This window comes from Bradyrhizobium sp. RP6 (assembly GCF_003837805.1).
Taxonomy (GTDB): Bacteria; Pseudomonadota; Alphaproteobacteria; order Rhizobiales; family Xanthobacteraceae; genus Bradyrhizobium.
Genome location: NZ_RQIT01000036.1, coordinates 1 through 40,723, shown reverse-complemented (window position 1 = coordinate 40,723; position 40,723 = coordinate 1). Strand labels below are relative to the sequence as shown.

The window sequence follows — 40,723 nt, the reverse complement described above, 5'->3', positions numbered from 1 at the left end:
GGTGGGGCGGTGCTGCCGCGGGCGGCGGCGCCGCCGGACGCGCGGGTGCTGCAGGCGGAGCGGCCGCAGGCGGTCCCTTCGGCGGCTGCTTCGGTTTTCCGTCAGGACCCGTGTCTTGAGGCTGGGCCTGAGCGACCACGAGCGGCGAAGCGCCTTGCGCATGCGATGCGGTGTTTGCCAATTGCATCGCGGTCAGAGCCGTCGTCGCAAGCAGCACGAAACGAAGGTTGGTCATGGTGGTGAACTTCCCCGGAAGGTTCTTTGACGAAGTGTTGTGATCAACAGCTACGCGTTAGGCCGCATTGTGGCGGGATATGCGATCGCAGCTCGATTTATTTCTGTACGCAGATCATCTCACTATGGCGATGTTCATTGCGCATTCAGATGCTGGTTGCAATCGCCTTACATGTGATTGGAGAGATCATGCGTGATCCCGCGGCATTGCATCTGTCGCAGGATTCGGAGTGAGCGGCCCATTCGGTCCGCGCGATGGAATCTCTTCGGGCATGCGGCCCGGCAATTCGTCGGGGCGCGGTGATTCGCCTGGCTCACGAACCGGCGGTGTGATCTCAGGTTGCGGATTGCCAGGGGGAATTCCGGGCGGCGGCTCTGTTGGCGTCCCTGGTGTCGACGGCGGAATCTCGGGCGGTTCAATCGGCATCACATCGAGACCTTGCGGTTCTCACCGATATCGGGACGTGTGTTCGTGACGGCTGCGGCTGCCATCTTCACGTAGGAGATCACCGTCCCCGGCGAGTCCCAGAATTCGGCGTCGTCAGGCGTGACCTTGAGCACGCGGATGTTGGGATCTTCCGCAGAGTCCCACCACGCTTTGGCCGGCGTCGAGAACAGCTCCTTGATCTTGGCACGGTCGTTGGAGACGACGGCAGTGCCGGTCAGCGACACATATTTCTGGCTGCCGGCATCCGCGAACGACAGGTTGATGGACGGGTTGCGCGCGATTTCCTCATCCTTGTGACGCCGAGCATCGGTGAGGAAAAAAATCGTGTTCGCTTCGCGGTCGAGACAGGCGCTCATCGGCCTCGCGCGGAGCTTGTCACCGTCGCGCGTGACCAGCATCGCGAAGCCGATTTTCTGCATCAGACCCCAGACGCGATCGACGTCGCCGGCATTGTCGTTGGCCATGTCGTGCTCCTTTTCGCAAGGAACGATAACGGCCTGCCCGGAACGATGTTCCTGTCGAATCTTTCCTATTCCGGCTCGTGGCAAACGGCCTCGATATTGTGACCGTCAGGGTCGAGCACGAACGCGCCGTAGTAGTTCGGGTGGTAATGCGGGCGAATGCCGGGCGAACCGTTGTCGCAACCGCCGGCCGCGATTGCGGCCTTGTAGAAGGCGTCGACCGTGGCACGGTCCTTGGCGCGAATGGCGACATGCACCGGCTTGTTCATGGCGCCTTCGCCGCCGATCCAGAAATCGGGCTTGCCCTCGGCGCCGAAGCCTGCGGCGGAAGCGTGCCCGGTCTGCTCTGCCGTGACCTCCATGATCAGGCTGTAGCCGAGCGGCGCCAGCGCCGTCGTGTAGAAGGCTTTCGCGCGTTCATAGTCGGAGACCGAGATACCCAGATGGTCGATCATCGCAACCTCCCTTGTTCGTCCCTGTCAGCATGACAGCAGTGTATTGCTTCGGGTCATGCCAAGCCAAAGGCCCTCATTGCCAGCGGCGCATGCATAACCGGTTTTGAGGAGGGCTCCAACGCTCGATGCGGGCAACAGATCGCCCGGTCGCCCCGGATCGGTGCGCGCTTAGAGCGTGCCTGTCCGGGACGACGAAGAGAGAAAACTCACGCCGCCTTTTTCGGCGGCGCCTTGCGCTGGCGCAGGAAGCGGCCGAGCAGCTTGCGCTTGCCATTGCGCGGAATCAGATCGATGTCGCTGACGAGCTTGGCGCCGCCCTTGCGCCGCTCCAGCACGATCTTGCGGCTGTGGAAGGCCTCCAGCTCGGCGCGATGTGCGACGCTGACGATCGTCGCCTTCGGCAGCTCGTCGGTGATCATCTTCATCATCTTGTCCTGGCTCTTCTCGTCGAGCGCCGAGGTCGCCTCATCGAGCACGACGATGTCGGGATTGTGCAGCAGCAGCCGCGCGAAGGCGAGGCGCTGCTTCTCGCCGCCGGACAGCGTCTGGTCCCAAGGTCCTTCCTCCTCGATCTTCTCCTTGAGATGATCGAGGCCGACCTTGTGCAGGGCGTTGCCGATCTCATCCACCGTCCAGTGGTCGGCGGCGCCGGGATAGGCGACAGCGCGGCGCAGAGACCCCGAAGGCACGTAAGGCCGCTGCGGCAGCATGAACAGGCGGCGGTCGGCATGGAAGTTGACGCCGCCGCCGCCCCATGGCCACAGGCCTGCGATGGCGCGCACCAGCGTGCTCTTGCCGGTGCCGGATTCGCCGGCGACCAGCAGCCGCTCGCCGGGGTCGATCACGACCTCGGTCTCGCCGACCACGGCGGTGCCGTCGTCGAGCGTGACGGAGAGGTCCCTCAGCTCCAGCATGGCGTCATTGCGCGTCTCGCCGCGCTTGATGCGGCCAAGGCCATCGCCCTGCTCGGCGCGTTCGAGACCGTCGAGCGACATCATCAGCGAGGCGATGCGGCGCGCACAGGCGTTCCAGTCGGCCAGCCGCGGATAATTGTCGACCAGCCAGCCGAACGCGCTCTGCACGATGGTGAAGGCGGAGGCCGCCTGCATCACCTGTCCGAGCGTCATGCTGCCGTCGAGGAATTTTGGCGCGCACAGCAGCAGCGGCACCACCGGCGCGACCAGGCTCGATCCCTGCGACACCAGCGTGGTGCGCATGTGCTGGCCGGCGAGTCGCGCCCATTGCCGCAGCACGCGGGTCAAATTGCGGTCGATTCCGTCGCGCTCTTCCTGTTCCCCGCCGAGCAGCGCGATGCTCTCGCCGTTCTCACGCACGCGCGTCAGCGTGTGGCGGAAATCGGCTTCGGCCCGGTTCTTGTCCTCGGAGACCTGGACGAAGCGCCGACCGATCACCAGGATCGAGCTCGACGCAATCGCTGCGTACAGGATCGCGGCGATCACGAGGAAGCCGGGGATGGTGATGGCCGAGCCGCCAAGCGTGACGGTGAGCGCGCCGCCGATGGTCCAGAGCACGACGATGAAAGTTACGGCCGACAGCAGCGCGGACGTCACGCCGGCGAGGAAATCGACCGGAGAGTCGGTCGCAATCCGCAGATCCTCGGCGATCCGGTATTCGGGATTGTCGTGGTCTCCGCCGACGAGGTTGAGCTGGTAGTAACGGCCGTTCTTGAGCCAACGGGTCAGCACGCTCGCCGTGAGCCAGGCCCGCCAGCGCCGCTGGATGCCCATGCGCGCGAACACCTGCGCCACTGCGAGCACGATGCTGCCGATCGCGAGAGGGAAGAACACGACCGTGAGATGGAAGACACTCGCCGCATCGCGCTTCTCGATAGCGTCGAAGATCGCGCGATTCCAGACATTGATGCCGTATTGGAAGCCGACCGTCAGTACGATCAGCAGGCCGAGACCGATCGAAAGCGGCCAGGCGAGGCGGTCGCCCTTGCGGCCCCAAAAGCCGCGAGCGCTGATCCAGAACCGCGTCAGCAGATAATCCTTGCGGGCCTGCTCGGCTTCCTCGGGGGTGAGTTCGGGGTCGGGTTCGAGCAGTTCGGGCGGGGGCGGTGCCACGTCATCGCCGTTCTCGCCTTTGATCTCCACAATGGGCGGCTTCTTGCCTTGTTCGCGCGTTGTGGCCGGCTTGTGCATGAGCGGACAACGCACAAGGAAATCAGTCGGTTCCCTTGGGTTCCGGCCGCCGTTTCACTCCGCGGCGCCGTCGCGGACGTGCCGCAGCTGCGCGGCCCGGTGCAGAACGTGCGACAATTCCTCGATCGAATAGGGCTTTTGCACGAGATCGCAGCCGGCCGCGCCCTGTTGTGACAGGGCTTGGCTGTAGCCCGTGGTCAGCACGACCGGCACGGCGATGCCGCGCTCGCGGATCGCCTGTACCAGATCGAGCCCGGTCATCCCTGGCATCACCACGTCCGAGAACACGACGTCGAAGCGATCCGCGCCCACGACGAGCTCGGCAAGTGCATCGGCGGCGTTGTCGACCAGCGTGATGCCGTAGCCGAGCTCGGTGAGGCCGTCGGCGGCGAAATTGGCAAGCTCGATATTGTCCTCGACCACCAGCACCGAAATGCCGGTGCCTGCCGCCGCCGGCGCAGTGTTGGGCGCCTCGCGCTGCGGCAGCAGCTCCGGCGGCACCCGCGGCAGATAGAGCGAGAAGGTGCTGCCGTGCCCCACCTCGCTCGTAACGGTCACTTCGCCGCCGGACTGCCGGGCGAAGCCGAACACCTGGGACAGGCCGAGTCCGGTGCCATGGCCGATCTGCTTGGTGGTGAAGAACGGTTCGAAGATGCGCCCGAGCCGTGCGGCGGGAATGCCGACACCGGTGTCGCTGACGGTGATGCGGACGAAGCCATGGCTTGCCATGGTCTGGTTGGCGGAATGCTGCGCCGGCGCGTCCGGAGCGGTCGTTGCGGCCTCGACCTCGAAGACGATCCTTCCTTTGCCCTGCATGGCATCGCGCGCGTTGGTCGCCATGTTGATCAGCGCGGTCTCGAACTGGCCGGCATCGGCATTGACGAGACACGGCTCCGCCGGCAGCTGCATGACGATCTCGATCCCTGGGCCCAGCAGCGTGGCGAGCATATCGTGCAGCGACTGCACCCGCGCACCGACGTCGAACAATTCGGGCTTCAGGGTCTGGCGCCGCGCGAAGGCGAGCAGCTGCGAGGTCAGCTTGGCCGCGCGCGCCACCGAATCCGCAATGGCCGTGATGTAGCGCTGTCGCCGCTCCTCCGTCAGCTGCGGCCGGTTCAAGAGGTCGACCGAGGCGCGGATCACGGTCAGGAGGTTGTTGAAGTCGTGCGCGACGCCGCCGGTGAGCTGCCCGAGCGCCTCCAGGCGCTGGCTGTGCTTGAGCGCCTCCTCGGCCTCGCGCCGCTTCGCAGCTTCCGCCTGAAGGTGCCGGGTGCGCCGCAATGCGAGCGCCAGCAACAGAAACAGAAGCGCGGTGGCGGGAACGCCGAACACCAGATGCTGTCCCATGGTAGCGAACCAGCGCGCGCGGATCGCCGAGGTCTCGAGCCCAGCGCTGACATAGATCGGATACTCGGCGACACGTCGGTAGGCGATGCGCCGCTCGATGCCGTCCGAGGGCCAGGCGACGGTGATGAGGCCGTGCTCGGGTTGAGCCGAGATCTTCTGGCCCAGCGGTCCGGCCGGATCGAGCCGAAGCTCGCGGTCGAGCCGGGGAAAATGGGCGAGCATCGCACCGTCGGTTCGTCCCATCGCGAAGAAGCTGCCGGGCTCGGATCCGATCCTGGTGTAGAAACTCTCGAAATATTCCGGCAGCACGGAGGCCTGGATCACGCCGATGAAGCGGCCGTCGTCGGACTCGCGTCGGCGGCTGACGCCAAAGAAGCGGGCGCCCTGATAGGGCGGGCGCGGCGTCAGCGCCGCGCCGATGAAACGGCCGATGCTCTGGTCGATGTGGGCATAAAAATATTCGCGATCGGCAAAACCGAGGTCCGGCGGCGGCGACGCAAGGCTGTTGACCAGCGCTTTTCCGTCCGCGTCGAAGATCCAGGCCGATTTGAGCTGGGGCAGCGCATTGGTCAGCCGCTTGAGGCGGCGATGCAGCTCCGGCTCCCGCGCGCGGATGACGTCGTCGGAAAGCCCGCGCACGACCTCGTTGAGCTCGGCAAGGCTGCGGTCGATGGTCTCGAACACCTTGAGCGCCTGCTCATGCGCGATGGCGACCGTGCGCTCGATCTCGCGGTCGGCGATATCGTTGGTCGATCTGTAGGAGATCGCGGCGGCAACGACAAATAGCGCAATCGGCAGCGCCAGGGATGCCGCCATCATCCACTGCAACAACCTCAGCGAATTGCGTTGCGCCCTTTGCACGGCTCCTGTCCCTGATCGCCAGCTTAACTGAGTTTCGCGCAAGGAAGGAAGCCGATTATCGATATAATCTATGGTTGCAATTCAATGAATCACGCGGCGGGATAGTCCCGCCGGTCCGGCGCGATAGCCCCTCGCAGCTCTGTTCGAGAGGGGCACGTCAGGTGAGGCGGCTTACAAGCCGCCGTTCGGGGAGACTGGCGGTCAGATATCGTGCTCGTCGCGCAGCGCGCGTGCCGCCTTCTCTCCGATGATGACGCAGGGCGCCATCGTGTTCCCGGTGGTGATCCGCGGCATCACCGAACCGTCGGCGATGCGAAGCCGGTCGATGCCGTAGACCTTGAGCTTGCCATCGACCACGGACATTGCGTCACGCCCCATCTTCGCCGAGCATATCTGATGCCAGTAGGTCACCGCGGAGTCGCGCACGAAGCGTTCCATCTCAGCGCCACCGAGAGGGCCGGGCATCGACTCGCGCGCCACCAGCGGCTCGAAGGCGCGGGTATTGCCGAGCGCACGGCAGACATCGACGCAGGCGATCGCCGTCTTCACATCGTCAGGGTGCGACAGCATGTTGGCTTCGATCCGCGGCGTCGCAAGCGGCTCGGCGTTTCGGAGCCTGACCCTGCCTCGGCTCTTCGGCAAAGCGAGGCCGGCGAACATCATCCAGCCGTGGGCAGGCGCCCGGCTGGCCGTCTCGGGGCTCGGCACCGGAAACTCGACCTGGCAGAACAGCAGGTCGGGAGACTTGAGCGCGGAATCGGATTTCCAGTAGAGCGTCGCCCCATTGCCGGTGTTGCGCGGCGCGATCGGCTCGCGATATTCCCAGATGCATCCGAACGATACGTGATCCTGCAGGTTCTGCCCGACACCGGGCAGGTGCTGGACCACGGGTATACCAAACGTTCGAAGCTCGTTCTCGTCGCCGATGCCGGAGCGCATCAGCACGGACGGTGTCTGTATTGCACCGAGCGCGAGCACCACCTCCCTGGACGCGTTGATCCGCAATGTCCTGCCGTCACGCACCGCCTCGACGCCGACGGCCCTCCCGCGTTCGAGCAGGCCAGCGGCTTCTCGCACTCGAACGCTCTGGCCTCGTCGACACGCCGCCTGAAGATTCTTTCGATCGCCTGATCTGGCTGGCGGCACGCAGCCTTGATGCTCCCGTGGCACTGCTGACGATGCTGACTCCGACCCGACAATGGTTCAAGTCGCGCTATGGGCTCGACATGGTCGATACGCCGCGCGGCTGGGCGTTCTGCAACTACACCATTCTGCAGAAGGGTATCATGGTCGCCGAGAACCTCGCGACCGACTTGCGTTTTGCGGAGAATCCGGCGGTGAAGGGTGAGCTGGGGTTTCGGTTCTACGCTGGCAGCCCAGTGAGCGATCCCGACGGCTTTACCCTGGGGTCGCTCTGCGTGATCGACACTCGGCCACGCGTGCTGGACGAAACGCAGAAGCAGATCCTTGCCAATCTCGCCGCGCTCGCCTCGGACGAGATCAAGTTGCGCGCCACGGACCGCCAACTGCGCTGGGTAATCGAACGCGCGAATTCAAAACCTAGCGCGGCGGCAGCGTCACCCCCGCCTGGCACCAAGCATGTAGTGGAGCATCAATAAAGCGCGATGGGAATCGGGTGATCGACCTCGCGCTTGAATCATTGTTCGAGAACGAGCTTCGGTTCTGATTCGATCAGAACCGACAATGCTCCGGGCCGCAGACAGACGCGTCGTCGCTCACAGCGCCAATCAGATCTGGCGCTCGACCATCTTCAGCTTGAGCTCGGCGATGGCTTCCGCCGGGTTCAGTCCCTTCGGGCACGCCTTGGCGCAGTTCATGATGGTGTGGCAGCGGTAGAGGCGGAACGGGTCCTCGAGATTGTCGAGCCGCTCGCCGGTGGCCTCGTCGCGGGAATCGGAGACCCAGCGGTTGGCCTGGAGCAGCGCGGCGGGCCCGAGATAGCGCTCGCTGTTCCACCAATAGCTCGGGCATGAGGTCGAGCAGCAGGCGCAGAGGATGCACTCGTAGAGGCCATCGAGCTTCTCGCGGTCCTGGTGGCTCTGGCGCCATTCCTTCTGCGGCGTCGGCGAGGTCGTCTTCAGCCAGGGCTCGACCGAGGCGTACTGGGCGTAGAAATTGGTGAGATCCGGGACGAGGTCCTTCACCACCGGCTGGTGCGGCAGCGGATTGATCTTCACCGCGCCGTCCTTCACGTCGTGCATCGAGCGAGTGCAGGCCAGCGTGTTCTGGCCGTCGATGTTCATGGCGCAGGAGCCGCAGACGCCTTCACGGCAGGAGCGGCGGAAGGTCAGCGACGGGTCGATGTGGTTCTTGATCCAGATCAGGCCGTCCAGCACCATCGGACCGCAATCATTGGTGTCGACGTAGTAGGTGTCGACGCTCGGATTCTTGCCGTCATCCGGATTCCAGCGATAGACCTTGAACTCGCGGAGCTCGGTCGCCCCCGCGGGCTTCGGCCAGGTCTTGCCACCGGAAATCTTCGAGTTCTTCGGAAGTGCGAATTCAACCATAAGTCCTGCCTCTGGTTTTCCGCGTCATTGCCGGGCCTGACCCGGCGATCCATCCCTCTTTTCGAAAGATGGATGCGCGGGGCATCAGGTTTGAAGACGTCGCTTCGCGCCTTTTGCCCGCGCATGACGAGTCCTGATCAATACACGCGCGCCTTCGGCGGGATGTACTGCACGTCGTTGGTCATGGTGTAGTCGTGAACCGGGCGATACTCGATCCTGACCTTGCCGGCATCGTCCAGCCAGGCCAGCGTGTGCTTCATCCAGTTCTTGTCGTCGCGTTCGGAGAAGTCCTCGCGGGCATGGGCGCCGCGGCTCTCGGTGCGGTTGGCGGCCGAGTTCATCGTCACCACCGCCTGAGAGATCAGATTGTCGAATTCGAGCGTCTCGACGAGGTCCGAATTCCACACCAGCGAGCGGTCGGACACGGCGATGTCGGTAATGCCGCTGTGGACCTTCGCGATCAGGTTCTGGCCCTCGCTGAGGACTTCGCCGGTGCGGAACACCGCGCAATTGTTCTGCATCACATGCTGCATGCCTTCGCGCAGCTTCGCGGTCGGTGTGCCGCCGGAGGCGTAGCGGTAATGGTCGAGGCGGCCGAGCGCCATCTCGGCCGAGTTCGCCGGCAGCTCGGGCTGCTTGCCATTCGGCGTCAGCTTCTCGGCGAGGCGGAGCGCTGCGGCGCGGCCGAACACGACGAGGTCGATCAGCGAGTTGGACCCGAGGCGGTTGGCGCCGTGCACGGAGACGCAGGCCGCTTCGCCGATCGCCATCAGGCCGGGGATCACCGCGTTGTCGTCGCCGTCCTTCTTGGTCAGGACTTCGCCGTGATAGTTCGTGGGAATGCCGCCCATGTTGTAGTGCACCGTCGGCACGATCGGGATCGGCTCGCGCGTCACGTCGACATTGGCGAAGATCTTTGCGGATTCGGAGATGCCCGGCAGGCGCTCGGCCAGCACGGCGGGATCGAGATGGTCGAGATGTAGGAAGATGTGGTCCTTCTTCTTGCCGACGCCGCGTCCCTCGCGGATCTCGATCGTCATCGCGCGCGAGACCACGTCGCGCGAGGCGAGGTCCTTGGCCGACGGCGCATAGCGCTCCATAAAGCGCTCGCCCTCGGAGTTGACGAGATAGCCGCCCTCGCCGCGCGCGCCTTCGGTGACGAGGCAGCCCGAACCGTAGATGCCGGTCGGGTGGAACTGCACGAACTCCATGTCCTGCAGCGGCAGGCCGGCGCGCAGCACCATGCCGCCGCCGTCGCCGGTGCAGGTGTGCGCCGAGGTGCAGGAGGCGTAGGCGCGGCCGTAGCCGCCGGTCGCGAGGATCACGGTCTGGGCGCGGAAGCGGTGCAGCGTGCCGTCGTCGAGCTTGAGCGCGATGACGCCGCGACAGGTGCCCTGGTCGTCCATGATCAGGTCGATGGCGAAGAATTCGATGAAGAACTCGGCCGCGTGGCGCAGCGACTGGCCGTACATCGTGTGCAGCATCGCGTGGCCGGTGCGGTCGGCGGCGGCGCAGGTGCGCTGCGCCTGGCCCTTGCCGTAGTCCATGGTCATGCCGCCGAACGGGCGCTGGTAGATCTTGCCGTCCTCGGTGCGCGAGAACGGCACGCCCCAATGCTCGAGCTCGTAGACCGCCTCGGGCGCGTTGCGCACCATGTATTCGATCGCGTCCTGGTCGCCCAGCCAGTCCGACCCCTTCACGGTGTCGTACATGTGCCAGCGCCAGTCGTCCTTGTGCATGTTGCCGAGCGAGGCGGAGATGCCGCCCTGCGCCGCAACCGTGTGCGAGCGGGTCGGAAACACTTTTGTGATGCAGGCGGTGCGCAGTCCGGCCTCGCTGCAGCCGACCACCGCGCGCAGGCCGGCGCCGCCGGCACCGACCACGACGACGTCATAGGTGTGGTCTTCGATCGGATAGGCTTTGCCGTTGGTGGCGGGAGCGCCGTTGCCCGTGCCATTCGTTGTGGCGGCCGATGTTCCGGTAACCATGGGTTACACTCCGGAGGAAAGTTTCAGGATCGCGTAGGTCGAGGCGAGTGCCACGGCGATCGAGAAGAAGTTGTTGAGCATGATCGCGGTGAGCTTCAGCTTCTCGTTATGGACGTAGTCCTCGATCACCACCTGCATCCCGATCTTCATGTGCCAGGCGCTGGCGGCGATGAAGAGCAGGAGAATCACCGCGATGGGCAGCGAGCCGAGGATCTGCGCGGCGCCGGCCTGGTTGCGGCCGAGCAGCATCATCACGATGACCACGACCGGAATCATCAGCAGCGTCATGGCGACGCCGGTGATGCGCTGGCGCCAAAAATCGGAGGTGCCCGAATGCGCCGCACCGAGATTGCGGACGCGGCCGAGCGGGGTGCGCATGGATGGCGGCTTCGGAGAGCCGTGGGATTCGGTGTAGCTCATCGTCCGCCTCCGATTGCATAGGCGATGATCCAGATCAGCACCGTCAGCACGATGCCGCCGATCAGCGCGCCCCAGGTCAGGGCTTCGCGCTCGTTGGCCTTGAAGCCGTAGCCGAGGTCCCACACGAAATGCCGGATGCCGCTCAGCATATGGTGCATCAGCGCCCAGGTGTAGCCGAACACGATCAGGCGGCCGATGATGCTGCCGGTGAAGGCCTGGACATGGGCGTAGGCGGCTGGACCGGAGGCGGCTGCGATCAGCCACCAAGCCAGCAGCAGCGTTCCGGCGTAAAGTGCGATGCCGGTGGCACGGTGAACGATGGACAGCGCCATCGTCAGGGTCCAGCGATAGGTTTGGATGTGCGGCGAAAGCGGTCGTTCGATCCGTGCGGTCATGGGCGGCTTTTGATGTTTGTTGCGGCCCAGCATGGGGCGCGCGGGGATCGCGAAAGGTCGGCTCTATTTACGGAGTCGATTTGGCCTGCGCAATCACCAAATCGCCATAAATCGAACCTCGGTTCATCTCTACAGCCTTGATGAAACAAGTCCAATCAGCAGCTTGGTATACCAGGACCTCGGTCCGCCAACGAAGAAACGAATATTACTTCATAATATTGGCTGGAGCCGCGGCGCGTTGAAATTGCTATTGGAACACCTCTAAACGGACCCTGCCATCCAAACCGGGCAGAGATCGGCCAAAGACGTCGCCAGCCCTGTTCTCGCGACCGCCAACCGTCCTTCTCACCGTCCGATTTGATCCCGCGCGGATATGCGCCCCCTGCATTCCACCCGCCACAGAGATCACCGGCTGAGCGGATCGCTTCTGCGCCACCGCGCGACCAGGAAATCGATGAAGGCGCGAATCTTCGTCGAGCCTAGGCGCGACGGCTGATACAGCGCGTGCAGCGGCGCCGGCGCCGGCTCGTGCGCGCCCAACAGACGTCGCAGCCGTCCTTCCGCCAGCTGCCTCTCCACCTGCCATGACGGTACGCGGATGATTCCTGCGCCGTTCTCGGCGGCGGCGGCGAGCGCATCGAGACTGTTGATCCAGAGCCGTCCCGAGATGCGGACTCGCGTTCCGCCATTCGCCTCGCGGCCGAATCGCCAGGTTGCCGCACCCGGCGCGTCGGAAAACACCAGGCAATCATGTTGCGCCAGGTCCGCCGGCGTCTCCGGTTCGCCGCGGCGTGCGAGGTAATCTGGCGAGGCGCAGTGAATCATCTGCACCTCCGCGAGCTTTCGCATCACCAGTTGCGAATCCGGCATGCGCCCGACGCGAAGCGCCAGGTGGACGTCCTCCTCGATCAAATCGACGTTGCGATCGACCAACAGCAGGTCCACGGAGAGGGATGGATAGGCGCGCAGGAAGTCGCCGAGCAGCGGCGCGATCAGCAGACGTCCCATCAATGTCGGCGCGCTGACCCGAAGCCGTCCCGACGGCTCGCGGCGATTTCCGGCCAGCCCCTCCTCGATCTCCCTGAGCTCGCCCAGGATCGATTTGGCGCGCTCGTAGAGCATGCGCCCATCCTCCGTGAGCGCGAGCTGTCGCGTCGTCCGCATCAAGAGGCGCGTGCCGAAATGCCGCTCGAGCGCGGAAATCTGCCGGCTCACCGACGTCAGCGAGCTCGGCAATGATCGCGCCGCCGCCGACAGGCTGCCGGCGTCCACGGCCCGCACAAAGGTCGCCATCGCCGCAATCTGGTCCATCGCCATCCTTCCGCATTTCGCAAGGAAGTATCCCGGTTGCGAGAGATATCGCCGCAAAACGGGAGAGTCTAATTTTGCCAGATACCAAGCAGTTGGGGACCAACCATGCCCACCCATGTCAGTCTGACGTCCATCCCCCATCGGCGCACCGCGCGCGGCCTCCATACCGTCCTGCCTGGCGACCTGTTTCCGTTGCTGGTGTTCTCGCTGGTCGGCGTCGCCATCGACGGTCTCGCGGCGCTTGGTACTTATGATCCGCAAGGCCCAGGCTTCGCGGGCCTCCTTCTGGTCATCGCCGCGCCCGTCCTCGGCGCTGCCGCAGCCGTCTGTGCCACCCATCCGCGAGAACTGCCGACGGATCGCTGCCGATGAACGGCCTCGAGGTCTTCGACGTCGTCGAGCTCGTGCTGCTGCTGATCGCAACCGGCGCGCTCTCGGGATTTCTGGCCGGCGTGTTCGGCATCGGCGGCGGCGCGATTTTGGTGCCGGTGTTCTACGAGTGCTTCCGCATCGCCGGCGTGCCGCTCGAGGTGCGCATGCCGCTGTGCGTCGGCACCTCGCTGGCGGTGATCATCCCGACCTCGATCCGCTCGTTCCAGGCGCATTACAAGCGCGGCGCGGTCGACATGAGCATCCTGCGCGTCTGGTGGCTGCCGATCCTGATCGGCGTTATCGCCGGCAGCGTAATCGCGCGCTTCGCACCGGAGCGGCTGTTCAAGATCGTGTTCGTCGCGGTCGCCTGGTCAGCCGCGGTCCGGCTGATCTTCGCGCGTGAGACCTGGAAGCTCGGCGATGATCTGCCGAAGGGCCCGTTGATGCGCGTCTACGGCTTCTGCGTCGGCATTCTCTCGACCCTAATGGGCATCGGAGGCGGCCTGTTCTCGAACCTCTTGATGACCTTCTATAGCCGTCCGATCCATCAGGCCGTTGCGACCTCGTCCGCGCTCGCGGTGCTGATCTCGATCCCCGGCGCGCTCGGCTACATCTATGCCGGCTGGCCCGCCGCGGCGAACTATCCGGGCGTCGCAGCGCTGCAAGTGCCATTCGCGCTCGGCTACGTCTCGCTGATCGGCGCCGTGCTGGTGATGCCGATGAGTCTCGTCACCGCACCGCTCGGCGTGAAAGCCGCGCATGCGATGTCGAAGCGCACGCTGGAAGTGGCGTTCGGGTGTTATCTGTTGATCGTGGGCAGCCGGTTTGTGCTGAGCTTGGTAGGCGGGCTGTAGCCGTTGCACCCTCCGTCATTGCGAGCGCAGCGACTTGTCCGCCGAAGCCTTTCGGCGAAGGCGGAAGCAATCCAGAATCTTTCCGCGGAGGCAGTCTGGATTGTTTCGTCGCAAGGGCTCCTCGCAATGACGAAGGCGAGAGCGTGCGCGCCTCACTTCTTCGCGTAGATGTCCTTGTACGTCTCGCGCAAGATGTTCTTCTGCACCTTGCCCATGGTGTTGCGCGGCAGCTCGTCGACGACGAAGACGCGCTTCGGCATCTTGAATTTCGCAAGGCGTCCGTCCAGGCCCTTCAGCACGGTCGCTTCATCGATGCTCGCGCCGGGCTGGCGCACCAGCACCGCCGTCACACCCTCGCCGAAATCGGCATGCGGCACCCCGATCACGGCGGACTCCACCACGCCGGGCATGGCGTCGATCTCGCTTTCGATCTCCTTCGGGTACACGTTGAAGCCGCCGGAGATCACCAGATCCTTGCCGCGGCCGAGGATGTGCACGTAGCCCTTGGCGTCGATCTTGCCGAGGTCGCCGGTGATGAAGAAGCCGTCGGGCCGGAATTCGGACTTGGTCTTCTCCGGCATGCGCCAATAGCCCTTGAACACGTTCGGGCCTTTCACCTCGATCATGCCGATCTCCTCGCGCGGCAATTCCTTGCCGGTCTCGGGATCGGTCACGCGCACCGAAACGCCGGGGAGCGGAAAGCCGACTGCGCCGGGCACGCGCTCGCCGTCGTAGGGGTTGGACGTGTTCATGTTGGTTTCGGTCATGCCGTAGCGCTCGAGCACCGCATGGCCCGTGCGCGCCGACCATTCGCGATGGGTGTCGGCGAGCAGCGGCGCCGAGCCCGAGATGAACAGCCTCATGTGGCTGGTGGTCTCCTTCGACAGCGCGGGATTCTGCAGCAGGCGCGTGTAAAAGGTCGGCACGCCCATCAGCACCGTCGCGCGCGCCATCAGCTTGATGATCAGATCAGGATCGAGCTTCGGCAGGAAGACCATCGAGGCGCGGGCGAACAGCGTCACGTTCGTCGCCACGAACAGGCCATGGGTATGGTAGATCGGCAGCGCATGGATCAGCACGTCCTTGTCGGTGAAGCGCCAGTAGTCCACCAGGCTCAGCGAGTTCGACGCGAGATTGTCGTGCGTCAGCATCGCTCCCTTGGAGCGGCCGGTGGTGCCCGACGTGTAGAGGATCGCGGCGAGATCGTCGCTCGCACGCGGAACGGTCGTGAACTCGGGGCTCGCCTTGTCGGCGGCCTCCGTCAGCGAGCCCTTGCCGTCGGGCCCGAGCGTCTCGACCGTGGCCTTCACCTTCGCCGCAATGGGGGCGAGGCCTTCCGCCTTGGAGGGATCGCAGACCACGAGCGACGGCTCGGCATCGCTGATGAAGTAATCGAGCTCATTCAGCGTATAGGCCGTATTAAGCGGCAGATAGACCGCGCCGGCCCGCACCGTCCCGAGATAGAGCACGATATTGGCGACGGACTTTTCCACCTGCACCGCGACGCGGTCTCCGGGCTTCACGCCGCGGGCGACCAGCACGTTCGCCATCTGGCCCGCGCGTGCGATCAGATCGCCATAGCTGATATGGGCGCCGTCATGCGTCTCGATCGCGAGCCGTTTCGAATCGTCCAGGCCGTCGAACAGGCGGGAAAACAGGTTGGCGTTGGCAGCTTGGTTCATGCAACATTCCTCGCCGGCAGAGGCCGGTCAAAACCGAGGGCTGGATTAGCAAGAACCGCCCCGCAGAAGCAACGGAGACAGTTTGCATGTCAAAAAACGGGAAACGCGTGGCCTGGGTCACGGGCGGCGGCAGCGGGATCGGGGAAGCCGGCGCCGAGGCGTTGGCGGCCGAGGGCTGGACGGTGGTGGTCTCGGGCCGCCGCAAGGATGCCCTGGATACCGTGGTTGCCAGGATCACCGGGGCGGGCGGAGCGGCTGAGGCCATCGCGCTCGACGTCTCCAATGCGGCCGAGGCTCAGAAGGCGGCCGATCAGATCGTCGCCAGGCACGGCCGCATCGACCTCCTCGTCAACAATGCCGGCGTCAATGTCCCCAAGCGGAGCTGGAACGACATGGAACTGGAGGGCTGGGACAAGCTGGTCCAGATCAATCTCAATGGCGTGCTCTATTGCATGCGCGCCGTGCTGCCGACGATGCGCAAGCAGCAGGACGGCTCGATCATCAACGTCTCGTCCTGGGCCGGTCGCCATGTCTCGAAGATGCCGGGCCCGGCCTACACCACGACCAAGCACGCGGTGCTGGCGCTGACCCATTCCTTCAACATGGACGAATGCGTGAACGGCCTGCGCGCCTGTTGCCTGATGCCGGGCGAGGTGGCGACTCCGATCCTGAAGTTGCGCCCGGTGGTGCCGAGCGAGGAAGAGCAGGCGAAGATGCTGCAACCCGAGGATCTCGGCCGCACCATCGCCTTCATCGCCAGCATGCCGCCGCGTGTCTGCATCAATGAGCTCTTGATCAGCCCGACGCATAATCGCGGCTTCATCCAGACGCCGAACAACAGGGATTGAAGCGCGCCCATCGCGCCACATTCTCCGCCGTCGTTCCGGGGCGCGACGTAGTCGCGAACCCGGGACCCATAACCACAGGGAGAAATTGTCGTGCGCGACGGGTAACTCCGAGTCTTCGCCAAACCACTCCCTGCGGCTATGGATCCCGGATCTGCGCTTCGCTTCGCTGCGCTTGTCCGGGACCACGGCGGAGAGTGTGGCGCACACTCACCCCACGGACATCCCCCCACATAGTTTCAACCATCACAAAGAATTTTCCTTCGAAACCGCATCGCAAACCCTCCCGTAGTTCGGTCCAACGACGGCGCTGCTGCTTCACGCCAAGAGGTCGCAAGCACCGTTGTTGCCAACTCAACGCCGGCCACGCCGGTTACAATCCAATCGGGAGATCTCCATGTCGAAGCGCATTGCCTATCTCGCTGCTGCCGCCTTCAGCGCCCTGGCCATCACCGCGACCGCGGTCGCCCCTGTCCGCGCCGGGGATAAGACGGTCATGGTCGGGGGCGCCGCGATGTTCCCGTCGAAGAACATCGTCCAGAATGCGGTCAACTCCAAGGATCACACCACCCTGGTGGCGGCGGTGAAGGCGGCGGGCCTGGTGCCGACGCTGGAAAGCAAGGGTCCGTTCACGGTGTTCGCGCCGACCAACGCCGCCTTCGGCAAACTGCCGGCCGGCACCGTCGATAATCTGGTCAAGCCCGAGAACAAGGCGACGCTGACCAAGATTCTCACCTATCACGTCGTGCCGGGCAAGCTCGAAGCCTCCGATCTCACCGACGGCAAGAAACTGAAGACCGCCGAGGGCGAGGAACTGACCGTGAAGAAGCAGGCCGGCAAGGTCTGGATCGTCGATGCCAAGGGCGGCACCTCGATGGTGACGATCTCCAACGTCAACCAGTCGAACGGTGTGATCCATGTGGTCGACACCGTGCTGATGCCGGCGACGTAACACCGCGCGATCCTGTTTCTTCCCCCGAACAGGGTGCTTTGAGGACGGCGAGCCGGCGGTGCCCGGCTCGCTTTTTTGTGACCGCGATAAGCTCGCGGTATCGATTCGATGCCGGACAGGGCGTAACGAAAGCGGAAACTTCGGCGTATAATTGCTGTCAGAGATATTCAGGACGGAACCAGCATGGCGAGCCTCACAGTCACCGACGCGCACGTCAGGGTTACCAAGGCCAAAGTGATCCAGCCCGCCTGGGTGCGGATCATGCACTGGGTCAACGCGCTTGCCATGATCCTGATGATTCTGTCGGGCTGGCAGATCTACAATGCCTCGCCGCTGTTCGGCTTCAGCTTCCCGCGCGAATATACGCTCGGCGGCTGGCTCGGCGGCGGTCTGCTCTGGCACTTCGCGGCGATGTGGTTGTTGATGATCAACGGTCTCGCCTATCTCGTCACCGGCTTCGTCACCGGCCGCTTCCGCAGGAAGCTGCTGCCGATCACGCCGTCCGGCGTGTTGCACGACGTCAGGGCGGTGCTGACCTTCAAGCTCGGCCATGACGACCTCACCGTCTACAATTACGTGCAGCGGCTGCTCTATGCCGGCATCATCGTGGTCGGCGTGCTGATCGTGCTCTCCGGACTTGGCATGTGGAAGCCGGTGCAGCTCTATTATCTGGTGATGCTGTTCGGCGACTACCCGACCGCGCGCTACGTGCACTTCTTCTGCATGGCCGCGATCTGCGCGTTCCTCGTCATTCACGTTCTGCTCGCGCTGCTGGTGCCGAAGAGCCTGCGCGCCATGATCATCGGTCGCTGAGGAGGAGACTATGGCAAAGCGCTCGTTCCTGATTCCCGGTGTCGACAAGCGGCTGCTGATCAAGGACTCCCTCAAGACGATGCCCGATGTCACCCGCCGCCGCTTCATCGCGGGCGGTGCCAGTCTCGGGGCGCTGACGCTGCTCACCGGCTGCGACGTCGTCGACTCGTCCTCGGCCGAAACCATGCTCGCCAAAGTCTCGAAGTTCAACGACGCCGTGCAGGCCTGGATGTTCAATCCGGACGCGCTGGCGCCGACCTTTCCCGAGAGCGCGATCACGAAGCCGTTTCCGTTCAACGCCTATTACGATCTCGACGACGCGCCCGATATCGACGGCGCCGACTGGAAGCTCGAGGTGCGCGGTCTCGTCGACAACAAGAAGTCCTGGACGCTGGACGAGCTCTACAAGCTGCCGCAGGTCACGCAGATCACCCGCCACATTTGCGTCGAGGGCTGGAGCGCGATCGGCAGCTGGACCGGTACGCCATTGCGGGATTTCCTCAGGCTGATCGGCGCCGACACCCGCGCCAAATATGTCTGGTTCCAGTGCGCCGACAAGGACGGCTACAACTCGCCGCTCGACATGCGCTCCGCGCTGCACCCGCAGACGCAGATGACGTTCAAATATGCGAGCGAGATTCTGCCGCGCGCCTACGGTTTCCCGATGAAGATCCGCGTGCCGACGAAGCTCGGCTTCAAGAACCCGAAATACGTGGTCTCGATGGAAGTCACCAACGACTACAAGGGCGGCTATTGGGAAGACCAGGGATACAATTCGTTCAGCGGGAGTTGACGCGAGCTCCGCTCCCGTAGGGTGGGTTACGCTGACGCTAACCCACCCTACGGCACCGATTGTTTGGCCGGCCCCACCTTCCGTTGGCACAACGCCGCCACGGCCCCGAGCGCCAATAGCGCCGCCGAGACATTCAGCGCGTAGCTCAAGCTCCCCAGCGCATCCGTGATTGCGCCGACCACGATCGGCCCGAGCGTCTGGCCGACGCCGAACGAGATCGTCATCGCGGCGATCGCGGTCGGCCACACCTCGGGTGGATAGTTGAAGCGCACGAACGCAGTGGTCGAGCCGACCACGGCGAAGAAGGCGACGCCGAACACGACGGCTGAGACCGCGAGCCAGGCCGGCGAATGTCCGAGCATCGGCAAGGCTGCGCCCAGCGCATTGGTGCCGAGGATGATGGCGGTGGCGAGCCCGCCGCGATCGAGCGCCAGCACGCCGCGCCAGGCCCAGGGCGTGACGAAAGCGGACAGACCGATCAGGCCCCAGAACGACGCTTGCGCCGCGGCCCCGCCACCGCCGTCGCGAACATAGGCGATCATGAAGGTCATGTAGGCGATGTAGCCGGCACCGAACAGGAAGTAGCCGGCGAGATAGACCAGCACCGGCAGGATCGCGAACGAGCCGGGACCGCCTTCCGAGAAGCGGACGCTGCTCTCGATGCGGATCAGGAACAGCGGGATCGTCATCGCGACCGATAGCAGCGTCAGCGCCCACCACACGATCCACCACGAGCCCGGCCCGAAATATTGCAGCGTGAACGGGGCGATCAGCCCGGAGGAGAGAATGCCGATGCCGGGCCCGGCGTAGAACAGGCTGAGCAGGAAATTGGCTCGCGCGGGCTGCGACTGCGCGATGATGGCGGCCAGTGCGCCGCCGGCGACGAAGCCGGCTGCGGCACCAAGACCCAGCACGAGACGCGCGAGACTCAGCGCGACGAAATTTCCCGTCAGGGCGCAAGTGGCGAGCGCGGCGACGCAGGCGAAGGTTCCGCCGCGGATGGCCGCCGCCCAGCCGACGCGCCGAATCAGGCGGGACGCGAGAAGCGCGCCGACGAGATAGCCGACCGCGTTGATGGTATTCATGAATCCGGCCGCCGAGTATGACCAGCCGAGGTCCTCCCGCATGTCGGGCAGCACCAGCGCATAGGCAAAGCGGCCGATGCCGAGCCCGACCGTCGCCGCAAGCGACAGGGTCAGGATCAGCCGCGCGGGATGCGGGTTCGGGGGACGGTCAGGCGCGTGCAAGGGGTCACTCCGGCGCGCGCAGTGTGGCAGGCCCCGCCCGCCTTGCACAGCCGCACCCCGGCAATGGTGTCTTGCCAAGCGCGCAACGCCGCTCTAGCACTCCGGCCGAAATTCAACCCCGCTTGTCATGCCCGGGCCTGATCCGGGCATCCATCTTTCAAGAAAGCTGGATTGCCGGGTCAAGCCCGGCAATGACGAGATAAACTGAGGACACGACGATGGCGACCCACAAACTGCTGCTGCTTCCCGGCGACGGTATCGGCCCGGAGGTGATGGGCGAGGTGAAGCGGCTGATCGACTGGCTCAATGCGGCCGGGATCGCCAAGTTCGAAACCGACACCGGCCTCGTCGGCGGCTCCGCCTATGACGCCCACAAGGTGTCGATCTCCGAGGGCGACATGGCCAAGGCGAAAGACGCCGACGCCGTGATCTTCGGCGCGGTCGGCGGCCCGAAATGGGATGCGGTTCCGTACGAGGTGCGCCCCGAAGCCGGTCTGCTCCGCCTGCGCAAGGATCTCGCCCTGTTCGCCAACCTGCGTCCCGCCGTGTGCTACCCGGCGCTGGCGGATGCTTCGAGCCTGAAGCGCGAGGCGGTCGAGGGGCTCGACATCATGATCGTGCGCGAGCTCACCGGCGGCGTCTATTTCGGCGAGCCCAAGACCATCACCGATCTCGGCAACGGCCAGAAGCGCGCCATCGATACCCAGATCTACGACACCTATGAGATCGAGCGCATCGGGCGCGTCGCCTTCGAGCTTGCCAGGAAGCGCAAGAACAAGGTGACCTCAATGGAGAAGCGCAACGTCATGAAGTCGGGCGTGCTCTGGAACGAGGTCATGACGGAGGTCCACAAGCGCGAATATCCCGACGTCACGCTCGAGCATCAGCTCGCCGATTCCGGCGGCATGATGCTGGTGAAGTGGCCGAAGCAGTTCGACGTCATCGTGACCGACAATCTGTTCGGCGACATGCTCTCCGACATCGCGGCGATGCTGACCGGATCGCTCGGCATGCTGCCGTCTGCTTCGCTCGGCGAGGTCGACGTCAAGACCAGGAAGCGCAAGGCGCTGTACGAGCCCGTGCACGGCTCGGCCCCTGATATCGCAGGCAAGGGCCTCGCCAATCCGATCGCGATGATCTCGTCCTTCGGCATGGCGCTGCGCTATTCCTTCGACATGGGCGATCTCGCCGACAAGGTCGACCAGGCCATCGCCGCCGTGCTCGCCAGCGGTCTGCGCACCGCCGACATCAAGTCGGAAGGCACCACGGCGGCCTCCACCACGCAGATGGGCGAAGCGATCCTGAAGGAATTGCAGAAGCTGCACGCGTAATCATAAGCCGTCATTCCGGGTTCGATGCTGCGCATCGCCCCGGAATGACGGTGCGAGAGAAACAAAAAAGGCCGGGCTCTCGCCCGGCCTTTTGATTCGTCGAGACGTCCGCTCAATACAGCGGGAAATTCTGCGGATAGCCGCCGACGTCCTGCGGCGGCGAGAGCGGCTGCCGGTCGATCGGGCGGTTGAGGTTCTCGCGGGCGAACGACGGATAGCCCACGGCCGGCGGGAAGGCGTAGTCGGTGAACTTGCGGTCGCCCGGATTGACCTCGGTGCCGCCGTCCAGCCAGGAGCGCTTGCTTACATAGATGCGGGTGCGGCCCTGCTGATAGACCGCGTTGGGGCCGCTCGGGCCGTAGATGGGCCGGCCGCGATCGTCATAGCGCTGCTTGGTCCTGGTGTCGGCCGAGGCCGGGGTCGCGAACGCGATGGCAATTGCGGCGCCCGCCGCAAGCAATGTCGCCAGTTTGTTCGCGGCAGAAAATTTCGAGCTCATCACGTCCCCTTCAGGCGGCAGGCCGCCAGTCGATTTCACCGCATACTAGCCCGGCGGGGGTGATCGCAACTAGGTCAATTGGGTCACACCAGCGGGGAATAATCGTGCGCATCGGCAAAAGTTGCATGCAAACCAGCCACTTGAGCTTGATGCCGATCAAAGCGCTCCGCGCAATTGCGCGTTCGCGGCGCCGAGCAGCCAGTCCACCGAGCCCGCGGGATCGCAGCCGCCGCGCTTCAGCTCGGCATGGGCGAACAATTCCGCCAGCCTAGGCTCGTTGCCCGAGGCCAGCAGCGTCAGCCGGTTCAGCGTGCAGGCGATCGCCGCGCGCCGGGCGGGCAGGCTGTCGCCCCGGCAGGAAAAGCCGGAGATCTGGAGCGCCGGCTCCTCACTGCGCTTGAGGTAGCCGAGGCACCCCTGCGCGCCTTCCGCTGTGCCGGTTGGCCGGAACAGGGCGACCGGGCCGAATTTGGTACCGATCAGGCCGGCCTGCTCGAGCGCGGTGGCCGCGCCCAAACCCATCTGGGCGGCGAGGTCCGCGGTCGCCGGACGTGTCACGTCGAATTCGGCGCCTTGGCGGTAGATTTCGAGCTCGGCCACGGGCTTGCCCGCGTCATCGGTCCAGCGCAGCACGTCCCTGCGGCCGCCTTCGGGGTGCCGGAGGATGGTGTAAGAGGCTGTTTTCTCGGAGGAATCGGGTCGGCTGACGGCGAAGGCCGGGTGCGAACGGCCGGCCACGCTCCAGCCCGGTTTCCCGGCCGGCTCGTTGTTGCGCAGGTCGGGCAGCTGGCCCAGCGCCGCGAGGGCGAGCATGGCAAACAGCGCGAGCGTCCCCACATAGGCGATCAGGCGCGCCAGCGTGCCGACGACCTCGTCGGCGAAGGCCAGCAGCGCCAGCTGGATGGCGGTCCGGGTAGGGCTAACGGCCGTGCTGGCCTCAGGCGACTGCATCCACGGCCTTCAGGCATGGTCCAACGTTGTCTTGAGGCCGGTTCTCGCATAGAAGCGCTGCTCTTCCTGTTTAAGCGTCAGCTTCAGGAACGGGCTTTTTCATCGGAGAGTGAACGATGGGTTACAAAGTCGCAGTCGTCGGCGCGACCGGCAATGTCGGACGGGAAATGCTCAACATCCTGGATGAGCGCAAATTTCCCGCGGACGAGGTCGTAGCCCTGGCCTCGCGCCGCAGCGTCGGCGTCGAGGTGTCCTATGGCGACCGCACCCTGAAGGTCAAAGCGCTTGAGCACTACGACTTCTCCGACGTCGACATTTGCCTGATGTCGGCCGGCGGTTCGGTATCGAAGGAATGGTCGCCGCAGATCGGCGCCGCCGGCGCGGTCGTGATCGACAATTCCTCGGCCTGGCGCATGGATCCCGATGTGCCGCTGATCGTGCCCGAAGTGAACGCGGCCGCGACCGAAGGCTTCAAGAAGAAGAACATCATCGCCAATCCGAACTGCTCGACCGCGCAGCTCGTGGTCGCGCTCAAGCCGCTGCACGACAAGGCTACGATCAAGCGCGTTGTCGTCTCGACCTATCAATCGGTGTCGGGCGCCGGCAAGGACGCGATGGACGAACTGTTCTCGCAGACCAAGGCCGTCTACACCAATGACGAGCTGGTCGCGAAGAAATTCCCCAAGCGCATCGCCTTCAACGTCATCCCCCACATCGACGTCTTCATGGAGGACGGCTACACCAAGGAAGAGTGGAAGATGATGGCGGAGACCAAGAAGATCCTTGATCCCAAGATCAAGCTCTCCGCCACCTGCGTGCGCGTGCCTGTGTTCGTCGGCCACTCTGAGGCCGTCAACATCGAGTTCGAGAACCCGATCAGCGCGGACGAAGCCCGCGAAATCCTGCGCAAGGCGCCCGGCTGTCTCGTCATCGACAAGCAGGAGCCCGGCGGCTACGCCACTCCTTACGAAGCGGCCGGCGAGGACGCGACTTACATCAGCCGCATCCGCGAGGACGCGACGGTGGAGAACGGCCTCGTGCTGTGGTGCGTGTCGGATAACCTGCGCAAGGGCGCCGCGCTCAACGCGATCCAGATCGCCGAAGTGCTGATCAACCGCAAGCTGATCAGCGCGAAGAAGAAGGCCGCGTGAAAGGTGGCGAATAGGGAGCAGCGAATGGCGTTTCCCATTCGCTACTCGCCATTTGCCTTCTTGAATTCCTTCGTCGCCTTATCCAGCACGAACAAGGATCCCTCCGCGACGCCGAAATAGGCGCCGTGCGTCTGCATCTGGCCGCTCTCCACAGCCTTGCGCACGAACGGGAAGGTCATCAGGTTTTCCAGGCTGCGGAACACGGCGGCCTTCTCGATCCGCTCGACGAACTGCGCCATGCTCTCGTGCTGGCGCTGCTCGACCACTTCGCCCGGCTTGATGAACATCTGCATCCATTTGCCGATGAAGTCGCCGGGCGTGAGCGGCTCGATCTTGTCGACGAAGGCGCGTATGCCGCCGCATTGCGCGTGGCCGAGGATGACGATGTGCTTCACCTTCAGCACCGTCACGGCATATTCCAGCGCGGCCGAGACGCCATGGGCGGCGCCGTCGGGCTGATACACCGGCACGAGGTTGGCGATGTTGCGGACCACGAACAATTCGCCGGGGCCGACGTCGAAGATCACCTCCGGCGAGACGCGGCTGTCGCAGCAGCCGATCACCATCACTTCCGGCGACTGCCCCTTCACCGACAGATCGCGATAGCGGGTCTGCTCGGTTGGCAGCCGCTGGGTGGCGAAGGCTTTGTAGCCTTCCAGCAAATGCTTCGGGAATGTCATCATACCTATGCCTAATCATAGACCGCAGGAGCGAACAAGCCTTTCGAATGGGCAGGCCAGGTGCTATCGGCTGATGTCGGACGACAGACGAGGAAGGAACGCCAGCATGACCCGCCCCCGCCGCAGCCACCTGTTCATGCCCGGCTCCAATCCCCGCGCGCTGGAAAAGGCGCGCAATCTTGCCGCGGACGGCCTGATCCTCGATCTGGAAGACTCGGTCGCCCCCGAGGCCAAGGCGGCGGCGCGTGACGGCATTGCCGCGGCGATCGCGGCCAAGGGTTTTGGCAAGCGCGAGATTTTGATCCGGACCAACGGCCTCGACAGCCAATGGTGGGCCGACGACATCGCGATGGCCGCCAAGGCATCGCCCGACGGCATCCTGGTTCCAAAAGTTTCAAGCATCGAGGATCTCGACGCCATCGGCCGCCGCCTCGCCGAGCTTGGCGCCGCGCCGACCGTGAAGGTCTGGGCCATGATCGAGACCGCGCGCGCGGTGCTGCATGCCGAGGAACTCGCCGCCTCCGGGCGCGATCCGTCGCGGCGCCTCTCCGGCTTCGTGTTCGGCCCGAACGACATCTCGCGCGAGACGCGGATCCGGATGCTGCCGGGACGCGCCGCGATGATCCCGATGATCACCCACTGCATCCTGGCGACGCGCGCCCACGGCCTCGAAATCCTCGACGGGCCCTACAGCGACATCGCCAATTCCGACGGCTTCGCCACCGAATGCGCGCAAGGCCGCGATCTCGGCTTCGACGGCAAGACGCTGATCCACCCCTCGCAGATCGACGCCTGCAACGCGATCTTCACGCCTCCCGAAGAGGAAGTCGCGCGCGCCCGCAAGATCATCGCCGCGTTCGAGCTGCCCGAGAACGCCTCGCGCGGCGCGATCCGCCTCGACGGCGCCATGGTGGAGCGCCTGCACGCCGACATGGCCCGCCGCACCATCGAGATCGCGGACGCGATCGCCGCGCTGGGGAAGGGCTGAAGAGAGGTCCGGGCGGCGGATGTCCGCCTGGGGCGGATTTCCCGTCAGTAACGATAAGCCGCTCGCCTGGTGCGCCAGGATTCCTGTAACTTAGATCACACAGTCCGGCTGATTGCTCCGATAAATTTGCGTTGTTTGAATAGTGCTTCCCGTCCCTGATATGGCGAGTGGGCTTTCGTATGCTGCGCAAATTATTCTATTGCCTCGCACTTCTTATCCTTGCTGCCCCGGCTGCCGCCAACGACCGCCCCAAAGGCGAGGCGAGCGCTGCCATTGCCGCCGCATCGGAGGCCATACGGCGAGATCCCAAGGACGCGAATGCGTACTACAACCGGGGCAATGCCTATGCGGCCAACGGCGACAATGACCGCGCCATAGCCGACTACACCGCGGCGATCCGGCTTGATCCGGCTCATGCGAACGCCCACTACAACCGGGGCAACGCCTACAGCAACAAGGGCGACAATGACCGCGCGATCGCGGATTACACGGCGACGATTCGGCACGATCCCGCGTATGCGAATGCCTACTACAACCGAGGCAACGCCTACAGCAACAAGGGCAACACCGATCGGGCCATTGCCGATTATACCGAAGCGGTCCGCCTGCAGCCGACGAACGCAAACGCGTATTTCAATCGCGGCAACGCCTACGGCAAGAAGGGCGACGCCGACCGCGCCATCGCCGACTACACTGAAACGATACGCGTTGATCCCAGCTATGCGAACGCCTATGTCAATCGCGGGCTCGCCTACGAGAAGCGCGGCGATTTCGTCAAAGCAAGGGCCGACTTCAACGCCACGCTCGGACTGACCCAGAGCGCCACAAGATGGGCTCTGGACAAGGCGCGTGAGCGGCTCTCCGCCCTGCCTTCACCGCGGCCAGCTACGATACTGGTCGAGAAAGCCGGCGTCCCTCCGGCTGTCGTGGCGCCCGGGGTTGCGAACGGTGATCGCCGTATCGCCCTCGTCATCGGCAACTCGGCTTATGAGAACGTGGCCGCACTGCCGAACCCCGTCCGCGATGCGAGCCTCGTCGCCGATGTGCTGAGGCTCACCGGGTTCGAAGCCGTGACTCTGCTGACCGATCTTCGCAAGGATGCGCTGGTGAATGCCTTGCGCGAGTTCGCTGCACGCGCGGAGACGGCGGATTGGGCGGTCGTGTATTATGCCGGACACGGCATGGAGGTCGGCGGCGTCAATTATCTCATTCCGACGGACGCGAAGATCGCGGCGGATCGCGAGATCGGATTCGAAGCCGTTCCGGTCGATCAGGTTCTCAATGCGGCGGAGCGCGCCAGGAAGCTGCGTCTCGTCATTCTCGATGCCTGCCGCGACAATCCGTTCGCGGCCCAAATGAAGCGCACGATGACGGTGGCGTCGCGTTCGGTGTCGCGAGGTCTGGCGCCTGTCGAGCCGGAGGCGGGCACGCTGGTGGTCTATGCCGCCAAGGACGGCGAGACCGCGCTCGACGGTGACGGGATCAACAGTCCGTTCGCGACCGCCTTCGTCAAGAACCTTCCGACGCCGGGTCTCGAGGTTCGCAGGCTGTTCGATTTCGTTCGCGACGACGTCATGGAGGCGACTGGCCGCAGGCAAAAGCCGTTCAGCTACGGCTCGATCTCCGGACGGCAGGACTTCTATTTCGTTGCTGGCAGGTGACCTCGCGCGAGGTGCAACTCAGCGCGGCGCGAGGTCGGCGCGATCGAGCGACTCCAGCGTCGAGGCGTTGGCGCAATAGCCGTGATAGTTCTCCGCGGCCGTGCCCTCAGTGAGATCGCGGTCGCATTCTCCCTTGTGATTGCAGAGCGAACAGGTCCGCTCCATGTCGCGCAGCAGCAGGGGCTGCGCCCGCCCGAGCCGCTCGGCGCTGATGCCGAGCTGCTCCAGCATCTTCGGGAGTTCGTCGGCGGCGTGCCGGCCGTGACGGACCAGCTCTTCGAGATCATCTGGCGCGATCCTGAGATCATTCGCGATCCGGTCGAAATCGGCGCGATCGAGCTGCCGCATCTCGTTCATCTCGCGGCGATGCTTCAGCCAGCTCGCAAAGGACTCGATGAGATCCTGAACGATGGGATATGGCCTGCTTGCGGTGCTCATGGAAAGCTCCATTCGGACGTCGGAAACTGGAGCGAATTAAGCACAATGGTGCAGGAGCGCGTTGCGCTGGATCAAACTGGGAGAAGCCCCCGGAGATCGATCTCGTGTCCCGGACGCGCTGCAGCGTGCAACGCTGCTGCGCAGGGCCGGGACCCATCTCGCCGCATCTCTGGGTCTCTGGGTCCCGGCTCTGCGGCGCACCGCTACGCGCTGCACCGCGTCCGGGACATGGGCGCACGCTTAGCCGAATCGCTCCGCCGCCCAGGCATACAGGCTGCCCGGAATCGGCTTTTCGCCGCCGCGGCCCTTGGGCGAGATGTGCAGGCCGATGATCTCGGGGCTGGTGACGAGGCCGAGATAGCTCGAAGGATCGAAGAAAAGTTTCGGCTCGGCATGCACGGCGTAGAACGACTGCTTCGGGAGTGCGTTCTGCAATTCGCCGGTGCGGCGCGCGAGCGCGGTCAGCGCGGCAGGGCCGTAGATCGCGACGCGAATATCCGAGAGGCGGCTCGATCCGCCGCGCAGGCGGCGCATGATGAAGGTGATGCGGTGGCGCAGCGACAGCCAGTTCGGCGTCAGCTCCTCCTGCTCCATCAGTTCCTCGAATGCGCGCACGATGCCGTGCCCGGGCGGAAGATAGATCACGGAGTTGCCGAGCTGGCGCCGCCGCTCCCAGGCGAAGTAGGGCTTTGCCGGATCGATCTCGACGGGCTTCAGGAGCAGCACGTCGGCATCGAGCCAGAGGCCGAGATTCTTCGCCATCAGTTTCATGCGGAAGAAGTCGCTGAACTGCAGCGTGGTCCAGTCGCGCCAGCTGCCGTCCGGCTGCGGCGGTCGCAAGCGTTCGGAGAACGCGTGCGGCAGGATTGCCTCGGCCTCGGCATTCTCGATGCCAGCCGGCAGGCCGGGAATGGGATCAAAGCTGTAGACCGTGACCTTGTGGCCCGCAGCGAGCTGTGAGCGAAGACAGGTCCGGCGCAGCGCGTCCATCGGGCCATGCCAGAAGGTGACGATCTCGGGCAGCATGAGGAAAAGCTTTACGGGATAACCGGAGCAAAGAAAAAGCCCCGGCGCGGATGACGCACCAGGGCTCGAACGAAAACCAGAGCATGATCCGGAAAAGTGTGCGGCGGTTTTCCGGAAAGGTCATGCTCAGGAAATATGAGATCAGGCCCAGGCGCGCTCGCGCTTGAGCTTCTCCTCGTAGCTGTCGATCGAGGCCTTCTTCTCCATGGTGAGGCCGATATCGTCGAGGCCGTTGATCAGGCAGTGCTTGCGGAACGGATCGATCTCGAACTTGACCTTGCCGCCGTCGGGGCCGCGGATCTCCTGGTTCGGCAGGTCGATCGTCAGCGTAGCATTGGCGCCGCGCTCGGCATCGTCGAACAGCTTGTCGAGGTCTTCCTGCGAGACGCGGATCGGCAGAATGCCGTTCTTGAAGCAGTTGTTGTAGAAGATGTCGCCGAACGAGGTCGAGATTACGCAGCGGATGCCGAAATCGAGCAGCGCCCAGGGCGCGTGCTCGCGGCTCGAGCCGCAGCCGAAATTATCGCCGGCCACCAGCACCTTCGCATTGCGATAGGCGGGCTGGTTGAGGACGAAATCGGGGTTCTCGCTGCCATCGTCCTTGTAGCGCTGCTCGGAGAAGAGCCCCTTGCCAAGGCCGGTGCGCTTGATGGTCTTGAGGTACTGCTTCGGAATGATCATGTCGGTGTCGACATTGATGATCTTCAGCGGCGCCGCGACGCCTTCCAGCGTGGTGAACTTGTCCATGGTTGCGCTTTCTGGTTCAGGGAAGCCGGTATTTATCGCGATCGGAGGCCAAATCCTAGGCCGAATTCGGCAGATCTACTCCGCCTTGGCCTCAATCGCCTCCATATCGTCGTCCGACAGGCCAAAATGGTGGCCGATCTCGTGGATCAGGACGTGGCGGACGATATGGCCGAGGCTTTCGTCGTGCTCGGCCCAGTAATCCAGGATCGGGCGGCGGTAGAGCCAGACCATGTTGGGCAGCCGCGCCACGTCGCCGAAACTCTGTTGCGGCAGGCCGACGCCCTGGAACAGCCCGAGCAGGTCGAACTCGCTCTCGCATTCCATCTCGTCCAGGACCTCCTCGGTGGGGAAGTCGTCGACGCGGATGATGACGCCCTCGCACAGCCCGCGAAATTCCGCCGGCAGCCCCTCGAAGATGTCGTGCGCCGTTGCTTCCATCTCGGCCAGCGAGGGCGCTTTCAATTCCGTCCACATGGGCTTCTTCTAAAGCGTTTTGGAGCGAAGTGGATACCGGTTCGCGTGAAGAAAATGCGTCGGAGCAAGAAATCCGGAGCTCGTTTCAATTCCATCGAAACGGAGGCCGGCGCGGGTTCCTTGGCGATGCGTCTGGCTTTATAAGCGCGGCGAGGTTGACGGCCGCCGCCAAAACGGGGAGCGTGGGCCTTGATTGGGACGTTTCAGGTGGGCCGAAAAAATGCGAGCAAAAACAGCGCTGACGCTACTGTGCATGGGGTTGTTTTCGCAGTTTTGTGTCGGCGCGGAGGCCCAGACGGTGGCCCCCGGGGTGAGGCTCGCGCAGACGGCCGCGCCTGATGACATCCCCCCGTCGCGCAAGCGCCACCCCGCCCGCCTGCGTGTCACGCCCTATTACAGCCCCGACGGCGTCTATCCGCGCTACAATCCGGGGCCGAATGCGGTCCGCGTGTGCAACGCCACCTATGTGCAGGAATACCGGCCGAGCGGCACCGTGATCGTGCCGCGCGTGAGTTGCTACTGGCGCCCGGGCTAACGCCGGTTCAACACGAGCGCGCAGCGCGGAAGCCTCACGGGGTCATCATGGCGAGATGGGTTATATGCGTCGTTGCCGTCGCGCTCGCTGCGGGCCTGCCCCGCGCTTCCGCGGCGCACAGGGCGACGAAGCCGGAGGCCTCGGCGGGAATCGCGGTTTTCGATGCACGACGGCCGGCGCGCACGCATGACATCGTGCGGCCTGCCGTGCGCCGTGATCCGCGCTACTACGCGCGGCCCGTCCACTACCGTCCCTATCCCTATGGCGTGCCCGCGCCCTTCGTGTTCGGCTACGGGCCCTTCTGGTGAACCGCTAGCCCGTGGGCGCAAATCCCTTGACCAGCAGCACGGTCGCCTGCGCGCCGGCCTTGCGATCACGCGAGATGTCCTCGTACTCCGGCGAGTTCGAGAAGGCGAGGAACGAGGCCTCGTCGGGAAACGACATCATGACCAGCTTGTCATGCGGCCATGCGCCTTCGAGCACGCGCGGATGTTCGTCGGCGGCGAGCAGCCGTCCGTTGTACTTCCTGAACACGTCGAAGAACCGCGCCTGATAGCGGTCATAGGCCGCGCGGTCGGTCATCTTCAATTGCGCAATGGCGTAGACGGTCATCTGCAAAATTCCTCCCGTCGCGGCACTGCGTCGCATCGCGGAGCGCAGTGTCGTTCATTCATGGCGCGTTCACCTCGCTCTCCTCAGTTTACCCGAGGGTGCGACCGTTATTGAACAGCAATGGCGAGGCCGAGACGTCGCGCCGCAGCTCTGCTGTCCAGATTCAGGGAGGATTCCATGCTGAGAATGTTCGGCCTCGGGACGAGCCCGATGCGCCTGCTCGGACTTGCGGCCGCCGCGACGCTGATGCTGTCGGCCGGCACCGCGCGTCGCGCTGATGCGCTCACCTTGATCAATCCGGCGACGTCACCCGCAACGAAGGCCGCGGCCGGCGATCTCGTCACGCAGATTCGCCACGGCGGCGGGCATGGTGGACATGGCTTTCACGGCGGAGGTTTCCGCGGAGGCGGCTTCCATGGCGGCGGGCGACATATTGGCGGTTTCCACGGCGGTGGATTTCGTGGTGGCCATATCGGCGGCTTCCGTGCCGCGCCGGCCTTTCATCACCGTCATGTCGGAGCCTATCGCTACGGCGGCTTTCGGCATGGCGGATATGGCGGCTACCACCGTCACTGGGGCCATCATCGCCCGCACTACGGTTATCGTCACTTCCACCGGCGCTATTATGTTGGCGGGTACTATCCCTATTACCACTACCCGCGCCGCTGCCGGATCGTCTGGACTTACTACGGCCCGCGCCGCGTCTGCCACTGGCCGCGCTGGCAGTATCCGTACCGGTATTGGTGACGTGAGCTAGAGTCGTCATTCCGGGATCGCGCGCAAGCGCCAGATCTCAGGTGCGCAATTGCGCACCGCAATTCGCCCTTCGGGCGCTCCGGAATGACGGCGGATAATGGCGCTCTAGCTCAGAGCCAGTCCTTCAGCTTCCATGACGCTGACTTCCACCGCATCAAATTCTCGACCTTCCACTGCTTGAACATCGCAGGTGGCCAGCGGCTGAGCTTCGAGGTCTCCTCGACCTCAGGCTTGGCGACGATGCGCAGCGGCGCTGCGCGCCGCCGGTGCTGGCGCGTGGCCTCGCTGATCAGATCGACATATTCCGGCTTGTTGGCCATGAGGCGTGTCCTCGCGAACGGTCGCGAGGACACTGTCGTCGCCGCCGATTAAGGGCGGTTTGCCGCGATCGCTACAATTGCAGGAACTGGCTTACCGCCAGTCCCTGACATCGACGAAGTGACCGGCAATCGCCGCCGCCGCCGCCATCGCAGGCGACACCAGATGCGTGCGGCCCTTGAAACCCTGGCGGCCCTCGAAGTTGCGGTTCGAGGTCGAGGCGCAGCGCTCTTCCGGCTTCAGCTTGTCCGGATTCATGGCAAGGCACATCGAGCAGCCCGGCTCGCGCCATTCGAAGCCGGCCTTGATGAAGATCTTGTCCAGACCCTCGGCTTCCGCCTGCTCCTTCACGATGCCCGAACCCGGCACGACCATGGCGTTGACGTTCGCCGAAACGGTCTTGCCTTCGGCGATCTTCGCTGCCGCGCGCAAATCCTCGATGCGACCGTTGGTGCAGGAGCCGATGAAGACGCGGTCGAGCTTGATGTCTGTGATCTTCGTCCCGGCGGTCAGGCCCATATATTTCAGCGCGCGATGCTTGGAGATGCGCTTGGCCTCGTCCGCGATCTTGTCGGGATCGGGCACGATGCCGGTGACCGAGATCACGTCTTCGGGAGAAGTGCCCCAGGTCACGATCGGCGGGAGCTTTGCCGCATCGAGGCGCAGCTCGTGGTCGAAATGCGCGCCCTCGTCGGAGCGCAGCGTCTCCCAATAGCGCATCGCAGCATCCCAGGCCGCGCCCATCGGCGCCTTCGGCCGGTCGCGCAGGAAGTCGTAGGCCTTCTGGTCGGGCGCGACCAGGCCGGCGCGCGCGCCGCCTTCGATCGACATGTTGCAGACCGTCATGCGGCCTTCCATCGAGAGCGCGCGGATCGCCTCGCCGGCATATTCCAGCACGTAGCCGGTGCCGCCTGCGGTGCCGATCTCGCCGATGATGGCGAGGATGATGTCCTTGCCGGTCACGCCGTCCGGCAATTTGCCGTCGACGGTGACCCGCATGTTCTTCGCCTTCTTCTGGATCAGCGTCTGCGTCGCCAGCACGTGCTCGACCTCGGAGGTGCCGATGCCGTGCGCGAGCGCGCCGAACGCGCCATGCGTCGAGGTGTGGCTGTCACCGCAGACGATGGTGGTGCCGGGCAGCGTAAAACCCTGCTCGGGGCCGATGACGTGGACGATGCCCTGGCGCCTGTCGAACTCGTTGTAATATTCGACGCCGAATTCCTTGGCGTTCTCGGCCAGCGCCTTGATCTGCTCGATGCTCTCGGGGTCGGGATTCGGCTTGGTGCGGTCGGTGGTCGGCACGTTGTGGTCGACGACGGCGAGCGTCTTCTCGGGCGCGTGGACCTTGCGTCCCGTGGCGCGCAGGCCTTCGAACGCCTGCGGCGAGGTCACCTCGTGCACCAGGTGACGGTCGATGTAGAGCAGGCAGGTGCCGTCCTCGGCTTCGTGCACAAGATGGTCGTTCCAGATCTTGTCGTACAATGTGGTCGGCTTGGACATGAGCTTAAGCTCCGGAGAATGTGTATCAGCGATGAGCGCGGATGGCGCGCGGGCAACAAAATCGTCGGCGCAGCTTTTAGGCTGCGCGCGTAAGCTCTGACGTTGCCGAGGTCGCGAAGCGTCCGAAGAACCGGCCAGGCAGCCGCGAGCGATCGTCGATGACGATGCGCTTGACGGGCGAGGGTCTGGTCAGATCTGGAAACATTCTAGAGATATATAGCAGGCCGAATTGGAAGCGCGAGAGCTTTGACGCGCACGGCTGACGCAACAAAAAAGCGCGGAGCCGAGCCCCGCGCTTTTGGAAACTTGCCTGGTGGGGCGAAGCTTACTCGCCGACGGCGGCCTGGCGGTCCTGCTTCTCGACGATGCGGGCTGACTTGCCGCGGAGATTGCGGAGGTAATAGAGCTTGGCGCGACGCACCTTGCCGCGGCGCACCACCTTGATCGAGTCGATCATCGGCGACATCACCGGGAACACGCGCTCGACGCCCTCGCCATAGGAGATCTTGCGGACGGTGAAGCTCTCGTTGAGGCCGCCGCCCGAACGGCCGATGCACACGCCCTCATAGGCCTGCACGCGGGTGCGGTCGCCTTCGACGACCTTCACGTTGACGATCACGGTGTCACCGGGGCCGAATTCCGGGATGTCCTTGCCGGCGGACAGCTTGTCGAATTGCTCTTGCTCGAGCTGCTTGATCAGGTTCATGGGTAAATCTCCATCGGCGCGCCCAGCCTTTTCAAACGGGGGCTGCGCGAAATTCGTCTATCCAGCCATTGCGGATGTGGCCGCTCCTATAAGGCAAGCCGGAGCGTTTGTCACCCGTCTGTCTTGCTTTTTGGCGTTTTTTGGCGCCCGGCCCGATTCGGGACGGGGGTCGGCACTTGCGCCCACAAATCCGGCCGCCGGTCCGCGGTCAGGGCCTCCGATTGCGCCCGCCGCCAGCCTGCAACCTTGGCATGGTCGCCCGAGGTCAGGATTTCCGGGATCGGGACCCCCTCGAACAGCTGCGGGCGGGTGTATTGGGGGTATTCGAGCAGCCCGTCCGAAAAGCTTTCTTCGGTTCCCGAGGCCTCCTTGCCCATCACCCCCGGCAGGAGCCGGACACAGGCGTCGATCAGGGCCAAGGCCGCGATTTCACCCCCGGACAGGACGTAGTCGCCGATCGAGATCTCCTCGAGGCCCCGTCCGTCGATCACGCGCTGGTCCACCCCCTCGAATCGCCCGCAGACGATCAGGGGGCCGGGGCCCTTGGCGAGTTCGACGACACGGGCCTGAGTCAGTGGCCGACCCCGCGGGCTCATGAGCAGGCGGGGTCGCTCAGGGCCGCTCGCGGCCGCGTCGATGGCGGCAGCCAGAACGTCCGCGCGCAGCACCATGCCCGGGCCGCCGCCGGCCGGGGTGTCGTCGACGCTGCGGTGGCGGTCGGTGGCGGAGGCGCGGATGTCGCGCGCCTCGAGCTGCCAGAGCCCGGAGGCCAGCGCGCGTCCGGCCAGGCTCACGCCGAGCGGCCCCGGAAACATCTCCGGAAACAGCGTCAGCACGGTCGCGCGCCAGGGTGAGGGGTTGGTCATTGCAGTCAGCTTAGCCAAAAACCACAGCCTGTGGTTATGGATCCCCGCTTTCGCGGGGGCGACCTGGCGAGAATGCCTCGTCGTCGCTCTCCTCGCCCTCGATCTCCTGCGGCAGCGCGATCACCACGCGCCCGCCGGCGAGATCGACCTCCGGCACCACCGCGTTGGAGAACGGCAGCAGCAGCGTCGGGCCCTCGGGCGGCGCGATCTCGATGATGTCGCCGGCGCCGAAGTTCTGGACGGCCACGACGCGGCCGAGCGCGTCGCCGTCGGTGGTGACGGCGGCGAGCCCGATCAGGTCGGTGTGGTAATATTCGTCCGCGTCGGTCGCGGGCAGCTTGTCCCGCGCGACATAGAGCTCGATGCCATTGAGGCGCTCGGCGTCATCGCGGGTCGTGACGCCCTTGAACGTCGCGACCAGATGATCTTTCGCCTCGCGCGCCGTTGCGACCTCGAACTGACGCTTGCCGTCCTTGGACAGCAGCGGGCCGTAGCGCCTGATGGCAAAGGGATCTTCGGTGAAGGTCCACAATTTGACCGCACCGCGCACACCATGCGCGGCGCCGATCCGCGCGACGCAGACCAGCGCCGACATGATCCAGCCTTACGCCTTCGCGGCGGCTTCGGCCTGCGCCTTGCGCTCCTTGCGCGGCACGGCCTTCTGCGGGTTGTTGCGCGCTTCGCGCTTCTTGACGCCGGCAGCGTCGAGGAAACGCGCCACGCGGTCCGACGGCTGCGCGCCCTTGGCGACCCAGGCCTTCACCTTCTCCATGTCGAGCTTGAGGCGCGCCTCGTTGTCCTTCGGCAGCAGCGGATTGAAGTAGCCGAGCCGCTCGATGAAGCGGCCATCGCGCGGAAAGCGCGAGTCGGCGACGACGACGTGATAGACGGGACGCTTCTTGGTGCCTGCGCGGGCGAGGCGGATAACGACGGACATTCAGTTCTCCTTCAAAGTACGTTTTTGTTCGGTTGATTGGTATTTTCGCGCCGCGCGGGCCAGTTACGGCCCTCGCGACGAATTCCTCATTTCTTCTTGCCTGGGAAGCCGCCGAGACCCGGCAGTGTCGGCTTGCCGCTCAGCCCGGTCAGTCCCGGAAGGTTCGGCAGGCCCTGGCGAAGCCCGGCCGGCAGATCCTTCGGCAGGTTGGGCAGACCTTGTCCGCCGCCACTCTGCATCTTTTCCTGCAGCGCCTTCATTTCTTCGGGCGAGGGCATCTTCATGCCGCCGCCAAAGCCCATAGCCTGGGCGATGCCGGCGAGCGGGCCGCGCTTGCCCGAGCCCATGGCCTTCATCACGTCGGCCATGTTCCGGTGCATCTTGAGCAGCTTGTTGACGTGCTCGACGCTCTGGCCGCTGCCTGCGGCGATGCGCTTCTTGCGGCTCGCTTTCAAGAGATCCGGATGCCGGCGCTCCTCGCGCGTCATGGAATCGATGATCGCGACCTGGCGCTTCAGGATCTTGTCGTCGATGCCGGCCGCTGCGATCTGGCTCTTCATCTTGGAGATGCCGGGCATCATGCCCATCAGCCCGCTGATGCCGCCCATGCTGGACATCTGCAGCAGCTGCTCGCGCATGTCGTTGAGGTCGAACTGGCCCTTGCGCATGCGCTCGGCGGTGCGCGCGGCCTTCTCGGCGTCGATGTTGGCGGCGGCGCGCTCGACCAGCGACACCACGTCGCCCATGCCGAGGATGCGCCCGGCGATACGGTCGGGATGGAAATCCTCCAGCGCGTCGGTCTTTTCACCGGTGCCGATCAGCTTGATCGGCTTGCCGGTGACCGCGCGCATCGACAGCGCAGCGCCGCCGCGGCCGTCGCCGTCGACGCGGGTCAGCACGATGCCGGTGAGGCCGACGCGCTGATCGAACGAGCGCGCCAGATTTACGGCGTCCTGGCCGGTGAGGCTGTCCGCGACCAGCAGCACTTCATGCGGGTTCGCCGCGGCTTTGATCGCGGCCGCCTCGGCCATCATCTCTTCGTCGAGCGTGGTGCGGCCGGCGGTGTCGAGCAGCACGATGTCGTAGCCGCCGAGCTTGCCGGCTTCCAGCGCGCGCTTGGCGATCTGCGGCGGCTGCTGGCCGGCGACGATTGGCAGGGTCGGAATGTCGAGATCGCGGCCGAGCACGGCCAGCTGCTCCATCGCCGCCGGGCGATAGACGTCGAGCGAGGCCATCAGCACCTTGCGCTTGTCGCGCTGGACCAGGCGGCGCGCGAGCTTTGCGGTGGTGGTGGTCTTGCCGGAGCCTTGCAGGCCGACCATCATGATCGGCACCGGCGGAACGGAATTGACGTCGATGGTCTGGCCTTCGGCGCCGAGCGTATTGATCAGCTCGTCATGGACGATCTTGACCACCATCTGGCCCGGCGTGACCGACTTGACGACGGTGGCGCCGATCGCCTGCTCCCGGACGCGTTCGGTGAAGCTGCGCACCACCTCGAGCGCGACGTCGGCCTCCAGCAGCGCGCGGCGCACCTCGCGCATCGCGGCGTCGACGTCCTTTTCGGTCAGCGCACCGCGCCCCGTCAGACGATCGAGAATGCCGCCAAGCCGTTCCGACAGATTGTCGAACAATGCCGTTGTCCTTTGTCCTGCTCGCCAAAAAGCGATCTTCCAAACACCTTTGCGCCCGAGGGCGCACAGCGCTGTCGGGCGTTGACCTCTGGCCTCCAGGGCCAGTCGGCGGGTCGAAAAGAAAGCCTTTCCGAGAAAGTGGCGGGGTTAAACGCCGCTCCCGCCCAAAAGTCAAGGAAAGTTAGGGTGCCGGGGCGCCCTCGATAAGGCAAGGGACTGAAAATGTGAACTTTTTGGCCATGGGTTCCTTTTCTGCCAGCCCGGCCCATATAGCCGGTGATGTCTTGCCGCCCGACTATCCCCTACGAGCCTGCCGGTCACCCGACTTTTGGGGCCGCTCGCCGGCGCCGGTGCCCTGGTCGGCGTCCTCGCGCTGGATCTCCGCATGAAAACCTATGACGGCCCCGCCTCCGACCATTTCAACGGCCGGCACTTCTTCGACCCCGACGGCGCGTCGCCGAAATCGCTTCGTGAGGTGCTGCGCTGGCAGTTCGGCGGCAAGCGGCAGCGCGCGAAATGGCCGGAGTGGGCGCCGAGCCCGCATGCCGACATCCCGCCGGAGCGCATCGAGGGCGACAAAGTGCGGCTCTCCTTCGTCGGCCACGCCAGCTGGCTGATCCAGGCCGGCGGTCTCAACATCCTGGTCGATCCGGTCTGGTCGATGCGGGTCTCGCCGGTCGCCTGGGCCGGGCCGAAGCGGCACAACGATCCCGGCATCGCCTTCGAGAAGCTGCCGAATATCGATGTCGTGCTGGTCTCGCACGGGCACTACGATCATCTGGACATCGCGACGCTGTCGCGGCTCACCAAGAATTTCGCTCCGCGCGTGGTCACTCCGCTCGGCAACGACATGACGATGCGCAGCCGCGATTCCACGATCAAGGTCGAGGCCTTCGACTGGCACGACCGCGTCGAGCTTGGCGGCGGCATCGCCGTGCATCTGGTGCCAACGAGGCACTGGACGGCGCGCGGCATGTTCGATCGCAACAAGGCGCTGTGGGCGAGCTTCGTGCTGGAGACGCCGGCCGGCAAGATCTACGTCGTCTGCGATTCCGGCTATGGCGACGGCAGGCATTTCCGCCGCGTCGCCGATAAGCACGGGCCGCTGCGCCTCGCGATCCTCCCGATCGGCGCCTACGAGCCGCGCTGGTTCATGCGCGACCAGCACATGAGCCCGGAAGATGCCGTGAAGGCGCTGCTCGATTGCGGCGCGCAGGAAGCGCTCGGGCATCATCACGGCACGTTCCAGTTGACCGATGAAGCGATCGACGCGCCGGCGAAAGCCTTGGTGGAAGCGCTCGATGCCGCGAAGATTCCGCAGGAGCGGTTCGTGGCGATGAAGCCTGGACAGGTGGTGGAGATTTAGCTCTCCACACGCACAACTCGTGCCCGGGACGCAGCGCAGCACGTCAGTGATGCGCTGCTGAGCCGGGGCCCATGTCGCTGCATTGTATCGTGTTGCTGCTGGGTCCCGGCTCTGCGCAGCGTCACTGCGTGGCGCAGCGCGTCCGGGACACGAGACCTACTGTCCCGGCTTGATCGCCCAGCTCACATTCACCGTCACCGACAGCGTCTCCTCGCCGGGTGCCACCGCGGCCTGCGGTGCTGCAGCCATGGGCGCTGCCATGCGGCCCTTGAACAGCGGCACCGGGCCGCCGCCCTCGGTGACGCTGAGCGGCGCGCCCAGCGTCACGCCGGTGGCCCTGGCATAGACCTCCGCCTTGCGTCGCGCATCGGCGATCGCCTGCTCGCGGGCATCGTCGAGCAGCTTCGACGCCTGCGTCACCTCGAAGGAGATGTTGCCGATATCGTTGGCGCCGGCGTTGACCAGCGTGTCGATGACGCCGGCAACCTTGGTCACGTCGCGAATCTTCACGGTGACGCGGTTGCTCGCGCGGAAGCCGACCACGGGCGAGGCGCCGGTGGATTTGTTCTGGCCGTATTGCGGCTGCAGCGACAAGCGCGATGTCTGGTAGTCCTTCTCGGCGATCCCTGCGCCCTTCAGCGCCAGCAGCACCTTGCCCATCGCGGCGTTGTTGGCGTCAGCAGCTTCCTTCGCCGTCTTGGCATCGTTGGCGACGCCGGCATCGATCTGCGCGAGATCGGGGGCTGCGGAAATCGTGGCTTCGCCGCTCACCGAAATGGCGGACGGAAAATCATCGGCGCGCGCGGGCGCCGTCAGCAGTGCGGTGGCGAAAACGGCGGCGAGCAGGGCAGGCTTTTTCATGGGTCTCACTTCAGCGGCACGAAAACATTGATCACGAGCTTGTCCTCGGCCGTCTTCAGGGGATCGGTGAGGTACTCCTCGATGAAGGTGTCCTTGGCTTCCAGCTTCTTGTCGTCGAGGTGATTGGTGATCGCCTCATAGGTGTTGTCCATGTTGTCGTAGGAGCCGCGATGGACGAATTTCAGGGCTTTGCCCTCCGGCGATTTGCCGATGCTCATGTCCTTGGACAAGTTCTTCGGATCCTGGTCGACCGGGATCTCGGCAAGGAAGGTGAAGCCGGTGTCGTCGGTCGAGGTGTAGACGATCATCGCATTGCCGGCCGGCTTGATGCCCTGCTTGTCCAGCAGCGTGTTCAAGGCCTTGAAGGCGTCGATCAGCGTGTCGAAGGCGGACTCCCAATTCGCGGTGCCCTTGACCATGACGACCTTCCTGGCCTCGAGCGTGGTCTCGAGGCCGAACGGATCGGCGGTCTGCACCGGGGCGGGCGTCGCAGCGGCCGCCGGGGGTGGGGC

45 protein-coding genes and 2 pseudogenes are annotated in these 40,723 nt (G+C 64.8%); 15 read left to right on the top strand and 32 right to left on the bottom strand.

What is annotated here, in order from left to right:
• From EHH60_RS37895 to EHH60_RS35225, 7 genes and pseudogenes are all read right to left on the bottom strand, one after another.
• Nucleotides 1–235 (bottom strand): annotated as a pseudogene (locus EHH60_RS37895) (OmpA family protein); the annotation flags it as partial.
• Between the two features lie 186 nt (nt 236–421).
• Nucleotides 422–661 carry a hypothetical protein gene (locus tag EHH60_RS38375; protein WP_124163799.1) on the bottom strand — a complete coding sequence of 80 codons (240 nt, stop codon included), beginning with the start codon at nt 659–661 and terminating at the stop codon, nt 422–424.
• A complete protein-coding gene (locus tag EHH60_RS35245) occupies nt 661–1,146 on the bottom strand; it encodes a pyridoxamine 5'-phosphate oxidase family protein (RefSeq protein WP_124163798.1) in 486 nt (161 codons plus the stop codon). Before EHH60_RS35245 ends, EHH60_RS38375 begins: the two co-directional genes overlap by 1 nt.
• A 65-nt stretch (nt 1,147–1,211) precedes the next feature.
• Nucleotides 1,212–1,598 (bottom strand): VOC family protein, encoded by a 387-nt coding sequence (locus tag EHH60_RS35240; protein ID WP_124163797.1) that lies wholly within the window; start codon nt 1,596–1,598, stop codon nt 1,212–1,214.
• 206 nt (nt 1,599–1,804) lie between these two features.
• Nucleotides 1,805–3,763: an ABC transporter ATP-binding protein/permease gene (locus EHH60_RS35235; protein WP_124163796.1), complete on the bottom strand. Its 1,959-nt coding sequence runs from the start codon at nt 3,761–3,763 to the stop codon at nt 1,805–1,807.
• Nucleotides 3,764–3,817: 54 nt separating this feature from the next.
• Nucleotides 3,818–5,971, bottom strand: a complete 2,154-nt coding sequence (locus EHH60_RS35230) for a hybrid sensor histidine kinase/response regulator family protein (RefSeq protein WP_124163795.1) — start codon at nt 5,969–5,971, stop codon at nt 3,818–3,820.
• A 201-nt stretch (nt 5,972–6,172) separates the two neighbouring features.
• Nucleotides 6,173–7,048, bottom strand: a complete 876-nt coding sequence (locus EHH60_RS35225) for a GMC family oxidoreductase (RefSeq protein WP_283811882.1) — start codon at nt 7,046–7,048, stop codon at nt 6,173–6,175.
• Between EHH60_RS35225 and EHH60_RS35220 the strand changes: the two genes are divergently transcribed.
• A complete protein-coding gene (locus EHH60_RS35220; protein WP_283811881.1) occupies nt 6,976–7,590 on the top strand; it encodes a GAF domain-containing protein in 615 nt (204 codons plus the stop codon). The genes EHH60_RS35225 and EHH60_RS35220 overlap by 73 nt on opposite strands.
• Before the next feature lie 129 nt (nt 7,591–7,719).
• Here the strand turns inward: EHH60_RS35220 and EHH60_RS35215 are convergent, their stop codons facing one another.
• The 6 genes and pseudogenes from EHH60_RS35215 to EHH60_RS38370 form a co-directional block, all read right to left on the bottom strand.
• Complete coding sequence (locus EHH60_RS35215; protein WP_124163794.1) at nt 7,720–8,502, bottom strand: succinate dehydrogenase iron-sulfur subunit; 783 nt, start codon at nt 8,500–8,502, stop codon at nt 7,720–7,722.
• 137 nt (nt 8,503–8,639) lie between these two features.
• Nucleotides 8,640–10,490 carry a succinate dehydrogenase flavoprotein subunit gene (gene sdhA, locus EHH60_RS35210; RefSeq protein WP_124163793.1) on the bottom strand — a complete coding sequence of 617 codons (1,851 nt, stop codon included), beginning with the start codon at nt 10,488–10,490 and terminating at the stop codon, nt 8,640–8,642.
• 3 nt (nt 10,491–10,493) lie between these two features.
• Nucleotides 10,494–10,868 carry a succinate dehydrogenase, hydrophobic membrane anchor protein gene (sdhD, locus tag EHH60_RS35205; protein ID WP_199752446.1) on the bottom strand — a complete coding sequence of 125 codons (375 nt, stop codon included), beginning with the start codon at nt 10,866–10,868 and terminating at the stop codon, nt 10,494–10,496.
• A 38-nt stretch (nt 10,869–10,906) separates the two neighbouring features.
• Entirely contained in the window at nt 10,907–11,305 is a 399-nt protein-coding gene (sdhC, locus tag EHH60_RS35200; RefSeq protein ID WP_124163791.1) for a succinate dehydrogenase, cytochrome b556 subunit, read from the bottom strand.
• Nucleotides 11,306–11,710: 405 nt separating this feature from the next.
• Nucleotides 11,711–12,427 (bottom strand): substrate binding domain-containing protein, encoded by a 717-nt coding sequence (locus tag EHH60_RS35195; RefSeq protein ID WP_245454674.1) that lies wholly within the window; start codon nt 12,425–12,427, stop codon nt 11,711–11,713.
• Nucleotides 12,428–12,439: 12 nt separating this feature from the next.
• Nucleotides 12,440–12,598, bottom strand: a pseudogene (locus EHH60_RS38370) (helix-turn-helix domain-containing protein); the annotation flags it as partial.
• Between the two features lie 123 nt (nt 12,599–12,721).
• Here EHH60_RS38370 and EHH60_RS35190 point away from each other — a divergent pair.
• Together EHH60_RS35190 and EHH60_RS35185 are read left to right on the top strand one after the other, a co-directional pair.
• The gene (locus tag EHH60_RS35190) at nt 12,722–12,988 is read left to right on the top strand and encodes a hypothetical protein (RefSeq protein ID WP_199752448.1); all 267 of its coding nucleotides are present in this window, start codon (nt 12,722–12,724) and stop codon (nt 12,986–12,988) included.
• Nucleotides 12,985–13,842: a sulfite exporter TauE/SafE family protein gene (locus EHH60_RS35185; RefSeq protein ID WP_199752438.1), complete on the top strand. Its 858-nt coding sequence runs from the start codon at nt 12,985–12,987 to the stop codon at nt 13,840–13,842. The genes EHH60_RS35190 and EHH60_RS35185 overlap by 4 nt, the downstream gene beginning before the upstream one ends.
• Nucleotides 13,843–13,994: 152 nt before the next feature.
• Here the strand turns inward: EHH60_RS35185 and EHH60_RS35180 are convergent, their stop codons facing one another.
• On the bottom strand, nt 13,995–15,524 hold the full coding sequence (locus tag EHH60_RS35180; protein ID WP_124163788.1) for a malonate--CoA ligase: 1,530 nt from the start codon (nt 15,522–15,524) through the stop codon (nt 13,995–13,997).
• 86 nt (nt 15,525–15,610) lie between these two features.
• Here EHH60_RS35180 and EHH60_RS35175 point away from each other — a divergent pair, with 86 nt between their 5' ends.
• The 4 genes from EHH60_RS35175 (at nt 15,611) to EHH60_RS35160 (ending at nt 18,927) form a co-directional block, all read left to right on the top strand.
• Complete coding sequence (locus EHH60_RS35175; protein ID WP_124163787.1) at nt 15,611–16,372, top strand: SDR family oxidoreductase; 762 nt, start codon at nt 15,611–15,613, stop codon at nt 16,370–16,372.
• A 394-nt stretch (nt 16,373–16,766) separates the two neighbouring features.
• Nucleotides 16,767–17,321, top strand: a complete 555-nt coding sequence (locus tag EHH60_RS35170; protein ID WP_124163786.1) for a fasciclin domain-containing protein — start codon at nt 16,767–16,769, stop codon at nt 17,319–17,321.
• A gap of 183 nt (nt 17,322–17,504) precedes the next feature.
• Nucleotides 17,505–18,134 (top strand): cytochrome b/b6 domain-containing protein, encoded by a 630-nt coding sequence (locus EHH60_RS35165; RefSeq protein ID WP_124163785.1) that lies wholly within the window; start codon nt 17,505–17,507, stop codon nt 18,132–18,134.
• A gap of 10 nt (nt 18,135–18,144) precedes the next feature.
• Nucleotides 18,145–18,927 carry a molybdopterin-binding protein gene (locus EHH60_RS35160; RefSeq protein WP_124163784.1) on the top strand — a complete coding sequence of 261 codons (783 nt, stop codon included), beginning with the start codon at nt 18,145–18,147 and terminating at the stop codon, nt 18,925–18,927.
• A 47-nt stretch (nt 18,928–18,974) separates the two neighbouring features.
• Here EHH60_RS35160 and EHH60_RS35155 read toward each other — a convergent pair whose 3' ends face one another.
• The gene (locus EHH60_RS35155; RefSeq protein WP_124163783.1) at nt 18,975–20,174 is read right to left on the bottom strand and encodes a YbfB/YjiJ family MFS transporter; all 1,200 of its coding nucleotides are present in this window, start codon (nt 20,172–20,174) and stop codon (nt 18,975–18,977) included.
• A 218-nt stretch (nt 20,175–20,392) separates the two neighbouring features.
• Here EHH60_RS35155 and leuB point away from each other — a divergent pair, with 218 nt between their 5' ends.
• Nucleotides 20,393–21,505 (top strand): 3-isopropylmalate dehydrogenase, encoded by a 1,113-nt coding sequence (gene leuB / locus EHH60_RS35150; protein ID WP_124163782.1) that lies wholly within the window; start codon nt 20,393–20,395, stop codon nt 21,503–21,505.
• Nucleotides 21,506–21,617: 112 nt separating this feature from the next.
• Here leuB and EHH60_RS35145 read toward each other — a convergent pair whose 3' ends face one another.
• Together EHH60_RS35145 and EHH60_RS35140 are read right to left on the bottom strand one after the other, a co-directional pair.
• Nucleotides 21,618–22,004, bottom strand: a complete 387-nt coding sequence (locus EHH60_RS35145; RefSeq protein WP_124163781.1) for a hypothetical protein — start codon at nt 22,002–22,004, stop codon at nt 21,618–21,620.
• Between the two features lie 156 nt (nt 22,005–22,160).
• Complete coding sequence (locus EHH60_RS35140) at nt 22,161–22,955, bottom strand: hypothetical protein (RefSeq protein ID WP_124163780.1); 795 nt, start codon at nt 22,953–22,955, stop codon at nt 22,161–22,163.
• A 116-nt stretch (nt 22,956–23,071) separates the two neighbouring features.
• Between EHH60_RS35140 and EHH60_RS35135 the strand changes: the two genes are divergently transcribed.
• A complete protein-coding gene (locus tag EHH60_RS35135) occupies nt 23,072–24,106 on the top strand; it encodes an aspartate-semialdehyde dehydrogenase (RefSeq protein ID WP_124163779.1) in 1,035 nt (344 codons plus the stop codon).
• Between the two features lie 41 nt (nt 24,107–24,147).
• On the opposite strand, the gene EHH60_RS35130 is transcribed toward EHH60_RS35135, so the two are convergent.
• Nucleotides 24,148–24,789 (bottom strand): carbonic anhydrase, encoded by a 642-nt coding sequence (locus EHH60_RS35130; RefSeq protein ID WP_124163778.1) that lies wholly within the window; start codon nt 24,787–24,789, stop codon nt 24,148–24,150.
• Nucleotides 24,790–24,892: 103 nt separating this feature from the next.
• Here EHH60_RS35130 and EHH60_RS35125 point away from each other — a divergent pair, with 103 nt between their 5' ends.
• Nucleotides 24,893–25,774 (top strand): HpcH/HpaI aldolase/citrate lyase family protein, encoded by an 882-nt coding sequence (locus tag EHH60_RS35125; protein WP_124163777.1) that lies wholly within the window; start codon nt 24,893–24,895, stop codon nt 25,772–25,774.
• A gap of 179 nt (nt 25,775–25,953) precedes the next feature.
• Entirely contained in the window at nt 25,954–27,435 is a 1,482-nt protein-coding gene (locus EHH60_RS35120) for a tetratricopeptide repeat protein (protein ID WP_124163776.1), read from the top strand.
• An 18-nt stretch (nt 27,436–27,453) separates the two neighbouring features.
• On the opposite strand, the gene EHH60_RS35115 is transcribed toward EHH60_RS35120, so the two are convergent.
• From EHH60_RS35115 to EHH60_RS35100, 4 genes are all read right to left on the bottom strand, one after another.
• Nucleotides 27,454–27,873: a DUF6455 family protein gene (locus EHH60_RS35115; protein WP_124163775.1), complete on the bottom strand. Its 420-nt coding sequence runs from the start codon at nt 27,871–27,873 to the stop codon at nt 27,454–27,456.
• A gap of 240 nt (nt 27,874–28,113) precedes the next feature.
• Nucleotides 28,114–28,899 (bottom strand): glycosyltransferase family 32 protein, encoded by a 786-nt coding sequence (locus EHH60_RS35110; protein ID WP_124163774.1) that lies wholly within the window; start codon nt 28,897–28,899, stop codon nt 28,114–28,116.
• A gap of 141 nt (nt 28,900–29,040) precedes the next feature.
• Nucleotides 29,041–29,646 (bottom strand): 3-isopropylmalate dehydratase small subunit, encoded by a 606-nt coding sequence (leuD, locus tag EHH60_RS35105; protein ID WP_061880161.1) that lies wholly within the window; start codon nt 29,644–29,646, stop codon nt 29,041–29,043.
• Nucleotides 29,647–29,721: 75 nt separating this feature from the next.
• Nucleotides 29,722–30,120, bottom strand: a complete 399-nt coding sequence (locus EHH60_RS35100; RefSeq protein WP_124163773.1) for a metallopeptidase family protein — start codon at nt 30,118–30,120, stop codon at nt 29,722–29,724.
• Nucleotides 30,121–30,373: 253 nt separating this feature from the next.
• Between EHH60_RS35100 and EHH60_RS35095 the strand changes: the two genes are divergently transcribed.
• A complete protein-coding gene (locus EHH60_RS35095) occupies nt 30,374–30,655 on the top strand; it encodes a hypothetical protein (RefSeq protein ID WP_199752442.1) in 282 nt (93 codons plus the stop codon).
• Between the two features lie 47 nt (nt 30,656–30,702).
• Nucleotides 30,703–30,963: a hypothetical protein gene (locus EHH60_RS35090; RefSeq protein ID WP_124163771.1), complete on the top strand. Its 261-nt coding sequence runs from the start codon at nt 30,703–30,705 to the stop codon at nt 30,961–30,963.
• A gap of 4 nt (nt 30,964–30,967) precedes the next feature.
• Here the strand turns inward: EHH60_RS35090 and EHH60_RS35085 are convergent, their stop codons facing one another.
• The gene (locus tag EHH60_RS35085; protein ID WP_124163770.1) at nt 30,968–31,267 is read right to left on the bottom strand and encodes a DUF1330 domain-containing protein; all 300 of its coding nucleotides are present in this window, start codon (nt 31,265–31,267) and stop codon (nt 30,968–30,970) included.
• A gap of 177 nt (nt 31,268–31,444) precedes the next feature.
• On the opposite strand from EHH60_RS35085, the gene EHH60_RS35080 reads away from it, so the two are divergent.
• Nucleotides 31,445–32,014 carry a hypothetical protein gene (locus EHH60_RS35080; RefSeq protein ID WP_124163769.1) on the top strand — a complete coding sequence of 190 codons (570 nt, stop codon included), beginning with the start codon at nt 31,445–31,447 and terminating at the stop codon, nt 32,012–32,014.
• 119 nt (nt 32,015–32,133) lie between these two features.
• Here EHH60_RS35080 and EHH60_RS35075 read toward each other — a convergent pair whose 3' ends face one another.
• The 7 genes from EHH60_RS35075 to ffh form a co-directional block, all read right to left on the bottom strand.
• Nucleotides 32,134–32,343, bottom strand: a complete 210-nt coding sequence (locus EHH60_RS35075) for a hypothetical protein (RefSeq protein ID WP_124163768.1) — start codon at nt 32,341–32,343, stop codon at nt 32,134–32,136.
• Nucleotides 32,344–32,434: 91 nt separating this feature from the next.
• Entirely contained in the window at nt 32,435–33,841 is a 1,407-nt protein-coding gene (leuC, locus tag EHH60_RS35070) for a 3-isopropylmalate dehydratase large subunit (protein WP_124163767.1), read from the bottom strand.
• Between the two features lie 325 nt (nt 33,842–34,166).
• Nucleotides 34,167–34,547: a 50S ribosomal protein L19 gene (rplS, locus tag EHH60_RS35065; protein WP_011083318.1), complete on the bottom strand. Its 381-nt coding sequence runs from the start codon at nt 34,545–34,547 to the stop codon at nt 34,167–34,169.
• A 110-nt stretch (nt 34,548–34,657) separates the two neighbouring features.
• Entirely contained in the window at nt 34,658–35,413 is a 756-nt protein-coding gene (gene trmD / locus EHH60_RS35060; RefSeq protein ID WP_124163766.1) for a tRNA (guanosine(37)-N1)-methyltransferase TrmD, read from the bottom strand.
• A 34-nt stretch (nt 35,414–35,447) separates the two neighbouring features.
• On the bottom strand, nt 35,448–36,008 hold the full coding sequence (gene rimM / locus EHH60_RS35055; RefSeq protein ID WP_124163765.1) for a ribosome maturation factor RimM: 561 nt from the start codon (nt 36,006–36,008) through the stop codon (nt 35,448–35,450).
• Nucleotides 36,009–36,017: 9 nt separating this feature from the next.
• Nucleotides 36,018–36,350, bottom strand: coding sequence for a 30S ribosomal protein S16 (gene rpsP, locus EHH60_RS35050; RefSeq protein ID WP_035702960.1), 333 nt, complete (start codon nt 36,348–36,350; stop codon nt 36,018–36,020).
• Nucleotides 36,351–36,436: 86 nt separating this feature from the next.
• Nucleotides 36,437–37,984, bottom strand: coding sequence for a signal recognition particle protein (gene ffh / locus EHH60_RS35045; RefSeq protein ID WP_124163764.1), 1,548 nt, complete (start codon nt 37,982–37,984; stop codon nt 36,437–36,439).
• 385 nt (nt 37,985–38,369) lie between these two features.
• On the opposite strand from ffh, the gene EHH60_RS35040 reads away from it, so the two are divergent.
• Nucleotides 38,370–39,350: an MBL fold metallo-hydrolase gene (locus EHH60_RS35040; protein WP_124163763.1), complete on the top strand. Its 981-nt coding sequence runs from the start codon at nt 38,370–38,372 to the stop codon at nt 39,348–39,350.
• Between the two features lie 156 nt (nt 39,351–39,506).
• On the opposite strand, the gene EHH60_RS35035 is transcribed toward EHH60_RS35040, so the two are convergent.
• Together EHH60_RS35035 and EHH60_RS35030 are read right to left on the bottom strand one after the other, a co-directional pair.
• Entirely contained in the window at nt 39,507–40,211 is a 705-nt protein-coding gene (locus EHH60_RS35035) for an SIMPL domain-containing protein (RefSeq protein ID WP_199752436.1), read from the bottom strand.
• Between the two features lie 5 nt (nt 40,212–40,216).
• On the bottom strand, nt 40,217–40,723 hold a 507-nt coding region (locus EHH60_RS35030; protein WP_245454671.1), incomplete at its 5' end, for a GyrI-like domain-containing protein.

Bases quoted from the DNA above. Each gene is read 5' to 3' on its own strand.
- EHH60_RS38375 (WP_124163799.1), bottom strand. From the start codon at position 661: ATGCCGATTGAACCGCCCGAGATTCCGCCGTCGACACCAGGGACGCCA.
- EHH60_RS35245 (WP_124163798.1), bottom strand. From the start codon at position 1,146: ATGGCCAACGACAATGCCGGCGACGTCGATCGCGTCTGGGGTCTGATG.
- EHH60_RS35240 (WP_124163797.1), bottom strand. From the start codon at position 1,598: ATGATCGACCATCTGGGTATCTCGGTCTCCGACTATGAACGCGCGAAA.
- EHH60_RS35235 (WP_124163796.1), bottom strand. From the start codon at position 3,763: ATGCACAAGCCGGCCACAACGCGCGAACAAGGCAAGAAGCCGCCCATT.
- EHH60_RS35220 (WP_283811881.1), top strand. From the start codon at position 6,976: ATGTCCTGCCGTCACGCACCGCCTCGACGCCGACGGCCCTCCCGCGTT.
- EHH60_RS35215 (WP_124163794.1), bottom strand. From the start codon at position 8,502: ATGGTTGAATTCGCACTTCCGAAGAACTCGAAGATTTCCGGTGGCAAG.
- sdhA (WP_124163793.1), bottom strand. From the start codon at position 10,490: ATGGTTACCGGAACATCGGCCGCCACAACGAATGGCACGGGCAACGGC.
- sdhD (WP_199752446.1), bottom strand. From the start codon at position 10,868: ATGCGCACCCCGCTCGGCCGCGTCCGCAATCTCGGTGCGGCGCATTCG.
- sdhC (WP_124163791.1), bottom strand. From the start codon at position 11,305: ATGACCGCACGGATCGAACGACCGCTTTCGCCGCACATCCAAACCTAT.
- EHH60_RS35195 (WP_245454674.1), bottom strand. From the start codon at position 12,427: ATGCTCTACGAGCGCGCCAAATCGATCCTGGGCGAGCTCAGGGAGATC.
- EHH60_RS35190 (WP_199752448.1), top strand. From the start codon at position 12,722: ATGCCCACCCATGTCAGTCTGACGTCCATCCCCCATCGGCGCACCGCG.
- EHH60_RS35185 (WP_199752438.1), top strand. From the start codon at position 12,985: ATGAACGGCCTCGAGGTCTTCGACGTCGTCGAGCTCGTGCTGCTGCTG.
- EHH60_RS35180 (WP_124163788.1), bottom strand. From the start codon at position 15,524: ATGAACCAAGCTGCCAACGCCAACCTGTTTTCCCGCCTGTTCGACGGC.
- EHH60_RS35175 (WP_124163787.1), top strand. From the start codon at position 15,611: ATGTCAAAAAACGGGAAACGCGTGGCCTGGGTCACGGGCGGCGGCAGC.
- EHH60_RS35170 (WP_124163786.1), top strand. From the start codon at position 16,767: ATGTCGAAGCGCATTGCCTATCTCGCTGCTGCCGCCTTCAGCGCCCTG.
- EHH60_RS35165 (WP_124163785.1), top strand. From the start codon at position 17,505: ATGGCGAGCCTCACAGTCACCGACGCGCACGTCAGGGTTACCAAGGCC.
- EHH60_RS35160 (WP_124163784.1), top strand. From the start codon at position 18,145: ATGGCAAAGCGCTCGTTCCTGATTCCCGGTGTCGACAAGCGGCTGCTG.
- leuB (WP_124163782.1), top strand. From the start codon at position 20,393: ATGGCGACCCACAAACTGCTGCTGCTTCCCGGCGACGGTATCGGCCCG.
- EHH60_RS35145 (WP_124163781.1), bottom strand. From the start codon at position 22,004: ATGAGCTCGAAATTTTCTGCCGCGAACAAACTGGCGACATTGCTTGCG.
- EHH60_RS35140 (WP_124163780.1), bottom strand. From the start codon at position 22,955: ATGCAGTCGCCTGAGGCCAGCACGGCCGTTAGCCCTACCCGGACCGCC.
- EHH60_RS35135 (WP_124163779.1), top strand. From the start codon at position 23,072: ATGGGTTACAAAGTCGCAGTCGTCGGCGCGACCGGCAATGTCGGACGG.
- EHH60_RS35130 (WP_124163778.1), bottom strand. From the start codon at position 24,789: ATGATGACATTCCCGAAGCATTTGCTGGAAGGCTACAAAGCCTTCGCC.
- EHH60_RS35125 (WP_124163777.1), top strand. From the start codon at position 24,893: ATGACCCGCCCCCGCCGCAGCCACCTGTTCATGCCCGGCTCCAATCCC.
- EHH60_RS35120 (WP_124163776.1), top strand. From the start codon at position 25,954: ATGCTGCGCAAATTATTCTATTGCCTCGCACTTCTTATCCTTGCTGCC.
- EHH60_RS35115 (WP_124163775.1), bottom strand. From the start codon at position 27,873: ATGAGCACCGCAAGCAGGCCATATCCCATCGTTCAGGATCTCATCGAG.
- EHH60_RS35110 (WP_124163774.1), bottom strand. From the start codon at position 28,899: ATGCTGCCCGAGATCGTCACCTTCTGGCATGGCCCGATGGACGCGCTG.
- leuD (WP_061880161.1), bottom strand. From the start codon at position 29,646: ATGGACAAGTTCACCACGCTGGAAGGCGTCGCGGCGCCGCTGAAGATC.
- EHH60_RS35100 (WP_124163773.1), bottom strand. From the start codon at position 30,120: ATGTGGACGGAATTGAAAGCGCCCTCGCTGGCCGAGATGGAAGCAACG.
- EHH60_RS35095 (WP_199752442.1), top strand. From the start codon at position 30,374: ATGGGGTTGTTTTCGCAGTTTTGTGTCGGCGCGGAGGCCCAGACGGTG.
- EHH60_RS35090 (WP_124163771.1), top strand. From the start codon at position 30,703: ATGGCGAGATGGGTTATATGCGTCGTTGCCGTCGCGCTCGCTGCGGGC.
- EHH60_RS35085 (WP_124163770.1), bottom strand. From the start codon at position 31,267: ATGACCGTCTACGCCATTGCGCAATTGAAGATGACCGACCGCGCGGCC.
- EHH60_RS35080 (WP_124163769.1), top strand. From the start codon at position 31,445: ATGCTGAGAATGTTCGGCCTCGGGACGAGCCCGATGCGCCTGCTCGGA.
- EHH60_RS35075 (WP_124163768.1), bottom strand. From the start codon at position 32,343: ATGGCCAACAAGCCGGAATATGTCGATCTGATCAGCGAGGCCACGCGC.
- leuC (WP_124163767.1), bottom strand. From the start codon at position 33,841: ATGTCCAAGCCGACCACATTGTACGACAAGATCTGGAACGACCATCTT.
- rplS (WP_011083318.1), bottom strand. From the start codon at position 34,547: ATGAACCTGATCAAGCAGCTCGAGCAAGAGCAATTCGACAAGCTGTCC.
- trmD (WP_124163766.1), bottom strand. From the start codon at position 35,413: ATGACCAACCCCTCACCCTGGCGCGCGACCGTGCTGACGCTGTTTCCG.
- rimM (WP_124163765.1), bottom strand. From the start codon at position 36,008: ATGTCGGCGCTGGTCTGCGTCGCGCGGATCGGCGCCGCGCATGGTGTG.
- rpsP (WP_035702960.1), bottom strand. From the start codon at position 36,350: ATGTCCGTCGTTATCCGCCTCGCCCGCGCAGGCACCAAGAAGCGTCCC.
- EHH60_RS35040 (WP_124163763.1), top strand. From the start codon at position 38,370: ATGAAAACCTATGACGGCCCCGCCTCCGACCATTTCAACGGCCGGCAC.
- EHH60_RS35035 (WP_199752436.1), bottom strand. From the start codon at position 40,211: ATGAAAAAGCCTGCCCTGCTCGCCGCCGTTTTCGCCACCGCACTGCTG.